The 57,671-nt window shown below is 49.7% G+C and carries 49 protein-coding genes and 1 tRNA gene (1 of these 50 only partly in view); 38 read left to right on the top strand and 12 right to left on the bottom strand.

Annotated features, from left to right (window positions below):
• The 7 genes from G358_RS0125535 to G358_RS0125505 form a co-directional block, all read left to right on the top strand.
• A protein-coding gene (locus G358_RS0125535; protein ID WP_019640103.1) for an acetate/propionate family kinase crosses the window boundary here: on the top strand, nucleotides 1-118 show its final stretch. Its footprint begins 1,088 nt before the window's first position; only the last 118 of its 1,206 coding nucleotides appear in the window; the start codon falls outside the window, past its left edge; it ends in the stop codon at nucleotides 116-118.
• Between the two features lie 36 nt (nucleotides 119-154).
• Complete coding sequence (gene asnS / locus G358_RS0125530) at nucleotides 155-1,450, top strand: asparagine--tRNA ligase (protein WP_019640102.1); 1,296 nt, start codon at nucleotides 155-157, stop codon at nucleotides 1,448-1,450.
• A gap of 84 nt (nucleotides 1,451-1,534) precedes the next feature.
• Nucleotides 1,535-2,230, top strand: a complete 696-nt coding sequence (locus tag G358_RS0125525) for a DnaD domain-containing protein (RefSeq protein WP_019640101.1) — start codon at nucleotides 1,535-1,537, stop codon at nucleotides 2,228-2,230.
• A 199-nt stretch (nucleotides 2,231-2,429) separates the two neighbouring features.
• Nucleotides 2,430-3,338 (top strand): ATP-grasp domain-containing protein, encoded by a 909-nt coding sequence (locus tag G358_RS0125520; protein ID WP_019640100.1) that lies wholly within the window; start codon nucleotides 2,430-2,432, stop codon nucleotides 3,336-3,338.
• Between the two features lie 216 nt (nucleotides 3,339-3,554).
• The gene (locus G358_RS0125515) at nucleotides 3,555-4,040 is read left to right on the top strand and encodes an RNA polymerase sigma factor (protein WP_026342466.1); all 486 of its coding nucleotides are present in this window, start codon (nucleotides 3,555-3,557) and stop codon (nucleotides 4,038-4,040) included.
• Entirely contained in the window at nucleotides 4,037-4,501 is a 465-nt protein-coding gene (locus G358_RS0125510) for a hypothetical protein (RefSeq protein ID WP_019640098.1), read from the top strand. Before G358_RS0125515 ends, G358_RS0125510 begins: the two co-directional genes overlap by 4 nt.
• A gap of 70 nt (nucleotides 4,502-4,571) precedes the next feature.
• Nucleotides 4,572-5,651 carry a membrane protein gene (locus G358_RS0125505; protein WP_026342465.1) on the top strand — a complete coding sequence of 360 codons (1,080 nt, stop codon included), beginning with the start codon at nucleotides 4,572-4,574 and terminating at the stop codon, nucleotides 5,649-5,651.
• Nucleotides 5,652-5,990: 339 nt separating this feature from the next.
• On the opposite strand, the gene G358_RS33260 is transcribed toward G358_RS0125505, so the two are convergent.
• On the bottom strand, nucleotides 5,991-6,149 hold the full coding sequence (locus G358_RS33260; RefSeq protein WP_019640096.1) for a hypothetical protein: 159 nt from the start codon (nucleotides 6,147-6,149) through the stop codon (nucleotides 5,991-5,993).
• A 128-nt stretch (nucleotides 6,150-6,277) separates the two neighbouring features.
• On the opposite strand from G358_RS33260, the gene G358_RS0125495 reads away from it, so the two are divergent.
• The 6 genes from G358_RS0125495 (at nucleotide 6,278) to G358_RS0125470 (ending at nucleotide 12,395) form a co-directional block, all read left to right on the top strand.
• On the top strand, nucleotides 6,278-6,979 hold the full coding sequence (locus G358_RS0125495; protein WP_019640095.1) for a response regulator transcription factor: 702 nt from the start codon (nucleotides 6,278-6,280) through the stop codon (nucleotides 6,977-6,979).
• Nucleotides 6,976-7,947, top strand: coding sequence for a HAMP domain-containing histidine kinase (locus tag G358_RS0125490; RefSeq protein ID WP_019640094.1), 972 nt, complete (start codon nucleotides 6,976-6,978; stop codon nucleotides 7,945-7,947). The genes G358_RS0125495 and G358_RS0125490 overlap by 4 nt, the downstream gene beginning before the upstream one ends.
• Nucleotides 7,948-8,107: 160 nt before the next feature.
• Complete coding sequence (locus tag G358_RS0125485; RefSeq protein ID WP_019640093.1) at nucleotides 8,108-8,878, top strand: ABC transporter ATP-binding protein; 771 nt, start codon at nucleotides 8,108-8,110, stop codon at nucleotides 8,876-8,878.
• Nucleotides 8,853-10,805 carry an FtsX-like permease family protein gene (locus G358_RS0125480; protein WP_019640092.1) on the top strand — a complete coding sequence of 651 codons (1,953 nt, stop codon included), beginning with the start codon at nucleotides 8,853-8,855 and terminating at the stop codon, nucleotides 10,803-10,805. Before G358_RS0125485 ends, G358_RS0125480 begins: the two co-directional genes overlap by 26 nt.
• 19 nt (nucleotides 10,806-10,824) lie before the next feature.
• Complete coding sequence (locus tag G358_RS0125475; protein ID WP_019640091.1) at nucleotides 10,825-11,436, top strand: DedA family protein; 612 nt, start codon at nucleotides 10,825-10,827, stop codon at nucleotides 11,434-11,436.
• Between the two features lie 122 nt (nucleotides 11,437-11,558).
• On the top strand, nucleotides 11,559-12,395 hold the full coding sequence (locus G358_RS0125470) for an undecaprenyl-diphosphate phosphatase (protein ID WP_019640090.1): 837 nt from the start codon (nucleotides 11,559-11,561) through the stop codon (nucleotides 12,393-12,395).
• A gap of 816 nt (nucleotides 12,396-13,211) precedes the next feature.
• Here G358_RS0125470 and mtnB read toward each other — a convergent pair.
• From mtnB to G358_RS0125435, 7 genes are all read right to left on the bottom strand, one after another.
• Nucleotides 13,212-13,853, bottom strand: a complete 642-nt coding sequence (gene mtnB, locus G358_RS0125465) for a methylthioribulose 1-phosphate dehydratase (protein WP_019640089.1) — start codon at nucleotides 13,851-13,853, stop codon at nucleotides 13,212-13,214.
• A gap of 4 nt (nucleotides 13,854-13,857) precedes the next feature.
• The gene (locus tag G358_RS0125460; RefSeq protein ID WP_019640088.1) at nucleotides 13,858-14,529 is read right to left on the bottom strand and encodes a 2-hydroxy-3-keto-5-methylthiopentenyl-1-phosphate phosphatase; all 672 of its coding nucleotides are present in this window, start codon (nucleotides 14,527-14,529) and stop codon (nucleotides 13,858-13,860) included.
• On the bottom strand, nucleotides 14,526-15,758 hold the full coding sequence (locus G358_RS0125455) for a 2,3-diketo-5-methylthiopentyl-1-phosphate enolase (protein ID WP_019640087.1): 1,233 nt from the start codon (nucleotides 15,756-15,758) through the stop codon (nucleotides 14,526-14,528). The genes G358_RS0125460 and G358_RS0125455 overlap by 4 nt, the downstream gene beginning before the upstream one ends.
• The gene (proC, locus tag G358_RS0125450) at nucleotides 15,755-16,615 is read right to left on the bottom strand and encodes a pyrroline-5-carboxylate reductase (RefSeq protein ID WP_019640086.1); all 861 of its coding nucleotides are present in this window, start codon (nucleotides 16,613-16,615) and stop codon (nucleotides 15,755-15,757) included. The genes G358_RS0125455 and proC overlap by 4 nt, the downstream gene beginning before the upstream one ends.
• A gap of 12 nt (nucleotides 16,616-16,627) precedes the next feature.
• Nucleotides 16,628-17,875, bottom strand: a complete 1,248-nt coding sequence (locus G358_RS0125445) for a glutamate-5-semialdehyde dehydrogenase (protein ID WP_019640085.1) — start codon at nucleotides 17,873-17,875, stop codon at nucleotides 16,628-16,630.
• Between the two features lie 64 nt (nucleotides 17,876-17,939).
• Nucleotides 17,940-19,046: a glutamate 5-kinase gene (gene proB, locus G358_RS0125440; protein ID WP_019640084.1), complete on the bottom strand. Its 1,107-nt coding sequence runs from the start codon at nucleotides 19,044-19,046 to the stop codon at nucleotides 17,940-17,942.
• A gap of 353 nt (nucleotides 19,047-19,399) precedes the next feature.
• Nucleotides 19,400-20,605 carry a pyridoxal phosphate-dependent aminotransferase gene (locus tag G358_RS0125435; RefSeq protein ID WP_019640083.1) on the bottom strand — a complete coding sequence of 402 codons (1,206 nt, stop codon included), beginning with the start codon at nucleotides 20,603-20,605 and terminating at the stop codon, nucleotides 19,400-19,402.
• Between the two features lie 267 nt (nucleotides 20,606-20,872).
• Between G358_RS0125435 and G358_RS0125430 the strand changes: the two genes are divergently transcribed.
• Nucleotides 20,873-21,682, top strand: coding sequence for a carbon-nitrogen family hydrolase (locus tag G358_RS0125430; RefSeq protein ID WP_019640082.1), 810 nt, complete (start codon nucleotides 20,873-20,875; stop codon nucleotides 21,680-21,682).
• A gap of 125 nt (nucleotides 21,683-21,807) precedes the next feature.
• Here the strand turns inward: G358_RS0125430 and G358_RS0125425 are convergent, their stop codons facing one another.
• Nucleotides 21,808-22,728 carry a LysR family transcriptional regulator gene (locus G358_RS0125425; RefSeq protein ID WP_019640081.1) on the bottom strand — a complete coding sequence of 307 codons (921 nt, stop codon included), beginning with the start codon at nucleotides 22,726-22,728 and terminating at the stop codon, nucleotides 21,808-21,810.
• 164 nt (nucleotides 22,729-22,892) lie between these two features.
• On the opposite strand from G358_RS0125425, the gene lepB reads away from it, so the two are divergent.
• From lepB to G358_RS0125350, 15 genes are all read left to right on the top strand, one after another.
• On the top strand, nucleotides 22,893-23,450 hold the full coding sequence (gene lepB / locus G358_RS0125420) for a signal peptidase I (protein ID WP_019640080.1): 558 nt from the start codon (nucleotides 22,893-22,895) through the stop codon (nucleotides 23,448-23,450).
• Nucleotides 23,451-23,781: 331 nt separating this feature from the next.
• Nucleotides 23,782-25,209: a 3-isopropylmalate dehydratase large subunit gene (gene leuC / locus G358_RS0125415; RefSeq protein WP_019640079.1), complete on the top strand. Its 1,428-nt coding sequence runs from the start codon at nucleotides 23,782-23,784 to the stop codon at nucleotides 25,207-25,209.
• Between the two features lie 28 nt (nucleotides 25,210-25,237).
• The gene (gene leuD, locus G358_RS0125410; protein ID WP_019640078.1) at nucleotides 25,238-25,840 is read left to right on the top strand and encodes a 3-isopropylmalate dehydratase small subunit; all 603 of its coding nucleotides are present in this window, start codon (nucleotides 25,238-25,240) and stop codon (nucleotides 25,838-25,840) included.
• Nucleotides 25,841-26,140: 300 nt separating this feature from the next.
• Nucleotides 26,141-27,637, top strand: coding sequence for an N-acetylmuramoyl-L-alanine amidase family protein (locus G358_RS0125405; protein WP_026342464.1), 1,497 nt, complete (start codon nucleotides 26,141-26,143; stop codon nucleotides 27,635-27,637).
• Nucleotides 27,638-27,681: 44 nt separating this feature from the next.
• Nucleotides 27,682-28,239, top strand: a complete 558-nt coding sequence (locus G358_RS0125400; RefSeq protein ID WP_019640076.1) for a GerMN domain-containing protein — start codon at nucleotides 27,682-27,684, stop codon at nucleotides 28,237-28,239.
• Between the two features lie 242 nt (nucleotides 28,240-28,481).
• Nucleotides 28,482-29,921, top strand: coding sequence for an N-acetylmuramoyl-L-alanine amidase family protein (locus G358_RS0125395; RefSeq protein WP_019640075.1), 1,440 nt, complete (start codon nucleotides 28,482-28,484; stop codon nucleotides 29,919-29,921).
• Between the two features lie 67 nt (nucleotides 29,922-29,988).
• Nucleotides 29,989-30,585: a GerMN domain-containing protein gene (locus G358_RS0125390; RefSeq protein ID WP_019640074.1), complete on the top strand. Its 597-nt coding sequence runs from the start codon at nucleotides 29,989-29,991 to the stop codon at nucleotides 30,583-30,585.
• A 74-nt stretch (nucleotides 30,586-30,659) separates the two neighbouring features.
• Nucleotides 30,660-33,404: an S-layer homology domain-containing protein gene (locus G358_RS0125385; RefSeq protein WP_019640073.1), complete on the top strand. Its 2,745-nt coding sequence runs from the start codon at nucleotides 30,660-30,662 to the stop codon at nucleotides 33,402-33,404.
• Nucleotides 33,405-33,498: 94 nt separating this feature from the next.
• Nucleotides 33,499-34,167 carry an endonuclease III gene (gene nth, locus G358_RS0125380; protein ID WP_019640072.1) on the top strand — a complete coding sequence of 223 codons (669 nt, stop codon included), beginning with the start codon at nucleotides 33,499-33,501 and terminating at the stop codon, nucleotides 34,165-34,167.
• Between the two features lie 33 nt (nucleotides 34,168-34,200).
• Nucleotides 34,201-34,485, top strand: a complete 285-nt coding sequence (locus G358_RS0125375; RefSeq protein ID WP_019640071.1) for a hypothetical protein — start codon at nucleotides 34,201-34,203, stop codon at nucleotides 34,483-34,485.
• Nucleotides 34,486-35,157: 672 nt separating this feature from the next.
• Entirely contained in the window at nucleotides 35,158-38,961 is a 3,804-nt protein-coding gene (locus G358_RS30885) for a dynamin family protein (protein ID WP_019640070.1), read from the top strand.
• Nucleotides 38,962-39,091: 130 nt separating this feature from the next.
• Nucleotides 39,092-40,858 (top strand): ABC transporter ATP-binding protein, encoded by a 1,767-nt coding sequence (locus G358_RS0125365; protein ID WP_019640069.1) that lies wholly within the window; start codon nucleotides 39,092-39,094, stop codon nucleotides 40,856-40,858.
• 39 nt (nucleotides 40,859-40,897) lie between these two features.
• Nucleotides 40,898-42,709: an ABC transporter ATP-binding protein gene (locus G358_RS0125360; RefSeq protein ID WP_026342463.1), complete on the top strand. Its 1,812-nt coding sequence runs from the start codon at nucleotides 40,898-40,900 to the stop codon at nucleotides 42,707-42,709.
• Nucleotides 42,710-42,822: 113 nt separating this feature from the next.
• Nucleotides 42,823-44,007 carry a formate-dependent phosphoribosylglycinamide formyltransferase gene (gene purT / locus G358_RS0125355; RefSeq protein ID WP_019640067.1) on the top strand — a complete coding sequence of 395 codons (1,185 nt, stop codon included), beginning with the start codon at nucleotides 42,823-42,825 and terminating at the stop codon, nucleotides 44,005-44,007.
• The gene (locus tag G358_RS0125350; RefSeq protein WP_019640066.1) at nucleotides 44,000-44,458 is read left to right on the top strand and encodes a GNAT family N-acetyltransferase; all 459 of its coding nucleotides are present in this window, start codon (nucleotides 44,000-44,002) and stop codon (nucleotides 44,456-44,458) included. The genes purT and G358_RS0125350 overlap by 8 nt, the downstream gene beginning before the upstream one ends.
• A gap of 125 nt (nucleotides 44,459-44,583) precedes the next feature.
• Here G358_RS0125350 and G358_RS30880 read toward each other — a convergent pair whose 3' ends face one another.
• The gene (locus G358_RS30880) at nucleotides 44,584-45,165 is read right to left on the bottom strand and encodes a C40 family peptidase (protein ID WP_019640065.1); all 582 of its coding nucleotides are present in this window, start codon (nucleotides 45,163-45,165) and stop codon (nucleotides 44,584-44,586) included.
• Nucleotides 45,166-45,476: 311 nt separating this feature from the next.
• Between G358_RS30880 and G358_RS30875 the strand changes: the two genes are divergently transcribed.
• Nucleotides 45,477-46,094: a CAP domain-containing protein gene (locus G358_RS30875; RefSeq protein ID WP_019640064.1), complete on the top strand. Its 618-nt coding sequence runs from the start codon at nucleotides 45,477-45,479 to the stop codon at nucleotides 46,092-46,094.
• A 129-nt stretch (nucleotides 46,095-46,223) separates the two neighbouring features.
• Here G358_RS30875 and G358_RS0125335 read toward each other — a convergent pair.
• Nucleotides 46,224-46,296 (bottom strand) — tRNA-Lys (locus tag G358_RS0125335).
• Nucleotides 46,297-46,539: 243 nt separating this feature from the next.
• On the opposite strand from G358_RS0125335, the gene G358_RS0125330 reads away from it, so the two are divergent.
• The 5 genes from G358_RS0125330 to gyrA all read left to right on the top strand — a co-directional run bounded on the left by G358_RS0125330 (nucleotide 46,540) and on the right by gyrA (nucleotide 53,986).
• Nucleotides 46,540-47,373, top strand: a complete 834-nt coding sequence (locus G358_RS0125330; RefSeq protein WP_019640063.1) for a GDSL-type esterase/lipase family protein — start codon at nucleotides 46,540-46,542, stop codon at nucleotides 47,371-47,373.
• Between the two features lie 47 nt (nucleotides 47,374-47,420).
• The gene (locus G358_RS0125325) at nucleotides 47,421-48,443 is read left to right on the top strand and encodes an ABC transporter ATP-binding protein (RefSeq protein WP_019640062.1); all 1,023 of its coding nucleotides are present in this window, start codon (nucleotides 47,421-47,423) and stop codon (nucleotides 48,441-48,443) included.
• Entirely contained in the window at nucleotides 48,436-49,425 is a 990-nt protein-coding gene (locus G358_RS0125320; RefSeq protein WP_026342461.1) for an ABC transporter permease subunit, read from the top strand. Before G358_RS0125325 ends, G358_RS0125320 begins: the two co-directional genes overlap by 8 nt.
• An 81-nt stretch (nucleotides 49,426-49,506) precedes the next feature.
• A complete protein-coding gene (gene parE, locus G358_RS0125315; RefSeq protein WP_019640060.1) occupies nucleotides 49,507-51,507 on the top strand; it encodes a DNA topoisomerase IV subunit B in 2,001 nt (666 codons plus the stop codon).
• Between the two features lie 13 nt (nucleotides 51,508-51,520).
• Nucleotides 51,521-53,986 carry a DNA gyrase subunit A gene (gene gyrA, locus G358_RS0125310; protein ID WP_019640059.1) on the top strand — a complete coding sequence of 822 codons (2,466 nt, stop codon included), beginning with the start codon at nucleotides 51,521-51,523 and terminating at the stop codon, nucleotides 53,984-53,986.
• Nucleotides 53,987-54,080: 94 nt separating this feature from the next.
• Here gyrA and G358_RS0125305 read toward each other — a convergent pair whose 3' ends face one another.
• A complete protein-coding gene (locus G358_RS0125305) occupies nucleotides 54,081-54,959 on the bottom strand; it encodes a LysR family transcriptional regulator (protein WP_019640058.1) in 879 nt (292 codons plus the stop codon).
• 115 nt (nucleotides 54,960-55,074) lie between these two features.
• Between G358_RS0125305 and G358_RS0125300 the strand changes: the two genes are divergently transcribed.
• The 3 genes from G358_RS0125300 to G358_RS0125290 all read left to right on the top strand — a co-directional run bounded on the left by G358_RS0125300 (nucleotide 55,075) and on the right by G358_RS0125290 (nucleotide 57,078).
• Entirely contained in the window at nucleotides 55,075-56,142 is a 1,068-nt protein-coding gene (locus G358_RS0125300; RefSeq protein ID WP_019640057.1) for a branched-chain amino acid aminotransferase, read from the top strand.
• Nucleotides 56,143-56,465: 323 nt separating this feature from the next.
• Entirely contained in the window at nucleotides 56,466-56,588 is a 123-nt protein-coding gene (locus G358_RS34315) for a hypothetical protein (protein ID WP_019640056.1), read from the top strand.
• 79 nt (nucleotides 56,589-56,667) lie between these two features.
• Nucleotides 56,668-57,078 carry a MarR family winged helix-turn-helix transcriptional regulator gene (locus tag G358_RS0125290; protein WP_019640055.1) on the top strand — a complete coding sequence of 137 codons (411 nt, stop codon included), beginning with the start codon at nucleotides 56,668-56,670 and terminating at the stop codon, nucleotides 57,076-57,078.
• Nucleotides 57,079-57,671: the final 593 nt, after the last annotated feature.

Here is a 57,671-nt window from a genome sequence, read left to right as displayed (position 1 = left end):
TGGCGATCCGCGCCGCATTTCGACACCGAATTCCAAAGTTGAAGTACTCGTAGTTCCTACGAATGAAGAATTGGTCATTGCTCGCGATACACATCAAATCGTACAACAAGCTAAATAACTTTATCATTAGTCCATATAGAGGAGATGTTCATACATGGCGAACAAAACAGTGATTCGTCAGGTTAACGAGCACGTCGGTGAGACGGTCGTCATCGGCAGTTGGTTAAACAACAAACGCTCCAGTGGGAAAATACAGTTTCTGCAGCTGCGTGATGGAACAGGATATATTCAAGCGGTAGTCGTAAAAAGTGAAGTCTCTGAAAAAGCATGGAATGCGGCCAAGAGCCTGACCCAGGAATCATCGCTTTATGTGACGGGGGTTATTCGCGAGGAGCAGCGGAGCCAGTCGGGCTACGAAATGACGGTCACCGATTTGGAAATCATTCATTTAACAGATAATTATCCGATCACACCGAAGGAGCACGGCGTTGATTTCCTGATGGATCACCGCCATCTGTGGCTGCGTTCTTCGAAGCAGCGGGCGATTATGGTTATCCGGGCGGAAATTATCAGAGCGATTCAGCAGTTTTTCGATCAGAATCACTTTACACTCGTGGACCCGCCGATTTTAACGCCGACGTCTGCAGAGGGTACGACGAATTTGTTCCATACGAAGTATTTTGATGAGGATGCTTATCTGACGCAGAGCGGTCAGCTCTATATGGAAGCTGCTGCGATGGCGCTGGGCAAGGTGTATTCCTTCGGCCCGACTTTCCGGGCGGAGAAATCCAAAACCCGCCGTCACCTGATTGAGTTCTGGATGATCGAACCTGAAATGGCTTTTACGGATCATGAAGAAAGTCTCGTCGTGCAGGAGCAGTTCATAACCTATGTGGTGCAGTCCGTATTGAACAACTGCCGCGCCGAGCTCGAAGCGGTCGGGCGTGACATTTCCAAGCTGGAAAGTATTCAGGCCCCATTCCCGCGGATTACTTATGATGAAGCGATTGAGTTTCTGCATACGAAGGGCTTCGATATTCCATGGGGCGAAGACTTCGGTGCGCCCCATGAGACGGCGATTGCCGAGCAATATGATAAACCGGTCTTCATTACTCATTATCCCGCCGGAATAAAGGCTTTCTATATGAAGCCTGATCCTAACCGACCAGAGGTCGTGCTTTGTGCGGATATGATCGCTCCGGAGGGCTACGGCGAAATTATCGGCGGATCACAGCGAATCGATGATCCTGAGCTGATGGAGGCGCGCTTTAAAGAGCACGACCTGTCGCCGGAAACGTATCAATGGTATCTCGATTTGCGTAAATACGGCTCCGTGCCCCATTCCGGGTTTGGGCTTGGTCTGGAACGGACGGTAGCCTGGATTTGCGGCTTGGATCATGTACGGGAGACGATTCCGTTTCCGCGGATGCTGTACCGTCTTTATCCGTAAAATCATTAGCGGGGAAAGGCATTTGTGTTATACACGTTATACAATACAGGCACGGGGTTGTTTGGATAAGGAAGGTGTATATATATGGCATTGACCGAAGGCTGGAAGGTGTGGGCCAAGGGGGTGGCTCACGGAATGGAAAGCGGTACGGTCCAGGTGCCGTTCCACCTGCTTACCCATTACCGGAAGCTCGGTTTAAATGATACAGATGTCATGCTTCTCCTGCAATTAATCGCCTTTAAGCAGGTGGAGCGCAATGACTTTCCTTCGATCGGGCAATTGGAGCAAGTTATGGGCCGTGCTCCTGGTGAAATTTCATCCGTCATCCAGCGTCTTATGAAAGAGCAGTGGATTAGCATCGACGAACAAATCGATGAGCTGACGGGTGTCCAGTCGGAAAGTTATAATTTAACTGGGATGTACGAGCGCCTTGCGCTTAGTCTGGCTGAAGAGCGTGCGGCTGCCCGGCTGCGCGCGGAGCATCAAGGCGGTGCTGCAGCGCCCGAGCAGGATGTGACGGAAAGAAATCTGTTCGTTATTTTTGAGAAAGAGTTCGCGCGCCCGCTGTCCCCGATGGAATTTGAGACGATTTCTGGCTGGGTCGATGAGGACGGCTACCCGGAGGAACTTATATTACTCGCTTTGAAAGAAGCTGTTTTCGCCGGGAAAGTACATTTTCGATATATCGACCGCATATTGCTGGAGTGGGGCCGCAACCGCATCAATACGGTAGAGGCCGCCAAGGCTTATTCTCAGAAATTCCGGAGCCTGGGCCGTTAATCATTTTAGCATATGTGACGAACCTCTTCTGGAGAAGAAGTGGCTGCTGGTTAAGAAAACCAATGCTGCCAACTTTTCCGGGGGAGGTTTTTTGATGTTTTTCTTACTGTAGTTCCTGATATATGTTATGTTTTAGATGGGACCCTTAACGTAAATTATACACCATTGCATCCATTTATATGTCGGAAGGAGAAATGTAATGAAAGGCTGGATCATTTACAAAAACGCTTCAAACGAAGTAAAACCTGAGACATATGAACTGAGGCGTTTGCTTGAAGACGCGGCGCAGCACAATATGGATATCCGTGTTTTTTCTCCGGAACAGTTTGAGTTGATCGTTACCCGAGATGACCGAAAAAGCGTGATGGTCGATGGTGAAGTGCTGCAGCTACCGGATTTTGTACTGCCGCGCATGGGCGCTGGAACGAATTATTTCGGCCTCGCTTTGATCCGGCATTTAGAGCGGCTTGGGGTGAAGACATTTAATTCTTCGCAGAGCATCGAAACGGTAAAAGATAAAATGTACACGCTGCAAATTTTGGCGGAGCATAATTTACCCGTTCCCAAAACGATGCTGATTCGATCTAAAGTGGATGTGCAATTAGTGGACAAGCATTTAGGATTTCCCGTCGTCGTGAAGACGATTTCCGGGTCTCAAGGCTGTGGGGTGTTTCTGGCAGAGACAAGTCATAATTTCATTGATTTGCTGGAGATGATTTATGCCTACAAAGAAGATGCGACGATGATTTTACAGGAGTTCGTCGAGCCGAGCCGCGGAAAGGACTTGCGTGTCATTACGATCGGGGGCAGGGCTGTAGCGGCGATGAAGCGGCATTCCGGCAGCGGCAGCTTCAAGGCGAATTATTCGCGCGGGGGATTGGTGGAGCCTTACGAAATTACACCGGAAATTGAGTGGCTCGCCTTGGAAACGTCACGGATTTTGAACCTGGATATCGCTGGAATCGACCTGTTGTTTGATGGTGATCATTATAAAATTTGCGAGGCGAATTCCTCCCCTGGGTTTGAAGGGCTGGAATCCTGCTGTAATGTGAATATACCTGAGGAAATTTACAATTTTTTAAGAGTACGGATACACCGATATGAATAGCAGTGGAGTTGTTGTATAGCTTGAAATAGGGATAGGACGCTGGCGAAAGGTAGTCGTCGGCGTCTTTGCTTATGGAGCAAATTCTTTTTTTTATTTTATGCAGGGGCAGGGAAGGGCTGCTTCGTCTATATAAATGGGAAGGAGGGGAGAGTCATTGAGGAAAAGGCACTAATCCAAAAAATTCAACAGGGTGACCGCGTTGCTTTTCGTGAATTGGTGAAGCAGTACAGCGCGTACATATACCGGATTGCTTATTCCGTACTACGGGAAGCAAAGGAAGCGGAGGACGCCTCGCAAGAAATATTTCTGCAAGTCTATAAATCTCTCCCCGGCTACCGCTATGAAGGCTTTAAAACTTGGTTAACCCGCATTGCTGTTCATAAGGCGATTGATTTAAAGCGAAAGCGGGATCGCCGCAAAGAGGAACAATGGGATCCCGCCAAAGTATTACATATTGCGCCAGTTCATGAGGACGATACTTTGCAGCAATTAATGGATCAGGAGCGTAAGGCCCGGCTTCGTACCCGGATCCGGGAGCTGCCGCCAGGGCATCGTGACATTATTACGGCATTTTATTTAGAAGGAAAAAGCTATGACGATATTGCCGCGGAGCAGTCTATTGCTGTGAAATCGGTAGAATCGAGACTGTACCGGGCCAGATCATGGATTCGCGAGCATTGGAAGGAGGAGGAATGGAGATGAATGCAAAACAACCGGGGCAAAGCATACGTTGGGACAAATATATTCAAGGCGAACTGGATGAGCAGGAAAGACGGCATATTGAAAATTTATTGTTTTGCGATGCTGGCGCTTTAGAGTCTTATATGGAAGCTATCGAAGCATTTGAGCATGAGCTGCCTCAACTGCAGCAGGAGGAGGAAGAGGCACTGCTGGAAGCGCTGATGGACGCCCTTCCACGTTCTCCCAGAAAGGCTGCGCAGAGCGCTAGAAGGAAAACGAGAGTTTCCAAGAACCGCTGGATCGGGCATCCGCTGTTCAATTATGTCATCGCGGCCTCGGTCACTTTGTTTCTGTTATCGTTTGGCGTGTTTGATCGCTTAACGACTGGGGCCCGGCATGTGCTCCCACCCTCTTCAGAGCCTTCCTTAAGCGAGCAAATACTCGACAAAACTTCAGGCTGGCTCGATTATTTAAAGCCTTAACGTTTTGGTTGCGCCGGAAAGTTCAATCGATGCTGTACGACTTTTAAACGATGGAAAGGATGCGGTTTTATTGCCACAATACCGAAATAGAATGCTTGCGTTCATATTGAATTTTATTCCCGGTCTCGGCCATTTATATTGGGGGAGAAGGACGAAAGGCATCGTTTACCCGATATTTTTCTTTGGCGGCCTGCTGCTTGGTTTTCTGCTGGCGGTGTCAGTTAGTAAAGGGGAGATCATGCTGCTGGCGTGCATCTGTGCTTTTGTGCTCTGGTGCATCTGCATGCTTGATTTAGTCATTATTTTACTGCGTGCGCCCGCCGAGGAGTTGTCCACTTATCCGTATGAACGGACGCGTAAAGGTCAAGCGGATGCGGAGCGGTTCTATACGATTCTGCTATCGTTCGTTCCTGGGCTGGGCCATTTTCAGCTCGGGTTGATGCAGCGGGGACTGTCTTTTTTGATGAGCTTCTTCGGGTTGATCACGATGATGTTCGTACTTACGGGGATAACGAATCGAAGTGTATTTCTGCTATTCCTCGGCCTGCTGCCAATTATTTGGCTGTACTGCATGTTCGATGCGGTGCAGCTTGTCCATCGCAAGCAGGCTGGCGAGCTGCTGGCCGACCGCACGCTGTTCGACGAATGGGAGTCCGGCCGGGTGGAAGGCAAGCGGAGCAAGACGCTGGCGATGCTGTTATCCGCTTTTCCGGGTGCGGGTCAGATGTATCTAGGGATGCAGAAGCGGGGACTGCAAATGATGGTGCTGTTTATTGGCAGCTTTTATATTATTGATGTGCTGCGGCTGTCGTTGTTTCTATTTATCGTACCGGTCATTTGGTTTTACAGTTTCTTTGACGGGCTGCAGGCGACGAGCCGATATGACCTTGGTCTGCTAGAGGATCGCCCGCTGCTGGACTGGAAAGGCAGCAATCAGAATTGGCTGGGGCTCATCTTGCTGCTGCTAGGCGTTTATTATGTGACGATGAGCCTGATTGTTCCGGTATTTGACCGCTTTTTACCAGAGTTTCACATTCGACATTTCATCACGACGTACTTGCGGCCGCTTATCGTCTCACTTGTCCTCATCGGGGGCGGAATCAAGCTGCTGTCTCGAAACAAGAACGATGATATACGTTTTGACGATTGATTGGGCGATATGCTTTTGTGTCAATGGGGCTCCTGCGTGGATTTGAAAGAGGGAGTGTCCAGAAAATCAGTATAAACTGACCCAATTTACTAAGAGCAGCGGCACCCGCCTCGCTGTTTTTCTACAAAGCAGATATGTAAAAAGGTTGGACGGAAAACAGCGCGTTTTCCGTCCAACTCTTTTTAGGGACTTATTGTTCTAAGAACTTAATTGGACGGCTCCATCTTAACTTATTAAAAAAGTCATCGATATTTACCGCAGCAGACCGAACTAAGCGTGAACTTGTTTGTAGGTAATTATATAACAACGTATGTGTATAACTCGTCTATGATTCGTCCTTTACTCCAATAACCGGGCGTTCAGCCGTTCGGCCAGCACCAGCGGTTCCAGCGGCTCGTTGATCGTATAATCGGGCTGCTCCTCCGGGCCGGCTGGCGTATGCGGATAACGAGCCGTCCATTTCTCAAACGGCCGGAGGGAGGGACGTACGGCCCTCAATCGTCAATTGTTTAGGTTCTGTACTTTGGACACAGCTTCTTTTTCGCCTTTAGCGGCTTTTTTTTGCTAAGATAGAGGAGGGTTAACTAGCAACGGGGTGTTTCCGTTAATATTAAAGGAGAACGAGCATGTTTAAAATTTTGATCGTTGAAGATGATCAAGGATTGGTCAAATTGCTGGAGGCGTATTTACACAAGTTCGATTACGACACCTTGGCGGTGAAGGATTTCGATAGCATAAAAGCGCAGTTTCAGCAGTTCGAACCCCATTTAGTACTACTGGACGTAAATTTACCGAAATATGACGGATATTACTGGTGCCGCCAAATCCGCAATCTATCGACATGTCCGATCCTATTCCTGTCAGCACGCGACGGTAAAATGGATCAGGTGATGGCTCTGGAAAATGGGGCGGATGATTATATAACAAAACCTTTTGATTATGATATCGTCTTAGCAAAAATAAACAGCCAGCTTCGCCGCGCCTATGGAACGTATGCGGCAGTGCCTGTCGATTGCCCTCTGGATGTCCATGGTCTTAGCTTGGATCGGGAACGGCTCTGTTTATCATTGGATGGGCTCAAAATCGAGCTAAGCCATACGGAGATGAAGATCATGGATGAACTGATGATGAAGGTACAGCAGGTTGTGAGCCGAGACCGCCTGTTGGAAAAAATATGGGATGATCAGGTTTTCGTGGATGATAATACGTTAAACGTGTACGTTACCCGGGTGCGGAAGAAGCTGTCTGCATTAGGTATCGAATATGCGCTTCAGACTGTTCGCGGGCAGGGCTATCGGCTTGTTCCTAGTTGGGGAGAGCGGCAATGAAGCTTTTTTTGAGGGAGCAGAGGCCGTTAATCATCATCTATGTCGTGCAATTGACTGTTGTGACTTTTGTTTACTGGCTGGACGGTTATCGAAATACTGCAGTCAGCTTGTATGCCGTTCTGCTAAGCAGTTGCCTGCTGGCAGGTTACCTTTTATTTCGTTACATGACACATCGCAGCTTCTATCGGAGGCTGGAGCAGCCTGCTGCATCGATTGGCGATTTTACCGATGTGAAGCCCGTAACCCCATTGTCAGAAGGGTTGCATCGCCTGCTTAAATCGCAATACCGCCATTATTTGTCCGAGTTGAATGAGCAGACGGAGAAAATCGAGAGCCATATTCATTTCATCAACCAGTGGGTACACCAAATGAAGACGCCGATTTCCGTCATACATTTGATGATTCAGCAGGAGAGCAATCCACGCTCGGTGGCGATTGCCGATGAATTGGACAGGCTGAGAAAAGGGCTGGACATAGTGCTATATACCGCTCGCCTGGATAGGTTTGAACATGATATCCACGTCGAGACGCTTGAGCTTGAGGCGGTGGTGCGCAGGGTGACATCCGCACAGAAACGCCTGTTTATTCGGGGTAAAGTATTTCCCGTCATTGATTTGGAGCCGCAGTTGTCCGTCGTCTCTGATGAGAAATGGTTGGATTTTGTGTTGGCCCAGCTGATCACGAATGCTGTCCGCTATACGACAAAGGAGAACGGCAAGCTATATTTTCGAGCAGACCAAGTGGATGGGCGAACCATCCTTGAAATAGAGGATGAAGGCATAGGCATCCCGGACAGCGATTTGCCGCGCGTATTCGATGCTTATTTTACGGGGGAGAACGGCAGGAAATTTCAAGAATCCACGGGGATGGGCATGTACTTGGTCAAAGAAATATGTCATAAGCTTGGTCATGAAATAGAACTTGAATCCGTCGAAGGAAAAGGAACGGCCGTACGGATTCTCTTCTAGTTCTGTGCGCGATAACAACAAACTTACAGAGTTGTAAGGGAAATGTAAGGTAACGATGTGGCTTCCTTCAGATCAGGAATCGTATACTGTTAGCATCCCAAGTTACTAACATCTTACATCCCTACATCCCTACATACCACCAAACAGGAGACATGAACCTATGCCGGTGTTAGAGGTAAGTGCATTATCCAAAATTTATGAAGGCAAAATATCCACCAGGGCGCTCCAAGGTGTTTCCTTTCGGATAGAACGAGGGGAGTTCGTCGGTGTAATGGGACCATCCGGCAGCGGCAAGACGACGTTGCTAAATGTAATTGCGACCATTGATGAACCGACCTCGGGAAGAGTGATGATCGAGGGCCGGGAACCCCATAGGATGAGCGATGATGAAGCCGCAATGTTCCGCCGTCGGGAGCTGGGTTTTATTTTTCAACAGTTCAACTTATTGGATACGCTGACGATTGAGGAGAACATCGTACTACCGCTAACGTTGGACGGCACGCCTGTGCGCGAAATGGAGAGCAGGGCCACCGCAATCGCGGAGAGGTTAGGGATCAGCGAGTTGCTAGGCAAGTATAGCAATGAGGTATCGGGCGGGGAGATGCAGAAGACCGCTATTGCCCGCGCGATTATTCATCGGCCATCCTTAATACTGGCAGATGAGCCGACAGGGAATTTGGATTCCAAATCATCCCGGGAAGTGATGGAGGCTTTCTCCACTATAAACGAAGAGGAGCGGGCGACCATTTTTATGGTTACGCACGATGCGGTGGCAGCCAGCTTTTGCCATCGTGTCATTTTCATTAAAGATGGAAAGTTTTATAACGAAGTTTATCGGGGCAGCAACCGTCAGGTTTTTTTTCAGAAAATCATTGATATGCTGTCGCTGCTCGGAGGGGATACGCATGACCTTTCGACAATTCGCCTTTAACCATGTTCTGCGTAACAAGCGAATCTATGCCGCTTATTATTTAAGCAGTTCGTTTTCTGTAATGATATTTTTTCTGTGCGCCTTGTTCCTGTTCCATCCGGGCATTCAGGAAAACATGATTTACGATCAGGCGGTTGAGGCGCTCCAGGTCGCTGTCGGCACTGTTTATTTTTTTTCACTTTTTTTCGTGATCTACTCGGTAGGCTCTTTTATACAGTCGCGGAAGAGAGAGCTAGGAATTTTGCGGCTTCACGGTATGACCCGAGGGCAGCTCCATCGAATGTTCTTTCTGGAAAACATCACTATCGGCGGCGCGTCCATGTTGACTGGGATCGTAGCCGGATTAATTACGGCCAAATTGTTCCTGATGGCTGGCGCGAACATACTGGGTATAGAACAGCTGAAGTTCCATATCTCATGGTTTGCTGTACTGCTGACACTGGCTGCATTTGCCGTGCTGTTTTTGCTTATTTCGGTCTTTACTTCAGGTTTGATCGGAAAATATAAACTCATCGAGCTGTTTCAGTCCCGTCAATGGCAAGCTGAAGCGCCGAGGAAGTCACTGGTGTTGTCGAGCCTGGCAATCGCTCTCCTGCTGCTTAGCTATTGTTTGGCAGCAACGTCGACCGCGGTAACTGTTGTAATACGTATGGTGCCCGTCACTTTAATGACGGTGATTGGGACATACCTTTTGTATGCCTACTTTAGTGTTTATCTTGTGGAGGCCGTAAAGAGCCGCCGCAAGCTGTTTTGGCGGAGAACGAATATCGTGACGATTTCCGCGTTGGCTCATCGGATGAAAGAGAATACCCAAATGCTGTTCCTCGTTACGATCATTTCAACCGTTACGTTTTGTGCGATTGGCGTGTTTGCCTCCATACATCGACTATCTTACGAGTTCAGGCAGGATTATCTTGCGGCGGTTGGTTATGTATCGAAGGGAAACAATCCGGTGGAGAGGGCTCACTTGCAAGAGATTACAGCAGAACTGACAGCTCGCGGATTATATTATGAACAGGTTAGCCTGCCGATAAAAATCGTGGATGTACTAGAGGAATCAAATGGGAAGGGCAAGCTCCAGCGCATGCCGCTGATCGCTTTCTCCGATTATGAGCGCTTGATCGCCGCAGCGGGGATTCCATTCAAGGATGAGCCATTGTCAGGCCCCTCTGCGCTCATCATGCTGGGGTCACAGCGTGAAAGACCTTTGCTGCGGGAACGGCAGCTTGTCTCGTACAAAATACCAGGCACAGAGCTTGAGCTCGTGGAAACGGAGATTACGAGTCATGTGCCGATTCCGGAATATTTAACCCTCGAGCTTGGAGGAAGTATGGAAGGGAAATTCAGCGGTCTCGTCGTCAGCGATGAGTGGATGAACGAGCTGCCGAAGGCTGGGCAAGAGGATTGGTATTTTGCTTATTATTTGGACGGCCTCGAGAAGAGCGAGGGCATCGGCATCGCATTGACAGAGAACGGCAAGGTGACTTACACTGCGGAAGAGCTTTACGCGATGACGGTAAGTGGAACGCTGTTTGCTGTGCAGACCAGCATTTACAGTACGATGCTGTTTATCGCGCTGCTCGTCGGCACCGTGTTTTTTATCGCGGCCGGAAGCTTCTTATATTTCAGGCTGTACGCGGATTTGGAGTACGACCGCAGGCAGTATGCGACGATGTCCAAAATCGGCGTAACGCAGAGGGAGATCGATACGATGGTTACCCGGCAGATCAGTCTGCTCTTCTTCGTCCCCATCGGCATGGCGATGATTCACAGCCTGTTTGCCTTTGTCGCTTTGCAAAGCTATTTTAACTTCTCTATTGCGGTAGAGGCTGGTTTTATCCTTGCAAGTTTCTTTATTGTACAGGTCATGTACTTTTATTTCATTCGCAGAAGGTATTTGCGGAACGTAAGAAAAGCTATTATATGAAAACAATGTGGAGGTATATATGGAAAACTGGATAACGGAGTTTATGGAGCAGTTCGGGTACATTGGCATTTTTCTGCTCATTGCGCTGGAAAATGTGTTCCCGCCTATTCCTTCCGAGGTAATTTTAACGTTTGGCGGCTTTATGACGACCTACTCCGGCTTGACGATAACCGGGGTGATCATTGCTGCGACACTGGGCTCAGTTGTAGGAGCGGTTATTTTGTACGGTGCTGGCTACATTCTTAATGTGGATCGGCTTGAGGCGATTATAGACAGGTGGGGGAAGTATTTAAGGCTGAAGAGGGAGGACGTGCGAAAAGCGGATGCATGGTTTGATAGATTCGGCTACTGGACAGTTTTATTTTGTCGTATGATCCCGCTCATTCGCAGCCTGATTTCGATTCCGGCCGGCATGGCCAAAATGAAATTCAGCCTGTTTCTGCTCTTTACGACGATCGGGACGCTGATTTGGAATATTGTTCTGGTCTATGTCGGAGCAGCCGTCGGCGGCTCATGGGAGAGGATTGTTGAATTTATGGATGTGTATTCGAACATTGCTTATGTTGTAATCGGCGCAGGCATCGTGCTGGCCTTAATCTGGTTCATTCGTAGATGGAAGAAGGCTTCTTGAAAACAGGCGTAAAACGATCTATTCTATTAAAAGAGTTTTATGCTGGCTTGCTAATAGAAGATGCGCCGGAGGTGCGCTTCTAGCAATGTTCCAGTACATTGGTGAAGAGGGGAAGTAGACGCATGTTATTTTGGGATATTGTTAAAGCGATTATTTTAGGTTTAGTAGAAGGGGTTACGGAATTTGCACCTGTCTCCTCAACGGGACATATGATTATCGTGGACGATATGTGGCTCAAGACCGAGCAGATATTGTCCTCCAAATATGCGGCGAATACGTTCAAGGTCGTGATCCAGCTCGGATCTATCCTGGCCGTTTTGGTTGTATTCAAGGATCGGATTCTTAATTTGCTTGGGCTGTCGCGGTTCAGCAAGCACGCTGTCAGCGCAGGCGAGCCGAGGCTGAAACTTGGCCAGGTCATTGTAGGCTTGATTCCGGCCGGAATTTTGGGCGTGCTTTTCGAGGATTTTATCGATGAATATTTATTCTCGACGTACACGGTGCTAATTGGCCTTGTTCTGGGGGCGATACTCATGATCGCTGCCGATAAATTCGGCCCGAAGCAGCCAAAGATTCAATCGGTGGATCAAATGACTTATGGACATGCCTTAGTCGTTGGCTTGATCCAATGTTTGTCGATTTGGCCGGGATTCTCCCGCTCAGGCTCCACGATTTCCGGAGGGGTGCTGGCGGGAATGAGCCACCGCGCGGCAGCGGATTTCACGTTCATTATGGCCGTGCCGATCATGTGCGGAGCAAGCGCGATTTCACTGTACAAAAATTGGGAATACATGACGCTGGATGCACTGCCGTTCTTCATCGCCGGGTTCATCAGCGCTTTCATATTCGCTCTGCTGTCGATCCGTTTCTTCCTAAAGCTGATCAACCGTATCAAGCTGATGCCGTTTGCGATTTACCGGATTTTGCTGGCAGTTGTCATTTGGGTCATATTTTTCTAATATAGACGGAAAGGGCGGCAGTGGGCAGCAATGAGGCTGCCCTTTTTGTGGTGCTTTTGTGGTGCTCTTTTGATGCTCTTGAGGTGCCACTTATGATGCTCTTGAGGTACTCTTTTGGTGCGCTTGAGGTGCCATTTATGATACCTCTTGAGGTGCTTTATTAGGAACGAAACTCTTTTCAAGGTAATCTTGCGCAACGGACTGGCTATTGCAATTGCGTTAAAAAGTGTATTGCACTCTGCGTTATTATGCAGTATATAACCACTGATGTGTGAAGTTATTGGCAAATATGTTGCTTTTCCACTCTAACTGTATTTGTTGTATTTAAAAAATGCACTTTATCGCTGGTAGTAAAACTAACTGGATCTCATGTGGTTAGATTGGGAAATGAGGGGTTATATCCGAGAAAACTTGGTATTAAGTACACAAAATCCGTTTGTTTTGCAAAATCTGCTTATAAACTCAAAAGTAGATGCTATAACTCCATCTAAATGGCCTGGAATAGTAACTCTGCTAAGGTAACTGCCAGGAGTATCATCGTGTTCTAGGGGCTCAGCTCCTCTAGAATCAACACTTGCTGTTGCTAGGCCTTGCCAGTTGAGAGCGAAAAAAAGCTGCCTCGTGCAGCAACGAATGCTAAGCATGAGACAGCTCACTTTTATGGTCATTTTATTTATATTAAGATCGACTACGAACGAGGTGAAAGCAAAGGAGAATATGATCTCCGAATATAATCTCCGAATATAATCTCCGAATATGATCTCAGAATATGATACAAAGATATCTCCGAAAGAATGTCAGCTGCAAAAATCAATATTACTTTAAAGCGAGCCTGCGGTATTCCACCTCAAAAATAAACTCGAACGCTTCTAAATGCCGCTTGGCTTCGAACGCATTTTTGCCCCACACGTAAATGCCGTGGTTGCGCAGCAATATGCCGGGGATGTCCGGTTTCAGCGCGCCGGGGACGAGTTTGGCAATGGCAGAGATATCGGCATAGTTCGGCAGCACCGGAATTTCGATCGCCGCGTTTTCCTGCCAGATGCCCAGCCCCTTGATCAGCTCGATTCCCTGCACGGGAACATAGCCCTGCTCACCGTACAGCTCGCTCAGCACGTTGTTGAATACCGTATGCACATGAAAAATCGCCCCGCAGCCTGTCATACGGTAAATTTTGGCATGGATTAGCGTTTCGGCGCTCGGCTTCAGCTTTGTCGCTTCGCAAGGTTCGCCGGCTGCGTCCACGAACAGGAAATCCTCAGGCGTATGGACGGATTTGTCCTTACCGCTGGATGTTACCGCGAAATGAAATGAGTCGGGAGCGAACTCCCCGACGCGGATGGACAGGTTGCCGCTCGTACCGGGGAACCAGCCCCGTGCGGCGAATTGCTCTTTGACGTTCCGCAGCTCGTCCAGCACGGACTGCTTCTCTTCTAAAGGAATGGCAGTGAAACTCATCTTCTTATTTATCTCCTTCACGTTGGATAAGGTCTTCCCGAATGTCATGAAACGTCTCGAATGGCGTATGATTTATGCCGAGCTCCTGGCACTTTTCAGTGAGCCGGGCCCGGGAATAGACGCGATCCGCCAGCTTGGCGCCTTCAAAGTCAGTCAGACTGTCGCCGATCAGGATGCGCTCGTAACGGCTGGCCGGGAACTGCCTCATGACCGTCGTCTTGCACATGCCGCAGTCTTTGCCGCATTGTCCATCACAGGGATTCGGCCACGTAATCGTGATTCCCTCGCTGCTGAAATCGGCGCCGTTGCAGTAGATATGCTCTTTCGGTATATCGAACGGCGCGAGCAGCGGCAGGACGAAGAAGTCGATGCCGCCGCTCGTCACGTAAAACGGGATGCGGCGCTCGCGCAAATAGCTGAGAAAGTTTGCGAAACCTTCGCGAATGCCGGCTTGCCCCAGCACGAAATCAGTAACTTCACGCTTCATGGAAGAAGGGAGCAGAGCAAACATCTTACCTACACCTTCGCGGATGGATATGTCGTGGGACAAAATTTGCTCCATGATCGGTTCGGAACCCGCAGGCTTGAAATGCTGCATAATAGCTACAATATTGTCGCTAAGTGTGATCGTCCCGTCAAAATCGCAGAAAATGACGGGCTGCTTGTGGCTGCTCATTTGCGTCCTCCCCAAGTATCAAGCGCTGCCATCAATTCGGGAAGGCTCTGGGCCGCTTGTTCAAGCGGAACGCCGTTTAACGCAGCATCGATCGCTTGCAGGAAGGCGCGGCCGCCGCTGCTTGCTCCATTTGGATGCCCGTGAATCCCGCCGCCGGCATTTACGACTACATCTGTCCCGAAATCGCTCAAAATTTGCGGTACCAGTCCGGGATGAATGCCCGCGGAAGGCACCGGGAAGCTGCTGCGAATCGCCAGTTCGGAGGAAACCAGCTCTCGCTGAATGGCCAGATTTTCTTCCCGCGGCATGACTACGGAGCCATACGGGGAAGGGAAAAGCACAAGATCGGCCCCAGCGATACGCATCAGCTTGCCCAGCAGCAGGGAAGCGCTGATTCCGTAATGCGGGGAGGGATAGATGGCCCCGGCCAGCGAAGGGTGCGCCGCGATTGGCACGGTGATTTCCGGGTCGCTGCTCAGCTCATGCAGGACGTCGAAGCCGTACGGCAGCACGTTGAACAGCAGGGCGGAAGCTCCCGCCTCAATCGCCCGCAGCGCCTGTTCCCTCAGTGTGGATGTTCGCCCGGTCAGATTGACGGCGTAGAGCAGTCTCTTGCCGGTAATCTGCTCCGCTTCCTGAGCGGCTTCATAGCATGCCCGCACGCGCTGTTCAAGCGGGGTGAGCAGATTTTCGAATAAAATTTCATCATCTTTAATCAGATCTACGCCGCCCAGCGCCTGTGCCATAAACTGCTCGCGCAGCCCGCCAAGGTCATAGCCGATGACGGATTTGAAAATGCTCATCAGCAGCGGGCGATGAGGTACGTCAAGCAGCTCACGGACGCCCTGAATGCCAAATTTCGGCCCGGGATAGGCGCTGAGAAAAGCATCGGACAGCTTCAGGTCGAGCAGCTTGATTTTTCCGTCCATGGAAATTTTGCCAAAGACGGTAATGAGCAGAGCCGGAATATCGGAAGTGAAGTTCACATCCGGATAGGATATGGACACATCCGCATATCGTTCGCCTGCAGCGCCATTGTCCGTTCCGTCGGCCGGTTCGTGGATAGTGACGCTCTCGACCCGGCCTAAATGCCGGCGCATTTCATCCTGTTTAATCAAAGGCAGCTCGGTCCATGTGCCGACGGTCATGCCGATCGCAATAGATTCCGCTTTCCGGTGAAAATCCGCCTTATCATCATAAATACGGTATGTGGCCGTACAATAGCTCATAGCAAAGCCTCCTTTACTGCTTCTCCCATCTCCCTGGACCGTTCGGCGGCGCGGTGAACGGCGGCCTTTACATTTGCGCTAAAGCCGCCAGAGGCCAGCGTCTCCAGTGCCGCTTGGGTGGAACCGTTCGGCGACGTAATATCCGCTCTAAGCTTGGCGGGCTCCTCGCCCGTCTCCTTCATCATCATGGCCGCCCCCAGAACAGTCTGCACGGTAAGCTCCCGGGCCTGTTCCGGGCTGAGCCCGCCTTCGATGCCAGCTTCAATCATCGCTTCCATCATATAGTAAATGTACGCTGGACCGCTCCCGGATACGCCAGTCAATATTTCCATCTGCTCCTCGGGAATGACTTGTACGGCGCCTACCGCTTCAAACATCGCCAGAACTTGGGAGGCCTGTTCGTCAGTCACTTCAGCTGAGAAAGCAATGCCCGTGGCGCCAACGCCTATAGAGCTTGAAGTGTTCGGCATTGTTCTGGCAATCGGCGCCTCATAGCCAAGCAGCGCTTGAATGGTGGCGATGGAAAGTCCCGCGATAACGGATACGATAAGCTGATCTTTCCGCAGCAGCGATCCCAAGGCTTTTAATGCATCACCCGCATCCTTCGGCTTCATCGCTAGAACGATAACGGAAGCGGAGGTGAGGCAGGCCTGCTTATCTGCATCACTATTGCCTGTGACAAGGCCGTAGGCGGCGGATAAATAGTTAAGCCGTTCCTGATTGCTGCGGTTCAGCATGGAAATGGCCTGCGGCGGGGCCACATCACGGTGAATCAGACCGCGTACGATAGCTTCAGCCATCGAGCCGGCGCCGTAGAAGCAGATCGAGGCGGGGTTAGCCGTGTTGTTAGCTGTCATCGTTTGGCCTCCTTATTTCCGGATTTGTCCATTGCCATGAATAATGTATTTGCTTGAGGTGAGCGCAGGCAGCCCCATAGGCCCTCTGGCATGCAGCTTTTGCGTGCTGATGCCGATCTCTGCCCCGAAGCCGAATTCAAAACCGTCCGTGAAGCGGGTAGAGACGTTATGATAAACGGCCGAGGCATCAACGTCCTGTTGGAATCGTTCGGCATTTGCAGTATCCTCGGTAACGATGCATTCGGAATGCTTTGTACCGAAGCGGCCGATATGCTGGAGCGCTTCTTCCAAGCTCGATACGACTTTAATATTCAAAATATAATCGTTGTATTCTGTAGCGTAATCCTGTTCCGTCGCCGGCAATGCCCAGTCAACGATTTGGCGTGTCTGCTCGCAGCCGCGCAGCTCAACGTTGGAATTCCGCAGCTCGCTGGCGATATCCAGAAGATGAGACTGGGCAAAGCCGTGGTGTACGAGCAGCGTTTCCATCGCATTACATACCGAAGGGCGCTGGACTTTGGCATTCAGCGTAATTTCCGCAGCCATGGACGGATTTGCGGAAGCGTCTAAATACGTATGGCAGACGCCTGCTCCGGTCTCGATGACGGGTACGGTGGCGTTTTGCACAACATTTTGAATCAGGGAGCTGCCGCCGCGCGGTATGACAACATCCACCAATCCGTTAAGCTTGATCATTTCGTCTACAGAAGAGCGGTTTGGATCTTCTATAAGCTGAACTGCCTCTTTCGGCACATCTGTTTTAGACAGCGTTTCATGGATGACTTCAACAATTTTCCGGTTGGAAGACAGGGCAGCTGAGCCGCCGCGCAGCAGAACCGCGTTCCCCGTCTTCAGGCACAATCCAAGTGCATCGACCGTTACATTTGGCCGCGCTTCATAGATAATGCCGATAACACCGATCGGCACGCGTTTTTTGACGATATGCAGCCCGTTCGGGCGATCGATGGTCTCCAGCGTTTCCCCAATTGGATCTGGCAACTGGACGATTTGCCGCAGGCCTTCCGCAATGCCGGAAATTCGTTCTTCGGTTAAGGCGAGCCGATCCAATAAAGATTCGGATGTGCCGTTTTCGCGGCCGCGCTGCAAATCATCCTTGTTGGCTTCGATAATAGATTCACTGTTTGCGATTAAAGCTTGTGCGCAATCGAGCAGTGCCTTATTTTTCTGTTCTGTCGATAAACTGTTCAATATGTGGACTGATTGGCCAGCCAGTTCTGCCTTTTGTCTTACTTCGCTCATCTCAATACCTCCTCAAATGGTTGAATTGCGAGGGTTCAAAATTAATTTTTTAAATCCTCAACAATTATAATTTTAATGAAATCCATTCGTCCCGGTGAATGACCTCGAGCCGATGGACTGTTTCCACCTTTTTAATGACCTCTGTACTTGGTAATCCTAATATATATTGTAACTGCTCAGAATCATAGTTAATGATACCACGGCCTAGCGTTTCCCTGTTCTGATTGACTACCTCAACCACATCCCCGGCGTGGAAATGTCCCTGGGCGTGCTTGACACCAACTGGCAGTAGACTGCGCCCGCCGTGAAGGAGCGCTTCTTCGGCGCCGTTATCCACGGTGAGCGTGCCGAGCGGGGTGGATAAAAATCCAAGCCACTGCTTTTTTCTCGGCAGGGTGGCAGAGCGGGTTTCGAAGTAGGTTCCTGGCCCCCGGCCCTCTAATACCGCAGGCAATTCACCAGGTTGGGTGACCTTACCGACGAACACGGTAACGCCGCCGCGGGTGCCAATTTTGGCGGCATCGATTTTAGAGCGCATGCCCCCTGTGCCGACAGATGAACCGGCCCCCCCGGCGATGCTGTAAATTTCATCCGTAATTTCATCGACGAGCGCAATCCGCTCGGCGGCGGGATTAATCCGGGGATCTTGGGTGTACAGTCCGTCGGTGTCGGTCAAAATAATCAGATGATCCGCTTTTAACAGGTTGGCTACGAGAGCGGACAGCGTGTCATTGTCTCCGAATTTCAGTTCGTCTACCGATACGGTGTCATTTTCGTTAATGATCGGCAATACGCTGCGGTGAAGCAGCTCTTCTATGGCCATACTGGCATTGCCTGTCCGCTTCCTGTTCTGGAAGTCAGAGCGGGTCAGGAGGATTTGGGCTGAGGCCACCTTATGCACAGCGAGCGCTTCACGATAGCTTTGCATGAGCAGCGCTTGTCCGACAGCCGCCGCCGCCTGCTTTTCATGCAGCAGTTTTGGACGTTCCGGATAGCCGATTTCCCGGAATCCGGCCGCAACCGCTCCGGAGGTGACGAGCAGCACCTGATAACCGAGAGACCGCAGACCGGCTAATTCAGCGGCGAAATAAGCGATCGCTGCCCGGTTTAATCCCCCTTCCTCCGAAGTTAGCGAGCTGCTCCCGATTTTTACAACGATGCGGCGAAGCATGGAGATCACTCCTATTCATATAGTAAGGAAAATAAAAAAACTCTCGCCTTTGCACGCAAAGGACGAAAGTTAAACTTCCGCGGTACCACCTTTATTGATGAATAACTCATCCGACTCAAGGCCCGATAACAGGGGCGCTGTCCGGCCTCGCGGCCGGCCGTTCAGGGATAGGGTTCCGCAAGTGCGATCCGACAAATTCTCACAGCCTAAGGAATTTGCTCTCTGAGCGTCGCTTGCTTACGTACTGGTCCCGTCATTACGTTTAGTCAAAATGTACAATTGTACTGCTATAATTGCGAAATGAATTACTGATAGAATACCATGCGCATCAAGGCAATGCAAAGTAAAAAGAGTTAAAACAACCCGAGCCGGCCGATCCGCTGCACCGCCTCGCGCAGACGATCCTCATCGCTGAGCAGCCCGACCCTTACGTAGCCTTCCCCATGCCTGCCGAATCCGATGCCCGGTGCGACGGCTACTTTAGCTTCACGCAGCAGCTTCTCGGCAAAGGATGCGGAATTCCAGCCGGCTGGAACGGGCAGCCAGGCAAAGAAGGAGCCGCTTGATTTGTTCGCTTCCCAGCCGATTTTAGCCAGTTCGCTGAACAGGGCGTTGCGGCGGGACTCGTATACGGCAACCAGTTCGTTCACATTGTCTTGCGGCGCTGTCAACGCTACCCTGGCCGCTTCCTGTATTCCGCCGAACAGACTTACGTAGATATGATCCTGCAGTAAATTGATCAATGAAATAATGCGTTCATTGCCGAGCGCAAAGGCGACGCGCCAGCCTGCCATATTATAAGTTTTGGACAGGGTATAATACTCTACGCCTACTTCCTTAGCGCCTTCAGCCTGCAAAAAGCTGACAGGCTTCACACCGTCGAAGCCGATGGCCCCGTAAGCAAAATCACTCGCGACGACAATTCCGTTCTCCCTAGCAAACTTGACCGTATCTTCATAAAAAGAGAGCGGTGCTGTCGCTGATGTCGGATTGTTCGGATAATTCAGAAACATCAGCTTGGCCCGCTGACGGTCCACGGCCGTTATTTCCTCATAATCTGGTAAAAATCCGTTATTTTCCCTCAGCGGCATGAACGACATTTCGGCTCCCGCAAGTGCAGCGCCGGACCAGTAGTCCGGATATCCCGGATCAGGCACGAGGCATAAATCGCCCGGATTCAGCAAAATTTGGCTAATTTGTACGAGCCCGGTTTTTCCGCCGAACAAAATAGCGACTTCCTTCTCCGGATCAAGCGTAACTCCATAATCTTCACGGTAACGCTCGCAGACTGCTTCTTTAAGAAAGCTGTAACCTTGAAAGGGAGAATATTTATGATACTGCGGATTGGCCACAGCCTGCTGCGCGGACTTCACAATATGTTCAGGGGTCGGCCGGTCGGGGTTGCCCTGGCCCAAATTAATCACATCATGGCCTTGTGCAATTTCCCGGTTCACACTTTGGACGAGCGCAGCAAAAAACTGCTTGGGCAGCTTGCTCATCACTTCAGCGGCTTCAATTTTAAAAGGGGAATTCCCTAGTGAATGATCTTCTTGGTTCATGTTCAACACTCCGTTTTTGAAATAACAGTATTCATAATTTATCATGATTTATCCAATATGTATACAATGGATTAAAAGGCTCCAGCTTAGCCCAAATGAAAATGGAGCATGGGAAAATTGGAAATTGAGCACGCAAAAATAGAAAGTCCGGAACGGCAAAATGGAAAGTTTGATACGTAAAAATGGTGAAACGGCACTTGCACGGACCGGGCCTGCCGCTTATGATGATACAAAAGATAGGCGTTACGGAAGAAAGGGAGGATCAACATGGCTCACAGCCAAACGTCATGGAATATCGCTTTGATTCAGTCGGATATTCATCTGGGGAATCCTGCCGCAAACCGGCAGAGGATTGAGCGCTGGATGGAAGAGGCATTAAAAGCGGCAAATAAGCCGGATATGATTGTATTGCCGGAAATGTGGAACACCGGTTATGCTTTGGAGCGCATTCAGGAGCTGGCGGATGTGGACGGACAGGAGAGCAGGGAGTGGATCGCTGATTTTGCCCGGCGCAACGACGTTCACGTTATTGCAGGCTCTATTGCCGAAAAACGGGGAGAGCAAGTTTACAATACGATGCGAATTTATGCCCGGACAGGGGAGGAAATCGCCGCTTATTCCAAAATGCATTTGTTCCGTCTGATGGAAGAGGAGAAGCATTTGTCAGCCGGCCAATCCGTCGTTACTTTCGAGCTCGACGGCCAGACATCAGGCGCCTCCATTTGCTATGATATTCGCTTCCCGGAACTGACTCGCACTATGGCACTGATGGGGGCTAAAGTATTATTTGTTCCTGCAGCATGGCCTCATCCCCGCCTGCATCATTGGCGGACACTGCTTATCGCCAGAGCGATCGAAAATCAAATGTATGTCGTAGCCTGCAATCGTACCGGTGAGAGCGGCAAGGATCATTTCTTCGGCCATTCCATGATTATTGATCCATGGGGGGAAATTGTCGCGGAGGGCGGAGAAGAGGAAGAAATCATTGCGGGCAGTATTGATTTGTCCGTAGTGGATGATGTACGTGCGAGAATTCCCGTGTTCGAGGATCGCCGCGCAGCTCTTTACAAGCTTTAGTTCGTTCTCGTATGCCCAACAAAATGAAAAAGCGTTATAGCCTATAAGCTAAGTGTTATAACATATAACGGTATGAATTAAGAAGCTGACCCGAAGGCGCATCGCCTTAGGTCAGCCTCTTGCAATTACAGCTCTTCTCTCATGCGCTGTGCTATCGTTGCCCGGAACGTCTCGATAAAAGCTTCCGCCGCTTTGGACAAATAGCGTCCCTTGCGGTAGGCGATAACGAGCGTGCGGCTTGGAACTGGATCAGCGAGGGGGGCATATACGGGTATTAATTCACTGCGCTTGGCGCGGGCGATAAAACGCGGGACGAGCGTAACGCCCATTCCGGCTGCGACCAGCGACTGGACCGTCTCGATATTGTTGCTCTCAAACACAATATCCGGCTCAAAACCGGCGTCCCGGCATAAATCGATCATGATTTTACGGAAGCCTTGCCCCTTTTTCAAAACGATGAACTGCTCGTCCTTCAGCTGACTCAGCTCTATGCCGCCGGACGGACGACGGTTCGGATCGGCGAGAGGATGATGGGGCGGAACTGCCAGATCGATGATTTCCTCGCCGATCGGCTCGTACGTTAATGACGGCTCCTGCAGCGGCAGGGAGAGAAGGCTTAAATCTGTACCGCCGCCAGCAGTAAGCTTCTCGAGATTTAATGAAGTATCCTCTAACAGGTTGACCTGTATGTCCGGATAAGCTTCTTTAAATGCTGGCAGCACATAAGGAAGCAAATGAGACCCGGTAATCGGCATGCTGCCGATGACGACCCGGCCGGCCCGCAGCTGGGAAATATCATCCATCTCCTGACGGAGCTGCTCCACGGCATCCATAATTTTGCGTGCGTGTTTAATGAAGCTGGCGCCAGCGTACGTCAGCTCGACCGTGCTCGTATTCCGCTGAAACAGCTTAACTCCAAGTTCCTTCTCCAGCTTGGACAACTGTTGGCTCAGCGAAGGCTGGGCGATGTGCAGCTTGTCCGCCGCTCTGGAAAAATTACGCTCTTCCGCGATTTGTAAAGTATACTGGAGCTGTCTAAGTTCCATGAAATCACCTTTTTCCCGGTTTGATTGCTCTTATAATTATATCCTATAATGCAATATTACAATATAGGTCTTGACGATGCAGTGCTACAGTATGGGCCTGATATTTTATTTCAGGGGAAGTTAGTAGTATAATAGGCAAAAAAAGAGAAAAGGGGCGCTGTTCCGTGAAAATATGGAGAGAGATTCGGGGCTTGGGATTTACAATCATTTTAGGTTTTGTTATCAGCATATTTATCGGCATTTTTATTGTTCAGCCATATACGGTGAACGGTCACTCCATGGAACCGACTTTGGAGAATAAACAGCGGGTATATGCCTGGAAGCTGACACAAACGCTCGAGAAGCTGCCGAATTACAAAGACATCGTTATTATCGATAGCCGGGTTGACCGCGGCCGTTCCTTCTGGGATAGCGTCAACGAGCATCCGCTAATTCGTATTATATCAGGAAATAAAGAGGAAGATTTCTTCTATATTAAACGGGTCATCGGTTTGCCTGGGGATACGATTGAAATTAAAGGCGGCTATGTTTATCGAAACGGCGAGAAGCTGGATGAGCCGTATATTAAGGAACAGATGTACGCTGAACAGAGTCAAGTATGGGAAATTTCCGAGAATTATATTTTTGTGATGGGAGACAATCGCAACAATAGTAAGGACAGCCGGATGATAGGACCTATTCCGCTTGATCATGTCATGGGAGTCGAGGGTTTTAAAAAATAATTTTGCTTCGTCATTGGCAGTGGATGAGCGGACATGGGGACTTGGGACTGACCGGGGTACAGGACTCAAGGCACCCATATGTAAATATAAAGCGACTTTATAATTTAAATAAGCTGCTTTCTAATCAAAGCGGCTTAAGACAGCTTATAGTCAAAACCTATAACTATTATAGAAATAATATCTTGGAACAATGAAGTGAGAGATGGTATAGTAAGGTCAACATACGAAGCGTGTAATATAGCGCACGAGGGCACGAATTTACAGTTTTATATTCGTACGCAGTGCCAAGCGTCTTCGTCACATGTTCGAATCCTTCAGTGGGGTGAATACGATGAGTAATACTAAAAAGACAATGTATGAGAAAATTTGGGACAATCATGTCATTTATGCGGAAGAAGGGAAACCGAGCATCATTTACATCGATTTGCACTTGGTGCATGAGGTTACCTCTCCTCAGGCTTTCGAAGGCCTGCGCCTTAGCGGGCGCAAAGTACGCCGTCCGGAGCTGACGTTTGCAACGATGGACCATAACGTTCCTACGAAAGACCGCTTCAATATTACTGACCCGATTTCCAAGCAGCAAATTGACACACTGTCCAAAAACTGCCGCGATTTTGGAGTAACGCTGTACGACCTCAATACGATCGATCAAGGCGTCGTACACGTCATGGGGCCTGAACTGGGCTTGACCCATCCGGGTAAAACGATCGTATGCGGAGACAGCCATACGTCTACGCATGGCGCTTTTGGCGCATTGGCTTTCGGTATTGGCACGAGTGAAGTAGAGCATGTTCTTGCTACACAATGTTTGCAGCAGGCCAAGGCTAAGACACTGGAAGTTCGTTTTACCGGCAAGCGTAAGCCGGGCGTTACGGCCAAGGATATGATCCTGGGCGTAATTGCTCAATATGGCACCGATTTTGCGACAGGTTACGTTATCGAGTACACCGGGGAAGCTATCCGTGAGCTGACGATGGAGGAAAGAATGACCGTTTGCAACATGTCCATCGAAGCCGGGGCGAGAGCAGGCTTGATTGCACCGGATGAGACGACATTCGAATACTTGCGCGGCCGTGAGCATGTTCCGCAAGGCGAAGCGTTTAACAGTGCTATAGCAGAGTGGAAAAACCTGACGACTGATGAAGGCGCAGCATACGATCGTGTCGTGGAATTTGACGTTGATACGCTCATTCCGCAAGTAACCTGGGGAACGAGCCCTGGCATGGGAACGAACATCAATGCCAGCGTACCGAATCCTGCTGACTTTAAAACCGACAATGAGCGCAAAGCTGCTGAGAAAGCACTTGAATATATGGGACTTACTCCAGGTACGCCGATGACGGACATTGAAATCGACTACGTATTTATCGGTTCCTGTACGAATGGACGTATTGAGGATCTTCGCGCTGCGGCGCAAATCGCCAGAGGCTATAAAGTATCCGACCAAGTAACGGCGATCGTCGTTCCTGGCTCGGGCCGCGTTAAGCTGCAGGCGGAGAAGGAAGGTCTTGACAAAGTGTTTATCGAGGCTGGATTTGAATGGCGTGAAGCGGGCTGCAGTATGTGCCTCGCCATGAACCCTGACGTTCTGGAGCCGGGCCAACGCTGTGCTTCTACTTCCAACCGGAACTTCGAAGGCCGTCAAGGCCGCGGCGGCAGAACACACCTCGTTTCGCCGGCAATGGCTGCAGCGGCGGCGATTAAAGGCCGTTTCGTTGATGTCCGCGAATGGAATGTGAAGAGCGAAGTCGTTAGCTAACGAAGGCGAAAGAGGGGAGAACTTAATCATGGAAGCTTTTAAAAAACTTACAGGTATCGTCGGTCCTGTGGACCGCGTAAACGTGGATACGGACGCTATCATTCCTAAGCAATTTTTGAAACGCATTGAGCGTACAGGATTCGGACAATTTCTGTTCTATGAATGGCGCTTCGATACAGAAGGCAATGTAAACCCGGAATTTGAACTTAACAAACCGCGTTATAAAGGGGCTTCAGTTTTAATTTCCCGTGTTAACTTTGGATGCGGATCCTCCCGTGAGCATGCGCCTTGGGCGATTTTGGACTATGGATTTCGCTGTGTCATTGCACCGTCCTTCGCTGATATTTTCTACAACAACTGCTTTAAGAACGGTATTTTGCCGATTGTACTGTCTGAAGAGCAGGTGGAGGATTTGTTCCAGCGTACGGCTGCACGCGAAGGCTATCAGTTGACCGTCGATCTGGAGAGCAAAACGATTATGGACGAAACTGGTCTGCATATTTCATTCGATCTGGATGAGCACCGCCGTCAATTCCTGCTGCAAGGGCTGGATGACATCGGACTTACATTGCAGCATGAAGACCTTATCTCGGATTATGAAGCGAAAAGAGCTAGCCGTTCATTCGCCTAGCGGATCATGATAAGGTATGCATCGTGTAATCCAAACTCCATGGACAGCTCCAAAGTCTATCAATTAGACTATGGAGCTGTCTATTTTTGTCTAAGAATTTCTTTATGAATTTGTCTAATCCATACATAAAACAATCTTAAAATTCAGATTAAGTCTATGATCGGCTCATATTTTCTGTTAATATGGGATTAATTAGAAAGCTGATGCGAGGTCGTGTATAAGCATGTCTAGTCCTGCTGTCGATGTACGGAAGACTATCATAGCCAATTGGCGGAGAACAAGAGATTGGTAGGGGATACGATGAAGAAGTTAGGTTATCTGTTTATGCTGGTAGTTTTTTTGTGGGCTTTGCCTGGCATAGGACAGGCGTCCGCAGCCAGTAATTCGATCTATCTGGATGGCCAGGAATTGGAGCAGCCCAGTCATGCTAAGGCAGGCTTAATTAAAGGAAGCGTCATGGTGCCCATTCGCGTCATCGTGGAAGGGCTCGGTTATGAAGTCGGCTGGGACAAAGAGACTGGCACGGTTGCAATTGCCCAAGGGGATAGATCGTTACAGCTCTTTATTGACAACACGAAAGCCGTTGTGGATGGAAAGAGCGTAACGCTTGCGTCACCGCCGCTGCTGCAGGCTGATACGACGCTTGTTCCTCTGCGCTTCGTCGGAGAGCAAATGGGCCTGCAGGTCAGTTGGGACAATGAGAGCAAATCTGCTCACTTGTACAGTGCAAGGGAAGGCTTGTTGGACGGTGTTGTAAATGGATCAGGAAGCACACCTGCTGCCAGCGGCGGTGCTGCTGCTCCTGAACAGCCGGTGAAGCAGCCGGGAACAACTGATCAGAACCAATCCGGTACATCTGTAACGGGGAACGAGTCCGCAGATCTCGCGGTCATTACCAGCCTCAGCTTTAGCGATAATCGGCTGATGATATCGGCTGACCGTAATGTTATTCCGAATGTGTTCAAAATGACAGGACCTGAACGAATCGTCGTCGACGTTCCGAATGCCAGGTTTGCCGACGGATTCATCGATGCTTTGCCGCTTGATTCAAGCAATCAGGGGAAACTTGAGGTTGAGGGTTATCCCGAAGTGTCACAGGTGAGATATTCCTTGTTTAATAATAACCCCTCTACAATCCGGATCGTCATCGATCTGAATGTGAGCAGAGGTTTCGCCGTTACGAATGAGAACGGACTTACATTTATCGAGCTCACTACGGATTCAATGGCACCGTCTACTCCGGTAAGACCGGACGGCAAGCGTTTGGTCATTGTTGATCCGGGGCACGGTGGAAGCGATCCGGGCACGACCAGCATAACGAATGTTAAAGAGAAGGACTTTAACCTGGCTGTAGGTTTGCGCGTAGATGCGCTATTGAAAGATGATCCTGATATTTTGATCGTATTAACGCGCAGCGACGATACGTATCCGACAAGAGACCAGCGGGTAAAGCTTGCAAACGATTTACAGGCGGATATTTTTATTTCGATTCACGCGAACAGCGTAGACAACTCTCCAACTGCAAATGGAACGGAGACCCTTTATACGAGGGACAGCAGCATTCCCCTTGCGGATGTAATACACAAGCACTTGCTGGAAGCTGTAGGGCTGAAGGATCGGAATGTCCGGCAAAGGAACCTGCAAGTAACCCGGGAGACGACGATGCCGGCAGTATTGCTGGAGGCGGGCTTTCTCAGCAATGCGCATGACGACGCGGTATTGAAAGATCCTGTTGTTCAGGATAAGATTGCGGCCGGAATCGTAGCTGCGATCAGGGAGTATTTCGGCTTAAAATAGAAGCGGAGAAATTGGGTACATAATGTAAAAGAGGGGGTATCGATATGAAAAAGCTAGGGTTAGCCGCGGCAGCGTTCGTCCTTGCCGCTGCATTGGCCGGATGCGGGCAGAAGTATCAAACAGCTCCTGAGGGTACACAAGATCCGCCTCCTGTTACGGAGCCGAATGTTTCCCCAGGCGCAGGACAAAACCAGGAAGAGACAAACGAGCCAAACTGGATCACATTGCAAGTGGAGGTCTATTTCACCGATGATGATCTGATGGAACTGAAGAAATTCGAGCGGGAAATCAAGGTGATTGATGAGAAAGACAAGTACGCAGAAGCATTTAAACAGCTGCAAACCCCAGAAGACGGGATGATCTCTCTATGGGGAAAAGTCATCGTGAACACCATTTCCTTCTCGGAAGGGACGCTCGACATCGATATTCAACTGCCGGATGAGGCGAGGCTTGGTTCTGGCGGTGAATCATTAGCCATCGAATCGCTCAAAGCTACGATGTTTCAGTTCGATGAAGTACAGCAGATTGAACTTACCGTGGACGGGAAGCAGTTGGACAGCCTGATGGGCCATGTGGATTTGGAGCATCCGATGACGCGATAATTCAATGATTCGAATTTCATTCTGCTAGACCGGATTAAAATGGCCATTCCTAGAGCATTTTTGCTTAGGAATGGCCATATTTTTTTTGATGTAAAATCAGGGACTATTGTCGGATTAATGCAGGAATTTCGCAACTTTTAAAGGTGCTGGGCGTCTAATATGTCGTCTGGTGATGTCGAAGAAACACGAGAGTCAATCATCGGTCATCACAAGGCAAAATTTTAGGATGGTAGGGGTGACGGATGAAAAAAATTGGTTTTTTAATGTTTTTGTTTGTATTTATTTTTGCTTTTCCGGCGACAGGACAAGCTGCAGGAGGCGGCACAAGCATTTACCTCAATGGAGAAGCGCTGAAATTGCCGAGTAACGGACAGGTTCAAAACGTGAAAGGCAATGTGATGATTCCGATTCGTGTCGTCATGGAGGAGCTGGGGTTTGACGTCGACTGGGAAAAAAGGACGCGCACGGTAACTATAAAGCAATCTGATACAACGATAAAACTGATAGTTAATCAAACAAGCGCAACAGTAAATGGTAAAAAGGCAACACTTAGCATCGCACCGATGCTTAAGCAAGACACGACACTCGTGCCGCTAAGGTTTGTAAGTGAACAAATGGGACTTACCGTAGGTTGGGATAATGCGACGAAAACCGTATATTTAATTACCCCCAATAACGGAAATGGAAACGGCAATGGTGCAAGCGCTGGCCCGGGCAACGCCGATTCAGGCAGTGGCGTAACACAGCCTGTACCTGCCCCTGGGGCTAATCCAGATTTAGCTTCCGTAAAAGGGATCAGCTTTGATGCTAATCGTCTGATTATTGCTGTAGACAAAAATGTAACGGCGAATGCATTTCTTTTGAGTGATCCAGACCGGATCGTCATCGATCTCCCTGAGTCCAAATTTGATGAATCCTTCGGGAACAATCAAATGCTGGACGCTTATTTTAACGGCTTTATGGATATTAATGATTATCCCGATGTAACCAAAGTACGTTATTCGCAGTATAGTGACAGTCCAGCTACGATTCGGGTCGTTATCGATTTGCAGCAGGCGAAAAACTATTCATTGATCAATTCGAATGATGGTTTTATTATTGTGGATCTTAATGTGGATCAGACTATCCCGCCGCGTGGAAATGGCAAGCCGTTAGTCGTCATTGACGCCGGCCATGGAGGAACTGATCCGGGGGCGATCAGCGTTACGAAGAAGCGCGAAAAGGATTTTAACCTGGCCGTGGCCAAAAAGGTTGAGAATCTGTTGAAAAAGGAAAATGAGATTGATTACGTACTTACGCGCAGCACCGATGTGTTTGTAACGCTGCAAGACCGCGCAAAGCTGGCCAATGAGATGAAGGCGGATCTGTTCGTTTCCCTGCATGCCAATAGCAGCACTTCATCGGCGGCCAGCGGTGTCGAGACGTATTATACCCGCAAAGATAGCCTGCCCTTCGCCCAGGTTATGCATAAGCATTTAGTCCAAAGCTCTGGACTGCCTGATCGTAAGGTGAGAACGCAAAGCTTGCATGTCACCCGCGAAACAACAATGCCGGCCGTACTGCTTGAGTTTGGTTATTTGAGCAATAAAAAAGATGAGGCTCTGCTGTATACCGAAAAATTTCAGAACGGTGTCGCCCAAGGTGTTGTAAGCGGAATAAAAGAGTATCTTGGCTTAAAATAACGATGGAGACAAAAGAGGGTGTTCAATAAACATATTGAACACCCTCATTCAGGAGGAGGAAGCGACCATGAACAAAAAATTATGGCTATCAGGAGTGTTGGTTCTTCTGCTCGCGGTAAGCGCGGGATGCGGTCAAAAGCCGGAGGCGGTTCAGAGCCCGCCCCAGGAATCCAGCGTACATGGAGCGGGCAATATTGATCAAAATCAAGAAGGAAATAAAGAAGAAAATACGGAAGGCGATGCAGAAGGCGTTCCTGCTGACCGGGAGCAAGTGGAGAAATTGGAAATCCAGACTTATTTCACAGATGACCAAGTAGATCAATTAATCGCAGTGAAGACGGAAATCGCTTATAGCGGCGAGGAGCAGAAATACGAGCAAGCTTTGAGTTCGCTGCAAAAAAGTAATGACGCTGGCCTGCTATCCTTGTGGGAGAAGGCAACGTTTAATGACATTAAAATGAACGACGGGAACCTGACTGTCGATATAACACTGCCCGATGAGGCCCGTCTCGGATCTGGAGGCGAAGCGCTGGCTGTAGAAGCGTTAACGAAGCAGCTGTTTCAATTTGAGGAGATCCAGACAATTGATATTCTCGTTGACGGCGAACAAGCGGACACTCTCATGGGCCATGTCGAATTAGAACATCCCATTCAGAGAAAATAGCAACTTTTTGGAGGAAATCGCACCATAGCCGTCGAAATGGTTTAGGAGATCATTTTTTTGAAGGGGAGAATTTAATGTCATCATTTAAACGCAGTTATAGACGCAATACTAAAAAAGCGGTTTCGGCCATGCTCGCTGCGGCGATTAGTTTGAGCGGCGGTGCCGCTGTATTTGCGGAGGAACCGGCTAGCTCCACAACGAATTCAGCAGCAAATGTAAATAATGCGGCGGTTTCCTTATTTAGTGACGTGCAAAGCGGCTTCTGGGCGGAGAAGTATATTTATAAGCTGGCCGCTCAGGGAATTATCGTCGGTGACGCAGGAAAATTCCGTCCGAGCGACAACGTAACGCATCAGGAAGCGATCACGATGGCTATCCGCTTTATGAATTTGAGCGGAGAGCTTGGCAGTGGGGATACCGCTCCTGCAGAGCTGCAAGTTAGCGGCTACTCCAAAGCATATATTGAATTGGCTCTGAAAAAGAATTTAATCGACAAGGAAGAAGAACTGGCGGCCTTAAACGCCAAGGAATCATGGGGACAGAAGAAAGCGTCCCGCGAATGGGTTGCCAAAATACTCATTCGTGCCCTAGGCAAGGAGGCTGAAGCTAAAGCCCTTGGCAATACAGCGACCGGCTTTGCCGACCATAACAAAATTTCTGCAGCGGTACGCGGCTACGTCAATTTGGCAGCCCAACTGGACATTACGAAGGGAATTGAAGGCAATAAATTCGATCCGCAAGGAAGCGTGACCCGAGCCCAAATTGCGACCTTTTTCGGTAAAGGCGGAGAGCATCTGCAAGCGGGTTATTCGAACGTCTATGAAGGTATCGTAACCGAATTAACCGACAGCAAGCTGACCCTTTATGTCGATAATCAACTTAAGAGTTTCACTCTCGACAATCGCAGCGTCTATTTCACGAAAGATTCCCAGCTGAAGATTTCAAAAAGTGAGCTGAAGCCTTATACGAAGGTAATGGCGATCGATAAAATCGGATCAGCCGCCTACGTTGAAGTTACAGATGCAAAACAGCAATTAGAGACCACGGAAGGTACGCTGCTGCGCATTCTGGGCGGTACTCGGATATTGATGCTCGTAAACAATGATTCCGTAGAATATACATTCGACAGCAGCACGACATTTCTTGATCAAAACGGCAATAAGGTAGAACCAGCAAGCCTTACTCCTGAAAGCATGATCATCGTACAGCGGGAAACTTATACGGCAGCTAAGAAGCCGGTCATCGTTCAAGTAAAATCGGCTTTAGTGAACAAGTCCGGAACAGGCACGATCGAGTCAATTGATGTGACCGGCAAGAAAGTGACTATTCGTGATAAGGATGGCAGTGTCGAGACCTTTGCAGTGAACGATAAGACAATATTGTTATATCAAAGTCAGAAGCTCAATAATTTGGGAGAATTGAGAGAAAATTCTTCTATTAAATATTCGGTGAGCAATAGTGTGCTGGAATCGCTGGAAGTTACACAGAGTGTGGAGCGTTCAGTCACCGGCACGCTGCTGAGCCTGGACCCGAACGGATTGCTGCTTACGTATAGCAATGCGAGCGGCTATCCTGAAGTTAAGCTGTTGGCCGAGAAGCCGGAGATCATCATCGGCGGAATTAGCGAGGCTACCTACGATGATCTGATTGCAGATTTGCACGGCGGAGACAAGGTGGAGTTAACGCTGGATGCGGACGACCGGGTGACGAAGATCGTAGTGCAAGGCCGTCAATCCGAGCAATTGAATGCGGCGACGATTGTAAATTATGATAGCAAGACGAAGACGTTGACCGTATTGGATGGAAATATGAAGCCGCATGTGTTTGTATTAGATGAGAAAACGAAGGTGGAATACAACTCCACGCAGCCGACGTTAGCCGGTCTGGAGACATTGCTCAGCAAAGACCGGAAAATTCAGTTGACTTATATCGGTAACAGAGCTTTAAGCGTACAAATGATTTATAAGTATGAAGGAACTTTCGTATCTGCTAATACATCGGAAAAGAAGATTACGTTATTGACCGCTGGCGGCAAAACGGTGACGCTTCCGTATCAGGGAACTGCGCCAGCTATCGAGCTGTACGGCCGGAGCGGAATGAACTTTAATGATATTAAAGTCGGTGATCCGGTTATCGCACTGCTCAGCACGAATCAGGACGTCGTACAGACACTTGCCGTGAAGTCCTCGGCCCAATTTGTAGTTAGCTCCGTAGATACTTCCATGAGCCGTGTTCGGGTGCTTAATAGCAAAGGAATTACAGAAAGCATCTATATCGATCAAACGGTGCTTACGAACGATAGCGGAAACCCGATCAGAATAGCGGATATCCAAAACGGTCAAACGATTAACGTGTCATTTAATGGCCATAAAGCGGTAGCCCTTCAAGTGGTGAAGTTGACGCTGGGCAGCATTCAAAATATCGACGCCTCGACATTGACGGTGAAAACATTTACGGGGACATTAGAGTCCTTCCCGCTGGCAAACGGTGTTAAGGTGCACCGCGGCACTTCCGTAGCGACAGGGGCGAATACCTTGACTACGTCTGATCATGTAGAGGTGCATAAAGAAATTGATGGTACACTTGTCGTGAAGGTATTGCCTGCATTAGAACGGAAATTTTCCCGTTATGACGCGAATGCCAGAGAACTTGTTGTGAAAAGAGCGAGCATCGCTGATGACAAATATAAGTTTTTTGTAAATGCGGATACGTATGTTCACCAAGGTGATACGACTATTTCCGTGCAATCTCTGAAAGATGATGATAAAATTGTTTTATATTTCAATGGCGACAGACTCGTTGAAATCGAAAAACAATAATCATTTTCGTGAGAATAACCGTCTTGTTGCGGGATCATTCCCGGGCAGGACGGTTTTCTTCGTGAAGATTCGTAAAGAAAGGTTAGGTGGAGACATGAATGCCGCGGGTGTCCGTCATATTCTGGACTGCATCGGCGCTATGTTTCCGGATGCGCACTGTGAGCTCCGCCACAGCAATGCGTTCGAATTGACGATTGCCGTGCTGCTGTCGGCGCAGTGCACCGATGCAACCGTAAACAAGGTGACGGATGATTTATTTCAGAAATATAAGACACCGGAAGACTATCTTTCTGTTCCGTTGGAAGAGCTGGAGCAGGATATCCGGAGGATTGGATTATTTCGGAGTAAAGCGAAGCATATTCAGAATTTATGCCGGATTCTCATTGAGCAGTATGATGGTGAAGTGCCCAGAGAGCATGCCGAGCTGGTTAAGCTTCCAGGTGTAGGGCGCAAAACGGCTAACGTTGTCGTGTCCAATGCATTTGATGTACCGGCAATTGCCGTCGATACGCATGTGGAGCGTGTCAGCAAGCGGCTGGGACTAGCTGGCTGGAACGATTCCGTACTTGAAGTCGAGAAGAAGCTGATGAAGCGGGTTCCTAGAGAAGAGTGGACGATTACACATCACCGGCTCATCTTTTTCGGAAGATATCACTGTAAAGCCCAAAATCCGCAATGCGAGGTTTGTCCGTTGCTGGATGTTTGCCGGGAAGGCAAAAAACGTATGAAAAAGTCACTGGTCAGAAAAGATAGAGAGAAGTGACTTACAAACCTAGATAGAAGAGGATGAGACTCCATGAAATGTATTTCTGTGTACACGGACAATTTTGAAAAATTCTCGGATATGTTCGAACAAGTAATCGAAATTGATTTACAGGAGAACGATGAGCGGGAACTCGAAGGCATCACGGTGAGCGATTCCGGCGAAGTGCCAAGCCACTACTTGGAACGCATGGCGGTGAAGCCGGAAGTTGTAGTTATGAAGGATAAGGAGAAAGGCATTACGATTCTCCAGCATGGCAAAGTGTTCGAAATATTAATTCCATCAGAAGGCGAGCTGCTTGAAGCGCCAACGATGTGATTGAAGCTTCGTCATAAATAACCGTCTTCGGGGTTGCCCCGCAGGCCGGTTATTTTTTTATTATCGCAATTGGAGTATGCTGTTTATAAATCTTAAGAACAATAATGAAGTATAAAGTCGGTTTGGTCTAAAAAGGAAGCTAAACGCCATTTGACAGAGAACAATGTACTCTGAACGGTGTTTTTCCTTAAATACCCGGGTAGTTCTTTAAATTTTACAGGAAAATCACGGATTATGAGACTTCCATGTAGGATGCCACTCATGTAAAATGAATGTATTTCCTAAGACATGGAATTCGTAGGAGATGAAACACTAAGATACAGCGGAGCTGTAAGTAATTGTCAATCTATATAAGCTAAACTAAAAAATAGGATGCAGGCAGGGTAGAACATAATTCCGAAGAATTTGAAAGCTTTCTGAAAGAAAGCGGCTTCGAAAGCATACTGAAAGCTTTCTGAAGGAAAGCTGCTTCGAGGCGCATAAGCTTGTGGTCGCCTTTATGAGCGGATTCCTACCTCTTACGAATCGATATCATCCAAGAATTCAGGGAGCAACAACGACCGTAGGAACAATTTACGTACTTGGCCCACATCCCTTTCAATGGTTCAACTTATATAAAAGCAAACAGCACCCGGCCTAATGATGCGAACATGCAGAAGGAGATACATAATCATGGAAACGTTGACAATTGGTCAGGATCAGCGGCTTCGTGACCGCCTTGACCAATTATGGGAAATATATCGGGAAGAGCAAGATCCACAGGCGCTTCGGGAAATTGAAGATTTAAGGAGGAAGCTAGCGGCTCATGAATTAACTTTTTCGTTTTGCGGGCATTTCTCGGCGGGAAAGTCGAGCTTGATCAACAGGCTATGCGGCAAACCGGTGCTTCCGTCCGGTCCCATTCCAACTACAGCAAACATCGCAGCGATTCGCAACGGCCAGCCCCGTGCGGTGCTGAATCGTGCAGAAGCAGCAGCGGGAACCGCGGCAGAGGTTGAGGTGGAGCTTGACCGGCTGGATGAGTATTACCGGGACGGAAATACATATTCGATGATTTCGTTATGGGACGATGTTCCTATACTGGGCGAGCATGGTGTGCTGCTGGACACCCCTGGCGTTGATTCCAATGATGCCGGTCATGCGCTGGCTACCAATTCGGCGCTGCATCTCGCAGATGTGGTGTTCTATGTGATGGATTATAACCATGTTTTGTCCGAGAGCAACCTGACATTTGCCAAACGGTTGGCGGACTGGGGTAAGCCTTTGTACCTCGTGGTGAATCAAATCGATAAACACCGGGCGCATGAGTTGTCATTTGCAGCTTACCGGAAATCGGTGGAGGATGCTTTTGAACTATGGGGAATCGTGCCGTCTGGGGTGTTCTATATTTCCTTGAAGGAAGTATCCCATCCTCTAAACATGTTGTCCCAGCTGGAAGAGACCATCGACTCGCTGTTCGATGTGCGTCAGAGCTTGCTTGAGTTCAGTATTGACTGTTCGCTATTTCATGGAGGAGAGCAGTACTTGAAACGGCTGGATGCCGATGATGAAGAGGAGAGCCAAAGGCTGCTGGACCAGATCGGCGGGGAGCAGGCTTTTGCGAGCCTGGAGGCAGAGCTGTTAGCTCTGGAGCAGGAAGCTGCCGAAAAGGACCATTTGCTTCCGAAATTGCGAGATGAGTTTATAGCGGAACTGGACGGCTTTCTTGTCAATGCCCATATTATGACGCCGCCACTTCGCGATGCGGCAGAGCTTTATTTGGAGAGCCGCAAGCCTGGCTTCAAAACGGGACTATTGTTCCATACGGCTAAAACGGAGCGCGAGAAACAGCGGAGGGCAGAGCAGTTTCTGCTTAAGCTGCGCGAACAGACGCTGGCCCAGGTCGATTGGCATGTGCGCGACATGCTGCGCCGTCTTGGAAAAGCGGAGGAGCTGTGGAGCGCGGAATGGGAAAGCAGGCTGGACGCTGTGCTTCCACAGGCGGAGGAGGAGTGGATCGCCGGCCCTGCCCGCGAAGGTGCGGTGCTAACCGGCGAATATACGCTTCGCTACGCCGCTGACGTAGCGGCCGGCATTACAGGCCGCTACCGCCGCGCCGCGCTTCTCCTGGCGGAGGAGCTGCTGGCGGAGCTGGCGCCGCGCCTGACGGCCGCCCGGCAGGGGCTGGCCGCATCGCGCGAGGCGCTGCTGGCGCGCTCCACGGCCGCGGCGCAGCTGCAAGCGCTGCGCTCAGCCAGCGGCGCGCGCGCACGGCGCATGCACGCGCTGCTCGGCGCGCGCCCGTCCCTCCCTCCCGGCACATTGCCGGAGGTGAGGGACATGGCGACGGCTGCGCAGCCGGAGGCTGTGGGCCGGGCGCCACAGCTTGAAGGCGTGGGCCAGCAGCAGGTAGGGGCGATGGACCACCCGCAACGGCCAGAAGCGGCAGGCGAGAAGCGGCAGCCGAAAGCTGCAGGCTTGCAGCCGCCACAGCCAGGCGCTGAACCGGCGGCGCAGCCCGCGCCCGCAGGCCCGCCGCCGCATTCGGCCGCGAGCCAACTGCCGCAGCAGCAGAGCGCCGCTGGCTCAGCCGCGGCCATCCGCGGGCGGCAGCGGCTGGGCGCGGCGGCGGCCGCGCTTGGCGCCGCGGCCGAGGCGCTGGCTCCGTTCCCCGCCTTCGGGTCGGGGGTACGTGAGCTGCGCGACCGCGCAGCCGCCCTTGGCGGCGGCCGCTTTACAGTCGCGCTGTTCGGGGCTTTCAGCGCGGGTAAATCATCCTTCGCCAACGCCCTATTGGGGGCTCGCGTACTGCCCGTATCGCCGCATCCTACCACTGCGGCGATCAACCGCATCATGGCGCCTGAAGGGGACATGATGCACGGCCAGGCAGCCATCGCTTTTAAGACGATGGAAGCGATGCAGGAGGACCTGGCTTATTCTTTCGAGGCGCTTCAGTTGGGAGCATGGAAGGAAGGAAGCTGGCTGGCCGCAGTGAACAAGCTGAAGGCCCCGGACGTGCCGCCTTCCGGACGCGCTCACTTCAGCTTCCTGAAAGCGGCTGCATCAGGCTGGGAGGACAATGCCCCGCGCCTAGGCGGCCGGGAGGTTACCGGGCTGGAGCAATTTTCCGCTTATGTATCGGAAGAGAGCCGGGCTTGCTTTGTGGCCGGTATTGATCTGTATTATTCTTGTCCGCTCACCGAGCAGGGGATCGTTATCGTGGATACGCCGGGAGCGGATTCCATTCATGCCCGCCATACCGGCGTTACTTTTGAATATATGAAGAATAGCGATGCATTGCTGTACGTAACTTATTACAATCATGCGTTTTCCCGCGCGGATCGCCAGTTCCTGAGCCATTTGGGCCGGGTAAAGGGAAGCTTTGCGCTGGATAAAATGTTCTTTATCGTAAACGCGGCCGATCTGGCTGCCACGCCGGAGGAGTTGGCGAGCGTAGTCGAGCATGTGGAAGACGGGCTGCGCTCAGCCGGAATCGAGTCGCCGCAGATTTATCCTGTATCGAGCATGAATGCCCTAGAATCCAAAATGTCAGGGGATTGTGCCGTCCTCGAGGCTTCCGGCTTGATAAGCTTTGAGAGACCGTTCTTCAAATTTATCGGCGAAGACTTGGCTGGTTTGGCCGTTCATGCCGCCCGCCATGAGCTGCAGCAAATTATTTCGCGGGTGGAGCAGTGGAATGAGACGCTCACCAAAAGCAAGGAGGAGCGGGAAGCAATCCGGGCGCAATTGTCTCTGGATCGCCAGCTCTTCCATGCAGAGCTCCAGGCGCTGAGCCATCGGAGCAGACAAGTGGAAATTGCCCAGGAGACAGAGGAACTGCTGTTTCATGTGCGGAGAAGGCTGCAATTTCTGGCCGCAGATTTATTCCATGACTACTTCCATCCATCTTTGCTTCAAGATGACGGCGGGGACATGAAGCGCAAATTTGCCGCCTCGCTGAAGGGCTGGATGGATCAGTTGAGCATTGAGCTTCAGCGTGAGGTTCAGGCAACCACCTTGCGGTTGGAGAAGAAGTGCGATGACTTGCTGCAGAGCGAATCGGCCGCCTGGCTTGCCAAAATGGAGCAGGACATTCCAGCAATGCCTGCGTTATCTATACACACTGCTTCTGCCTGGCTGACTCCAAACGTTCAGGAAAGTACTTTGGAGTACAGCTTTAAGGCTTTACAATATTGGAGCTTTTTCAAAAATCCAAAGTCATTTTTCGAAGGAGGGGGTAAACAAAAATTGCGCGATGCTCTGGAGGAACCGCTGAGTGAAAGCGTAAAGGAGGCCGTACAGCGCTACGGGAATCAGTTGATTCAATATTATACGGAGGAAACCTCGGCCAGATTCGCAGCGATGGCTGCGGCGTTTGAGGCGCAGTGGAGCGAATGGGAGACAGGCATGACCGGCATGGCGGAATCATCTGACGATACGGCAGCCTGGCAGGCTGTACCGAAGCAGCTTCAATCTCTGTATGAAGCATTTTCTTAATGTGAGCAGCAATTTCTTTAACGGAATCACAACAAAAACATAACTGAAAAGTAATGCGAAGTCGCGAAAAGGGGTAATCATGTCCATGGTTGCAGGCCGTCGATGACAGGCGTTACTGGGAGGGAACGACATGGAAGTACTTAGGCAATTACGCGGCTATTATCGAGAACGAAGGACATATTTAATCCTATCCATTCTATGTTTGGCTGCAGCGACGGGGTTTGGACTCGTATATCCTTTACTTCTGAGAAATTTAATTGACGATGTAATCCGGCCCGGAAAATATGGGGATGTGATATGGATTGCATTAACGGCATTGTCCGTCGTTATCATCAAGGCCTTTTTACAGTTTTTGCACGGCTTTTTTGGGGGAAGATTAGGCAATTACCTCGCCTACAGGCTTCGAAATGCTTGTTACGAGAAACTGCAGTTTCTATCTTTCCGCTATTATGACCGTGCCAAGACAGGAGATTTAATGTCACGGTTAACCGGGGATCTCGAGGCGATTCGAAATTTCGTCGGCTTCGGCTTTGCCCAACTGCTGAATTTGGTGCTGATGGTCGTCTTCGGCTCGGCCATGATGATGTCGATCCATTGGCAGCTCACACTGATTACGATGATCACGATTCCCTTTTTGGGGGGAGTCGCTTTGAAATTTGAATCGAAAATTCATCCGGCTTTTCAGGAAATGCGCCTTGCTTTAAGCTCGCTTACAACCGCCGTTCAAGAAAACGTAACCGGGGTGCGTACCGTCAAATCTTTTGCGCGCGAACCGCATGAGATGGAAAAGTTTTCGCATCGGAATGAGCGTTATAAAGAGAATCAAATCTTTGCGGCGACGCTATGGAGCAAGTTTTTTCCGGTAATGGAGCTGCTCGCTTCGATTAGCGTAGCTGTACTGCTGGCCGTCGGGGGAACTCTGGTCATTAAAGAACAGCTGACGCTCGGGGATTTGGTCGCTTTTTTCAGCCTGATCTGGTTCATTATCGGCCCGATGTGGGGCCTTGGCTTCCATATTAACAACTACACCCAGTCGAAAGCTTCGGGCGAGCGGGTGCTGGAAATATTGAATCAGAACGTGGACGTGAAGGATGAGGAGAACGCCTTAGATTTGGATTTAGAGAAAATTCAAGGCCATGTTGAGTTTGATCATGTCACGTTCGCTTACGGAAACAAGATGGCAGCGGTAACGGACATTCATTTCACGGCTAAGCCCGGCTCGGTTATTGGCTTCCTCGGAGGCACGGGCTCCGGCAAATCAACGATTATTCAGCTGATGATGCGGGCGTACAATGTGAATGAGGGCAGCATTCGCCTCGATGGAATCAACATTAAGGATATAAGCATTCAAAGCTTGCGCAGTGGAATTGCAACGGTATTTCAGGAGACGTTCCTGTTTTCCTCCAGTATCCGCAACAACATCGCTTACGGCATGAATCAGGTATCGATGGAGGAAATTATCAATGCAGCAAAGCTTGCCAAAGCGCATGACTTTATTATGGAGTTGCCGGACGGCTACGATACGGTCGTAGGCGAACGGGGAATGGGGTTGTCTGGCGGGCAGAAACAGCGGATCGCCATCGCCAGGGCGCTGCTCAAAAATCCGAGAATACTCATTCTCGACGACGCGACCAGCGCCGTAGATATGGAGACGGAACACGAAATCCAATCAGGCTTCCAGGAAGTGATGCAGGGGCGGACGACGTTTATTATTGCCCACCGGATTTCATCCCTGCGGCATGCCGATGAAATTCTCGTGCTGGACGAAGGAAAAATCGTGCAGCGGGGCAACCATGAACAGCTGATTCAGCAGCCTGGGCCGTACCAGGAAGTATACCGGATTCAATATGCCGATCATCTGGCCCGAGCTAACCGCAGCGAAGGGAAGGTGTTGTAGATGAATACGGAACTCCACAGCAACCAGGCATCCAAAGGAATGAAGAAGAAGACACGGATTGAAGACCGGTTTATTTATCAGGATGATGAGCTGATTGACAAGGCATTTGACTGGACACAGTTTCGTAGGCTGTTCTCCTACATGAAGCCTTATGCGAAGCAGATGCTGCCGTTAGTACTTATTATGACGATACTCGGAACGATTACAAAACTTACGGTTCCTTATTTGACGAGTATCGCCATTGATAAAGCGATTGCTCCCCCAATAGGCAGCCCGAGCCTCAAATTGCTGTATACGCTGACGGTAATTATCGTCGTTTTATACATTGTGCAATGGGGGGCCAGTAAGCTGCGTATTAAATATACGAATATTATCGGCCAGAAAGTTATTTATGATTTAAGGTCGGATTTGTTCCGGCATATCCAGAAGCTCTCGTTTAATTTTTTTGATAAACGGCCGGCAGGTTCTGTGCTCGTCCGGGTTACGAATGATGTGAACTCTCTGCAGGATTTGTTCACGAACGGCGTTGTCAACCTGATGATCGACTGTGTGCAGCTGGCTGGTATTGTGGTCATCCTGCTGCTCATTAACTGGAAGCTCGGGCTTGCTGTCATGATTACGGTGCCGATCATGTTCTTAGTTTCCACGAAGCTGCGGCAGAAAATCCGGATTGCATGGCAGGAAGTACGGATGCGAAATTCTCGGATTAACTCTCACCTGAATGAATCAATTCAAGGGATTCGGGTAACGCAAGCCTATACGCAGGAGCAGGAGAACATGCGTTATTTCGATAAGATGAACATGGACAGCAGGAAGTCATGGGATAAAGCGTCGGCCATGAACCAGATGTTCGGGCCGATCATCGAAATCACCGGCGGAATGGGCACCTTTATTTTGTTTATGCTTGGTGTATATTTGATTCAGTCGGGAGAATTGACAATCGGTCTGCTCGTCGCGTTCAGCAACTATGTCGGCAACTTCTGGGAACCGATTAACCGTCTCGGAATGATGTACAACCAACTGCTTGTGGCGATGGCCTCTTCGGAACGGATCTTCGAATTTATCGACGAGGAGCCGAGCATCGCTGATAAGCCGGGGGCAAAGCCGATGCCTCCGATCAAGGGTAATATTCAGTTTAACAACGTCATTTTTGAATACGAGAAGGGCCGTCCGGCCTTGAAGGGAATTTCCTTGGATGTGAGTCCGGGCCAATCGATCGCACTCGTTGGCCATACCGGCTCAGGGAAAAGTACGATCATTAATCTGCTTAGCCGTTTCTATGATACGACCCATGGCGGAATATTGATCGACGGCCATGATATTCGTGATGTAACGGTGCAAAGTTTGCGCAGTCAAATTGGCATCGTTCTGCAGGATACTTTTATTTTTTCGGGCAGCATTCGGGATAACATCCGTTTCGGGCGCCTAGATGCGACGGACGCAGAGGTTGAAGAAGCAGCCAAAGCAGTAGATGCGCACGACTTCATTATGAAGCTGCCGGGGGGATACGACACCGAGGTGGAGGAGCGCGGCAGCGCTCTGTCTATGGGGCAGCGTCAGCTGCTGTCCTTTGCCCGGGCACTGCTCGCCAACCCGCGGATTTTGATTCTGGATGAGGCAACTGCAAGCATCGACACGGAGACGGAGCTGAAAATTCAGGAGGCGCTGAAGGTGCTGCTGCAAGGGCGAACTTCGTTCATTGTCGCCCACCGCTTGTCGACGATCCGGAATGCCGATAATATCGTCGTGCTTGACCATGGTGAGATCAAGGAGCAAGGTTCTCATGAGCAATTAATGGAACAAAAGGGAATTTACAACGGGCTTGTTGAGGCACAATTTCGATTTTTGTAACTTTCTGTAGATTTTAATTATTTTTTAATGTCGAACCCTTGCATTATTTCTGATAAAACCCGAAAATAGATGAAGATGAACAACTCATAAATTCAAGGGGGATATCTGAAGTGATGTGGGGTTCTCCTGTTTCAAAGCGTGCCAGGAGCATCATGCTGCTTGGCAGTGGGGAATTAGGCAAGGAAGTAGTGATTGAAGCGCAGAGGCTGGGCGTCCGAACGATTGCTGTGGACCGTTATGAGCATGCGCCCGCCATGGGAGTCGCCCATGAATCCCATGTCATCGATATGCTGGATGGGGATGCGCTGCGATCTTTGATAGTTAGCGTCTCGCCAGATATCATCGTCCCGGAAGTCGAAGCGATTGCTACCGATGTTCTCGTTGAGCTGGAACGTGAAGGCTTTAAGGTGATTCCTACAGCTGGAGCAGCCAAATTAACGATGGATCGGGAAGGGATTCGCCGGCTCGCCGCGGAAGAGCTCGGTTTGCCGACGGCGGCCTATCGTTTTGCAAGCAGTCTTGAACAGCTGGAAACAGCTGCCGGTGAGCTTGGATATCCATGTGTGATCAAACCGCTGATGAGCTCGTCAGGCAAAGGCCAGAGTGTTTGCCGGGAGCCCGGCGATGTGCCAGCCTGCTGGCAGACGGCGCTGGATGGCGCCAGAGCCAGGCAGACGAAGGTGATCGTTGAGTCATTTGTCCCTTTTGTCAGTGAGATTACGTTGTTGACCGTCCGCTCTTCGTCAGGGACTGTCTTTTGCCCGCCGATTGGACATATTCAGCAGGATGGGGATTATGTCGAATCGTGGCAGCCTCATGAAATGAACGCGGACCAGCTTCTGGAGGCGGAACGGATCGCTCGTAAAGTAACGGATGCGCTCGGTGGTTACGGCTTATTCGGCGTAGAATTGTTTCTTACGAAAGACGGGGTCGTCTTTAGCGAAGTTTCCCCGCGTCCTCATGATACAGGGATGGTGACGATGGTCACTCAGGATATGTCCGAATTTGCGCTGCATGTCCGGGCGATTCTCGGATTTCCGGTTCCTTCGGTGGAGCTGCTGACGGCTGGCGCGTCCGCCACGCTGAAGAGCGATTTCGAAGGGGAAGCCTTCGTCATCAGCGGCGTGGAGGAAGCTTTGAACGTGCCGAGAACGCAGGTGCGCGTATTCGGCAAGCCGCTTAGCAAGCCAGGGAGACGGATGGCCGTTGCCCTAAGCGGGGCAAAGGATGTTGAAACAGCTCGCAGCCGCGTCAGACAAGCGGCTAGCTCATTAAAGGTGGTAAAGATCAATGAGTAGTATGGTGTTGGCACCTGCTTTTGTTATTCGTAAAAGCAGCCGTAACGATGTCGATCAGCTGCTGCCCTTAATGCGCCAGCTCAAATACCCGACAACGCCGAGCGTGCTTTATGAACGGCTATGTATGCTTGAGGATCATCCGCTTCTTTGCAGTCTTGTGGCTGAGCTTAATGGCGTCATCGTCGGCACAACCTTCTTGAAGCAGTACCAAACGCACGATATGAACAATCCGGTTACGCAAATTACCGCCATGGTCGTCGATGAGAAGCGCCGGGGAACCGGCATCGGCAGGGGCCTGGTGGAGGCGGCTGAATTATGGGGCAAGCAGCAAGGAAGCCTGCAGCTAGTCTTGTCGGCGGGAGGAGAGCGCAATATGCTGGCCAAGTCTTTTTACGAGCATATGGGCTTTATTTGCCGCGGATACCGTTTGAGCAAGCCGATAGAAGGATGACGGTCTGACAATGGAATTTTGAATAGAGTTGAAATGAAGGGTCTGTCCGATGTAGTAATTGACTACTTGGGACAGACCCTTTTTCAGTCTGGTGCGAATATAGGGGGAAATCATTGACGGAGCGGTTATACGACGTAGGATGGATGCTGCTGAACGCTGTTGTTTCTGCGGTAACAGCACAATTGACGATAGGTTTCCAGGCTGCCCCGGAATATGAGCTCAAGGTGGGTGCAGGATTGCAGATCCGCAGGAGTGGTTAATGCGGCAGACTTATTTACGAGGTCAACTCCGCCTTGCTTAAATACGGAACTGACGAATTGAGAACAGAAGTAGGAGTTTTCTTTGCCGAGCTCCATGTTGAGGATAATTCCGAGAATACCTAGAAAATTGTAACTGTAAAGCTCATCGTTCTCTTCAAATTGCCGGACGTATGTACGCATTCGTTCGTAGGTTTCCTTACTGACTGAACAGCTGTAAATTGCGCAGGTTGCCTTTTCAAATACGCCGGAGTGAATGTTCTCCTTGACAAATCCGCCAAAGACGGGAATAAGAGGATGCTTCCTGCCAAAGCTGTATACTTCTCGAAGCTCAGAATCAAATGCGATCGACGCGTGATTATAAGGAGCTCTTGTGTACAAACCGATCATTTTCGTGACGATGGTCCGCGGATTGCTCAGCAGAATATAAATTTGTGTATCTTTGTTCATATTTTTCAACCGCCATTTAATTATTGGGTTATGTACTACCATTTATTGATATTACCATGGTATGTCAATTGGGGGAATACCAAAACCGCCTAAAGCCGGAATTATTACTAGACTATAGTCTTGGAAAGGAAAATAATTTTCGGAAGGAGGCTTAAAAAGACTTCAAAGGAAGTTACGAATGGCCAGAAGAAGGGTATTAAGCAATTGAGGATAATTCCAATAATTACTCATGCGCTGAATTACAACTCATGTTAGAATATGACAAGATACACCAAAGAATGTAAGAGTTAGAGTTAGAGGGAGAGGATGCAATGATGAATAGGCCGGAAGTGAAAGGAATCCTGTCCAGTGTACTGTTGCTTGGCCTGACTGCTTCGTTAACAGCGGTGCCAGCGCTGCCTTTTGCCGGAATCGGAACGATCCATGCAGCAGATGCGAGTAAATCTTCCAACAAAACTGCCAACAAAACTGCCAACAAAACTGCCAACAAAGCTGTCAGCAAAGCCCCAAGCGCAGCTGCATCTGCGAAGGAGATGGCTGCCCTGTATGCTCAAATTCAGGCGGAGAATGCCGCTCAGGTGGTGGCCCTAGTCAATAAGGAACGGAAGCAAGCTGGGCTCAAGCCGCTTGTCGTGCATACGAATTTATCTAAAATGGCCAAGGATAAAGCAATCGATATGTATAAAAATAATTATTTCAGCCATACGTCCCCCAAATACGGGTCACCCTTTGATATGATGGATGCCTATAATATTACGTACCGGTATGCAGGCGAGAACATTGCCAAAGGACAAAAGACAGCCGCCGACGTCGTTAAAGCCTGGATGGAAAGTCCGGGACATAAAGCTAACATATTGAACTCCAAATACACTTTAATCGGTGTGGGCTATTATAACGGACATTGGGTTCAGGAGTTTATCGGAAAATAAGGCGAATTGAGCAGACTGCTCTACCCGGTGACGATTCGTTGCCAGGCAAAAAACGTGCGAGTACGAAAAAAGAGCTGTTCCAACATCCTTGCGTAGATGCTGGAACAGCTCTTCTTTTTGGTTAAACAATGGGTTATGCAGGGGTCGAACCTGCGACCTGCCGATTAAGAGTCGGCTGCTCTACCAGCTAAGCTAATAACCCGTATATTGCCCGTACAAAGTATTATACTCCTCTCTTTTTTGAAAATCCAGTTTTTTTATTTAGCTATTTATGGACAAGATGTTAAATAAAATAATTAATTTACTAAAGGCTGAGGTTGCATTTGCTTATTGGCATGAGAAGTTTTATGTTAGTTATTAGTGTTATTAAAGTTATTAAGTTATTAGCAGTAATGCTATTAGGCACGGCATCATTAGGAAATAATGGCACAGGAGGACAGACAGAATGAGCAAGAACAATTCAACTTCGCGAATATGGCGGATGACGGGAGTGTTATCACTGTTGTCCACCTTATTGCTAATTGCCGGATTTTCATTTGCGGTTAAAGATGTTATTTTTCCTCAAGCTGCACAGATAAACGGCATTCCAGATCAGAACAAGACAGGCTTGCCAGAAGAAGCGCCGGGCTCGCTGCCGTCGGACAGCAAAGAGCTAAGCGTGACAGCGATAGGCGATTCGCTTGCCAAAGGCACGGGGGATGACAGCGGCAAAGGAATTGCAAGGCGAACGGTAGAATTGCTGAAAGAGCAAGGAGCGGAATCCAAATTAGTAAACAATTTGGGCATTAACGGTTTGACTACGGAAGGTCTCAAGCATTTGTTGGATGAGAAAGGCGTGCAGTATTCGCTGCGGCAGGCTGATCTTATCGTACTGTCCATCGGCGGAAACGATTTGTTCGATGGTGCGCAGAACCTGCAAAGCGGGAGACAGCTTCCGAGCGAACAGGAACTGGAGCAGTCTGTAACGCAAGCATCGGAGCAATTTGCGGCTGCCATTGCTAAGCTGATCGAAATTAATCCGCAAGCACAGTTAGTGTACGTTGGTTTATACAATCCGTTTTCTGATTTGCCAATGATGAGGGAAATCGGCGACGGGGCTGTGGCGCGCTGGAACAATATCGTAACGGATATATTAAGCGATTATGAAAAGGTGGTCATGGTCCCTACGTTTGACCTGTTTGCGCAAAACTCAGCAAAGTACTTGGCTAGTGACCATTTTCATCCGAACGGGACAGGATATCAAATTATCGCGGAACGAATTTTACAGAGTGCTTATTAGTACGAATAATCAATACACGAACAGACAAGGCTTAAGGAGTGGAATCAATGTCGCCAGTGGACAAGGCTGTAGAAGAACGGGAGCGCGAGCGGCCGCAGCAAACAACGAGTGATGGGTCCGAAGGGATTGTGCTTCGCGTAGAACGGCTAAGGAAAAAGATCGGGCGCAAATGGATCGTACAGGATGTCACTTTTCAAGTCCGGGCAGGCGAGGTGTTCGGTTTTCTTGGTCCCAATGGCGCGGGAAAGACGACGACGATCCGGATGCTCGTAGATTTGATCCGTCCGACCGGCGGCTCGGTGACGATTTGCGGATATGATGTGAGAAGACAGCCGGAGCAAGCGTTGGCTTATGTCGGATCAATCGTAGAAAATCCAGAGGTATATCCGTATTTGACGGGATGGGAAAATTTACAGCATTTTGCCCGGATGATGCCGGGGATAAAGGAGCAGCGAATCGCTGAGGTGGTGGATGTCGTTGGCCTTGATCAGCGGATTCATGATAAGGTAAAAACATATTCACTAGGGATGCGCCAGCGTCTTGGCATTGCCCAGGCTCTGCTGGGCCGGCCGAAGCTGCTTATACTTGATGAGCCGACGAACGGGCTCGACCCGAAGGGGATTAAGGAGCTGCGTCTGTTTATCCGCAGGCTGGCCGAGGAGGGCTTGGCCGTCTTTGTGTCCAGTCATTTGCTTAGTGAAATTCAATTGCTGTGTGACCGTGTAGCTATTATTAGCCGCGGGCGCGTACTGGCTGTCGGAGCTGTAGAAGAACTGATCTCCGAAAATTCGAATTATGTAGTTTGGGAGCTGTCACCCCGCGATCAGGGAATGAAGCTGCTGGAGTTAGAAGGAATAACGATCATTCCTCAAGCAGATACCGTACTGGACGATACGATTATCGCCGGAATGGGGGAAGAAGCGGTCGTGACGCAAATGCTGCCGGAGAATGTACGACACATCATTCCACACCTTGTGGCAAAAGGCATCCATATCCATGGCGTGCAGAAAATCAACCCGACATTGGAGCAGCTCTTCCTGGAGTTGACGGAAGGTGAGGGAATTGAATAGTATGATTCCATTGGTGAAGAATGAAACGATCAAAATGATAAAGAAGAAGCGTTTTTATGTCATTTTGCTTGTGCTCCTCGTGCTTGTCCCCATTTTTGCCTATGCGCAGCTGCGGGCGGCCGAGGAGAAGAGAAGCAAGTTCGGTGCGGACTGGCGCAGGGAAGTGCAGCAGGCTATTACTGACAATCAGAACTCGCTCGGCAGCGACCGGGTACCGGAGGAATGGAAAAAATACCGCCAAATCTATATTCAACAGATGAAATATTATTTGGAGCATGACGTGAACCCCCGTCAGCCAGGGGCCGTTGCTTTTACGAAAGAATTTTTGGACAATGCGGCGACCTTATTTATTCCGTTGCTGATTATGGGGATCGGATCGGATATCGTCTCTTCCGAACGAACGAGCGGCACGATCAAAATGCTGCTGACCCGGCCGATGAGGCGCTGGAAGGTGCTGCTGAGCAAGCTGATCACCTTGCTTATGTTCGTCTCGCTGATCGTCGTCTCAACATTTATTGTCTGTTATCTGGTTTCCGGTTTATTTTTTGGCTACAAAGGATTTAACCTGCCTGTATTTACCGGATTTAAGCTTCAAGGCGCAGATGTCGATATAACAGGAGTACACGCTGTGCCGCAATGGAAATATATTTTGATGCAAATGGGACTGATTTGGTTTGTTAGTTCCGTCGTTGCCATGCTGGCATTTATGGTGTCGGTGCTTGTACGGAGCACGGCGGCCAGCATTGTGATTATGATGGCTGCATTAATCGCAGGCAATATACTAACGAATTTGGCTTCGTCCTGGACGAGTGCAAAATATTTGTTTATGGTCAACTTGGGCCTGACGCAATATTTGGCGGGAACGCCCGCTCCGATCGAAGGGATGACGCTTGGCTTTTCACTGGCTGTATTGGCGGTTTGGGGACTTGCTTCATTGTTTGTTTCGTTCCTTGTCTTTACGAAACAGGACATATTGAATTAAAATGTACAAGGTAACCAAAACATTTGTTTGCATTTGATATAATAATGTCTACATAAAGAAACATATAAAGGGGGAGCATGAATGGCCGATCAAATCGATTTGTTCGAAGGCGTTGCCGGGCCAGCAGCGAGTCAGGCTGGCGCAGATGCGGCGGCTTCAGGATACGACGCGGACGACATTCAAGTGCTCGAAGGGCTTGTAGCGGTACGCAAACGACCTGGTATGTATATCGGCAGTACGAGCTCGTCGGGACTTCATCATCTGGTGTGGGAGATCGTAGACAATGCTGTTGACGAGCATTTGGCAAAATACTGCTCGAAAATTGATATATCGCTGAATAAGGACGGGTCAGTTACAGTATTCGATAACGGGCGGGGTATTCCCACGAGCATTCATAAGACCGGGATTCCAACGCCGCAGGTCGTGTTTACTATTTTGCATGCCGGAGGGAAGTTTGGCGGCTCGGGATACAAGAAGTCGGGCGGGCTGCACGGTGTTGGGGCTTCCGTAACGAACGCGCTGTCCGAGTGGCTCGAGGTCGATATTTACCGGGACGGTAAGATCCACCGCCAGCGCTTCGAGTATTGGGTAGATAAACGGGGGATCGAGCATGTCGGTGAGCCGGTCACTGGTCTTGAAATAATCGGCAATACAAACCGGACGGGAACGAAGGTTACCTTCAAGCCGGATATCCGCGTATTTCCTCAAGGAATCGGGCTGAATTATGATACGCTTGCCGAACGCCTGCAGGAGATCGCATTTTTGAATTCCGGTCTTAAGGTCACTTTGAAGGACGACCGTTTGGATCGCGCGGACGAGTTTTTCTACGAGGGCGGGGCCAGTCAGTTCGTGCAATTTCTCAATGAGGGCAAAGATGTCCTGCACGATGTCATTCATTTTTATGCAGAGCGGGACGATGTCGAGGTAGAGGTGGCGCTGCAGTATAACGGAGGATATACCGAAACACTGGCTTCGTTTGTCAACTCGATTCCTACCCGCGGAGGCGGTACGCATGAGACGGGATTCAAGACGGCTTACACGCGAGTGATGAACGACTATGCCCGGAAAAACGGGATACTGAAGGAGAAGGACAAAAATCTCGAAGGTACGGATTTGCGCGAGGGCATGATGGCTGTCATCAATGTAAAGATGGCCGAGGTGGAGTTTGTCGGGCAGACGAAGGATCAGCTGGGCAGCGCTTCGGCCCGAAGTACGGTGGATGCGGTCGTGTCAGAAAATATGGCGCTGTTTTTGGAGGAAAATCCGCAGGTCGCTCAACTGTTGATCAAGAAGGCTGTGCAGGCGTCCAGGGCACGCGAGGCGGCTCGTAAAGCGCGGGATGAAATGCGGACGGGCAAGAAGCGGAGCGAGAGCTCCAATCTGGGCGGCAAATTGACGCCGGCGCAGTCGAAGGATTTTACGCGGAATGAATTGTTTATTGTAGAAGGGGATTCTGCCGGCGGCTCGGCCAAACAGGGCCGGGATTCGAAAATCCAGGCGATTCTGCCGCTGAAAGGGAAACCGATGAATCCGGAGAAGGCCAAGCTGGCGGACATTTTGAAAAATGATGAGTACCGGTACATTATCTCAGCGATCGGCACCGGCATCGGGACGGAATTTGCGCTGGAAGACAGCAATTATTCCAAAATCATCATAATGACGGATGCAGATACGGACGGCGCGCACATTCAGGTGCTGCTGCTCACTTTCTTTTATCGTTATATGAAGCCGCTTATCGATGCGGGGCGCGTCTACATTGCGCAGCCGCCCCTGTACAAAATTACGCGCAAATCAGGCAAGCTGGAAACGGTGAGATATGCATGGAGCGACGAGCAACTGCAAAATTATCTGAAGGAATTTGGCAAAAACTTTGAACTGCAGCGATATAAAGGGCTCGGGGAGATGAATCCCGATCAGCTGTGGGAAACGACGATGAACCCGGAGACACGCACGCTGCTCCAAGTACAGATTGAGGATGCTACGAAGGCCGAGCGGCGCGTATCCACGCTAATGGGGGATAAGGTTGATCCGCGTAAGCGCTGGATTGTAGAAAACGTAGATTTCACGGAGTATGAGGAATAGAAGGTGACTTGATTTGAGTATATTGGAGAATTTTTTGCCGGCCTATTTAGAGGAAGTTGTAGGTGACCGGTTCGGCCGGTATTCTAAATATATTATTCAGGACCGCGCCATTCCCGATGTACGCGACGGCCTGAAGCCCGTGCAAAGACGGATATTGTACGCGATGTACGATTCGGGAAATACGCCCGACAAGCCTTATCGCAAATCGGCCAAAACCGTCGGCGATGTAATGGGAAACTATCACCCGCACGGTGATTCTTCCATTTACGAAGGGATGGTCCGCATGGCGCAGCCTTGGAAGATGGGGCATGTACTTATCGACGGCCATGGCAACTGGGGCTCTCAGGATGATGATCCGGCAGCGGCTATGCGTTATACGGAGGCGAGATTGTCACCCATCGCCATGGAGCTGCTGCGCGATATTGAGAAGCGGACGGTTCCTTTTAAAGATAATTTCGACAATACGGCGATGGAGCCGGTTGTCCTGCCTTCCCGCTATCCGAACCTGCTCGTTAATGGGGTCAGCGGTATTTCCGCCGGATTTGCCACGGAAATTCCTCCTCATAATTTGCGCGAGGTGATCGATGCCTGTATCGCCGTAATGGAGAAGCCAAGCATGAGCCTGGAGGAGATCCGCACTTATGTGAAGGGCCCTGATTTTCCGACAAGCGGTATCATTATGGGAGAAGAAGGCATTAATGACGCTTACGAAACCGGGAGAGGCCGCATATATGTTCGAGCCAAAACGGAAATCGAAGCACTGCGCGGCGGCAAGCAGCAGATCGTAATTACGGAAATTCCTTATCAAGTCGTCAAGTCCCGACTCGTCACGGCGATGGAAAACATTCGTCTCGAGAAAAAAGTGGACGGCATTGCCGAAGTGCGCGACGAGAGCGGGCGCGAAGGGATGCGGATCGTTGTTGAGCTGCGGAAGGATGCCGATGCAGAGGGAATTTTAGCCTATTTGCTCAAGAGGACCGATTTACAAGTGACCTATAACTTCAACATGGTAGCGATTGTGAACAAGGCGCCGCGTCAGTTGGGCCTAAAGGCGATCTTGGAAGCATATATCGCTCACCAGCGCGAAGTCGTAACTTTCCGCACCCAGTATGAGCTGGAGAAGGCGGAGGATCGGGCCCACGTTCTGGAAGGCCTCGTTAAAGCGCTGAACATATTGGATGAGGTCATTGCGGCGATCAAGGCTTCGAAAAATCGTCAGGACGCGCAAAACAATTTGCAATGGATGTTCGGCTTTACCGAGCGGCAGGCTGATTCCATTTTGACTTTGCAATTGTACAGATTGACGAATTTGGAAATTACGTCGCTGCAAAAAGAGCTGAACGAATTGCAGAAGAAAATTGCCACGCTGCGGGGCATTTTGGAGAGCGACAAGAAGCTGATCGCGGTTATTAAGAAAGAGCTGCTTGAAATCCGCGATAAATACGGCGTGGAGCGCCGGTCGGCCATCCAGGGAGAGGTCGAGGAAATCAAAGTGAACCTGGAAGTGATGGTTGCGCAGGAGGACGTGCTCGTTACGCTGTCGCACGAAGGTTATATCAAGCGCACGAGCATGCTGTCTTTTACCCGTTCGGGGGGAGAATTAGACGGCTCAGGCGTGAAAGACGGCGACTATATGAAGCACGTTCTCGAAGTGGACACGCTGCAAAATGTGCTCATCTTCACGCAGCGGGGGCAATACTTCGTCCTGCCCGTACATCAAATTCCAGAGTTTAAATGGAAAGATAACGGCACGGCGATTGTCAACGTAATCGGTTTAGCCAAAGAGGACCGGATCGTGAGCGTCATTCCATTGAGGAGTTTTGACGAGCCGGAGGCCAGTTTTGTCTTCGTAACGAAGCGGGGTCAGGTGAAGCGGACGATGGTCAAGGATTACGAGACGAAGCGTTCCGGAGCCGTTGCTGCCGCGAAGGTCGCGGATGGAGACGAGATCATTCATGTGACGCTGAGCCGCAATGACGCTGAAATTATGCTGTTAACGAAGGATGGCATGGCGATCCGCTTTGCGGAAAATGAAGTCAATCCGATGGGGCGCGTCGCTTCCGGCGTAAGGGGCATCGGGCTGAAGGACGGCGATGAAGTGGTGAGTGCGCTGTGGGTAGAAGGCGAGGAGGGCGAAATACTCGTCGTCTCCGAACTGGGCTATGGCAAGCGCAGCCTGCTGCTGGATTATCCGATACAAAGCCGCGGGGGCCGTGGCGTGCAGACGTTTGAGTTCAAAGAAGGCAAACGGGTTAAGCCGAACGGAAGCTGCATTGCAGGAGGATTCCATTGCAAAGAGGCGCTGGAAATCGTGTTGATGACGAAGCAGGGCGAATCCTACTCTTTCAATTCCGAAGCTGCTCCGCTTGCTGATCGTAAATCGATCGGCAAGGCATTAGCTGCCATAGGCAAAGGGGATGAAATTGCAGATCTGCTCCTCGTGCCGCAGCGCAGCGATGATGAAGAAAATGCGAAATAAACCGAAGCTGTATTAGAAAAAAGCTCTCCCCCCGGAATAAATCCGTGGCGGGAGGGCTTTTTTCGTGGCGAGAGTTTTTTTGCTTTCGGCGCCTTCAGGCGGTTTGTAAATTGGTGGATAAGTGCTGAATAAAGGCTTGAATGACCGTATCCATATATGTATCCTTCCGGTATACAATGCCAACGCTCTTGCTTGGGGAGGGTTCAGCGATCGGTCTGCTCACAAGCCGGCTGTCACGGAGTGTTGCGGTGTATGATTTGGGAACGACGGTAACGCCTACGTGATTGGCAACCATCTGACACTGCGATTCCATCGTAGACAATTCGATCACCGGAGTTAAACGAATGCCGATTTCAGCACAGGCAGCCTCCATCATCTGGCGGGCCAGAAATTTTGGCGGGAACAGGACAAGCGGGGACTGTGCCAGCTGAGCCAGTTCAATGCGGTCACAGGAGGCGAAGGGATGCTCTCTCGGAGCGATAACGACCAGTTCCTCCCGATACAGCGGAACGCTTACGAGCTGCTCATCTTTGAGCGGTAAGAACACGACGCCCAGGTCCAGCTGGTTGCCAAGCAGCTTGTCTCGTGTTTCTTCCGTGGCAAGTTCAACGACGGACAGCTCGATCCCCGGAAACTGACGATGAAAAGTAATGATCGAGTTAATCAGCAAATGGTTGCCCGAGCAGCCGATTCTTAGCTTTCCCCGCTTCATTCCGGACAGCTCGCCGATTCCAACCTTCGCTTGCTCCAGCTCATGAAATATACGGCGGGTATGCTCAAGCAAAATAACGCCCGCCTGGGTTAAATGAATTTTTTTGCCGGAGCGGTGAAAGAGGGGAGTTCCGAGCTGCTGCTCCAGCAGGCGAATCTGGTGGCTGAGCGTTGGCTGGGAGATGCCAAGGTTGTCGGCTGCTTTCGTAAAGTGCAGCTCTTCGCTTACAGCCATAAAATATTCCAGTAAACGGTGCTCCATATTTCCCTCCAAATTATAGATATGATCTATGATTATAATTGATATCATATTATTGATCAATAATAGAAACAACGCTATAGTAACAGTAGAGCTTTTAATCGAGAGGACGTGTACTATGGATACCTTGCATATTGAACTTAGTCAGAATTTGAAGGAAAAGCCTGACGTCAACAACTTGGGGTTTGGCAAATTTTTTAGCGATCATATGTTGACGATGGATTATTCACTGGACGCAGGGTGGCACGATCTAAAAATTATTCCTTATGGGCCGATTTCACTGGACCCATCAGCGATGGTGCTGCATTATGGCCAAGAAGTGTTCGAAGGGATGAAGGCTTATAGAACGTCAAGCGGGGAGATCGTTCTGTTCCGGCCGGATATGAATTTGAAGCGTCTGAATAAGTCTTGTGAGCGGTTAAGCATACCTCAGGTGGATGAGTCCATTCTGCTGCAAGGTTTATCAAAGCTGATCCGGATTGATGAGTCGTGGATTCCGTCCGGGGAAGAGAATGCGCTGTATATTCGTCCGTTTATTATTGCCACGGAGCCATGTCTCGGGGTCCGGGCTTCGCATACTTACAAATTGATTGTCATTTTGTCGCCGGTCGGTTCCTACTATCCGGAAGGCATTCACCCGGTCAGCATTTACGTTGAGCAGCGCTATGTCCGGGCGTTTCGCGGAGGGACGGGCGCGGCCAAGACGTCCAGCAACTATGCGGCAAGCATTAAAGCCCAGGAAGAGGCGAAGACATCAGGATATTCGCAAGTGCTATGGCTTGACGGCGTAGAGAGCAAGTACGTAGAGGAAGTCGGCAGCATGAACGTTTTCTTTAAAGTGAATGGCGAAGTGATTACGCCTGCTCTTTCGGGCAGCATTCTAGCTGGAGTTACGCGTGATTCTGTCATTGCTTTATTGCAGTCATGGGGAGTACATGTAACAGAGCGTAAAATCTCTATGGAAGAATTGGCAGAAGCACACCGTCAGGGATTGCTTGAAGAAGCGTTTGGCACCGGCACGGCGGCTGTAATCTCACCGATTGGCAGCATGAGGTGGGGGGAAGCGGAAATGACAATTGCTGGTGGCCATACCGGGGAGTTGGCGAGGAAGCTGTTCGATACGATTACCGGTATTCAGCGCGGACAGCAGGAGGACCCCTTCGGCTGGATTTATTCGATCCGTTAATTCTATTAGTTCTATTCAATCGATAGTTTCGTATTATCCGTTAGTTTCAGTTTTTCGTAAAAGGGAATAAGATAGACAAATAGATGAATTGTTTAACAGGACCAGCCGGGCTACCCGGCTGGTTTGTTGTGGTCGACCGACCGCCGTCATGCAGCGAAGCACCGCGCGCTGGGAGCTGCGCGCGGTGCACGATAATGGCTAGTTGCCGGAATACTACGGTTAAGAAATATGTGATAGATTTCCGGGTTATGAAATATGTGAATAGATTTCCTGCGATGCTGAACCATATATTGGATTTTATACAAGTATAGGAGGATTTTTCGTTGGCGGCGGCGAATTTAATTACATCTGTTTTCTTTGAGAGGGTGCTGATCAGCGCTTTTTCCGCTTACATAATGAACAATAACTTTGCCAGCAGCTGTAAAGGGCCACTTGATTGGAATTAAAGTTGATTAGCCAAATATATTCAGGTGTGAACAGCTAGATACTGATTAAGGATTGAAATGACGAGATAGGGGGGATATGATGCATACGGAGGAATTCGGGAAGGTTCTTAGCAAGATCGTAAAGGATTATCAGACCCATTTGGAGGAGGAGCTAGCACCCACGTTGACGACCTCTCAGCTGTCGGTGCTGGAAGTGCTGGAACAGAACGGGCAGTTGAAGCCGTCCGATCTGATTCCTTTTTTAGCGACGACGCCAGCGGCAGTAACCATGCTCCTAGATCGTATGGAGAAAGCGGAGCTTATCCGCCGTGACCGGGATGAAGACGATCGGCGGATCGTATGGATTTCGATTACGGAGAAGGGCAAGACGGAAACCGTGCGCGGCATTACAATTCGCCACAATTATTTGGACGGCGTATTAAGCCGCCTATCTACGCATAATCAGCAGCTGCTCGTATATTTGTTGAGTAAAGTATCCGGAGTCAAGTAATATAGCCGGCGAGCGATGTGAGCAGGGCGGAAGTATATTAGTGAAGCTATTAGTGAAACAGCCGGTCGTCAAACGCAGCAAGCATCAGTGAGTAAATGTAGTGAGTATAAGTGAGTAAATGTAGTGAGTATGTGTAGCAAATATATGTAGTGAGTATGTGTAGCTAGTATATGTAGTGAGTGAGTAAATGTAGTGAATATATGCAGTGAGCATATATAGATATGAGCAAGGAAGGCGTATGATCCTTTTTCTAGGATTGTACGCCTTTTTATGCTTTTTAAGATTGTTGAATAATAACTCAATTTTCACAGAGAAAAAATAGTTGAACCTAGGTATCTTTAGTTGGTTTGAAGATGGGAAATGAACAGCTTGACGAAATTTTGGTGGGCTATGAAGTCAGTGCTGCTATGCAGCAACTGCCCGGTCGAAGTCTGTATGAAATTTCATATACACTCCCAGCGTCAAGCCGCTGCGTGAGTGTTCTGTATGAAATTTCAAATACCCTCCCAGCGTCAAGCCTGCTACGCGAGTGTTCTGTATGAAATTTCAAATACACTCCCAGCCTCAGGCCTGCTACGCGAGTGTTCTGTATG

Origin of the sequence: Paenibacillus fonticola DSM 21315, from assembly GCF_000381905.1 — a bacterium.
GTDB lineage: Bacteria > Bacillota > Bacilli > Paenibacillales > Paenibacillaceae > Fontibacillus > Fontibacillus fonticola.
Note: the sequence above shows the minus strand (reverse complement) of the source record. Positions and strands in the feature narration are given on the sequence as shown.

Bases quoted from the DNA above. Each gene is read 5' to 3' on its own strand.
- asnS (WP_019640102.1), top strand. From the start codon at position 155: ATGGCGAACAAAACAGTGATTCGTCAGGTTAACGAGCACGTCGGTGAG.
- G358_RS0125525 (WP_019640101.1), top strand. From the start codon at position 1,535: ATGGCATTGACCGAAGGCTGGAAGGTGTGGGCCAAGGGGGTGGCTCAC.
- G358_RS0125520 (WP_019640100.1), top strand. From the start codon at position 2,430: ATGAAAGGCTGGATCATTTACAAAAACGCTTCAAACGAAGTAAAACCT.
- G358_RS0125510 (WP_019640098.1), top strand. From the start codon at position 4,037: ATGAATGCAAAACAACCGGGGCAAAGCATACGTTGGGACAAATATATT.
- G358_RS0125495 (WP_019640095.1), top strand. From the start codon at position 6,278: ATGTTTAAAATTTTGATCGTTGAAGATGATCAAGGATTGGTCAAATTG.
- G358_RS0125490 (WP_019640094.1), top strand. From the start codon at position 6,976: ATGAAGCTTTTTTTGAGGGAGCAGAGGCCGTTAATCATCATCTATGTC.
- G358_RS0125485 (WP_019640093.1), top strand. From the start codon at position 8,108: ATGCCGGTGTTAGAGGTAAGTGCATTATCCAAAATTTATGAAGGCAAA.
- G358_RS0125480 (WP_019640092.1), top strand. From the start codon at position 8,853: ATGACCTTTCGACAATTCGCCTTTAACCATGTTCTGCGTAACAAGCGA.
- G358_RS0125475 (WP_019640091.1), top strand. From the start codon at position 10,825: ATGGAAAACTGGATAACGGAGTTTATGGAGCAGTTCGGGTACATTGGC.
- G358_RS0125470 (WP_019640090.1), top strand. From the start codon at position 11,559: ATGTTATTTTGGGATATTGTTAAAGCGATTATTTTAGGTTTAGTAGAA.
- mtnB (WP_019640089.1), bottom strand. From the start codon at position 13,853: ATGAGTTTCACTGCCATTCCTTTAGAAGAGAAGCAGTCCGTGCTGGAC.
- G358_RS0125460 (WP_019640088.1), bottom strand. From the start codon at position 14,529: ATGAGCAGCCACAAGCAGCCCGTCATTTTCTGCGATTTTGACGGGACG.
- G358_RS0125455 (WP_019640087.1), bottom strand. From the start codon at position 15,758: ATGAGCTATTGTACGGCCACATACCGTATTTATGATGATAAGGCGGAT.
- proC (WP_019640086.1), bottom strand. From the start codon at position 16,615: ATGACAGCTAACAACACGGCTAACCCCGCCTCGATCTGCTTCTACGGC.
- G358_RS0125445 (WP_019640085.1), bottom strand. From the start codon at position 17,875: ATGAGCGAAGTAAGACAAAAGGCAGAACTGGCTGGCCAATCAGTCCAC.
- proB (WP_019640084.1), bottom strand. From the start codon at position 19,046: ATGCTTCGCCGCATCGTTGTAAAAATCGGGAGCAGCTCGCTAACTTCG.
- G358_RS0125435 (WP_019640083.1), bottom strand. From the start codon at position 20,605: ATGAACCAAGAAGATCATTCACTAGGGAATTCCCCTTTTAAAATTGAA.
- G358_RS0125430 (WP_019640082.1), top strand. From the start codon at position 20,873: ATGGCTCACAGCCAAACGTCATGGAATATCGCTTTGATTCAGTCGGAT.
- G358_RS0125425 (WP_019640081.1), bottom strand. From the start codon at position 22,728: ATGGAACTTAGACAGCTCCAGTATACTTTACAAATCGCGGAAGAGCGT.
- leuC (WP_019640079.1), top strand. From the start codon at position 23,782: ATGAGTAATACTAAAAAGACAATGTATGAGAAAATTTGGGACAATCAT.
- leuD (WP_019640078.1), top strand. From the start codon at position 25,238: ATGGAAGCTTTTAAAAAACTTACAGGTATCGTCGGTCCTGTGGACCGC.
- G358_RS0125405 (WP_026342464.1), top strand. From the start codon at position 26,141: ATGAAGAAGTTAGGTTATCTGTTTATGCTGGTAGTTTTTTTGTGGGCT.
- G358_RS0125400 (WP_019640076.1), top strand. From the start codon at position 27,682: ATGAAAAAGCTAGGGTTAGCCGCGGCAGCGTTCGTCCTTGCCGCTGCA.
- G358_RS0125395 (WP_019640075.1), top strand. From the start codon at position 28,482: ATGAAAAAAATTGGTTTTTTAATGTTTTTGTTTGTATTTATTTTTGCT.
- G358_RS0125390 (WP_019640074.1), top strand. From the start codon at position 29,989: ATGAACAAAAAATTATGGCTATCAGGAGTGTTGGTTCTTCTGCTCGCG.
- G358_RS0125385 (WP_019640073.1), top strand. From the start codon at position 30,660: ATGTCATCATTTAAACGCAGTTATAGACGCAATACTAAAAAAGCGGTT.
- nth (WP_019640072.1), top strand. From the start codon at position 33,499: ATGAATGCCGCGGGTGTCCGTCATATTCTGGACTGCATCGGCGCTATG.
- G358_RS0125375 (WP_019640071.1), top strand. From the start codon at position 34,201: ATGAAATGTATTTCTGTGTACACGGACAATTTTGAAAAATTCTCGGAT.
- G358_RS30885 (WP_019640070.1), top strand. From the start codon at position 35,158: ATGGAAACGTTGACAATTGGTCAGGATCAGCGGCTTCGTGACCGCCTT.
- G358_RS0125365 (WP_019640069.1), top strand. From the start codon at position 39,092: ATGGAAGTACTTAGGCAATTACGCGGCTATTATCGAGAACGAAGGACA.
- G358_RS0125360 (WP_026342463.1), top strand. From the start codon at position 40,898: ATGAAGAAGAAGACACGGATTGAAGACCGGTTTATTTATCAGGATGAT.
- purT (WP_019640067.1), top strand. From the start codon at position 42,823: ATGTGGGGTTCTCCTGTTTCAAAGCGTGCCAGGAGCATCATGCTGCTT.
- G358_RS0125350 (WP_019640066.1), top strand. From the start codon at position 44,000: ATGAGTAGTATGGTGTTGGCACCTGCTTTTGTTATTCGTAAAAGCAGC.
- G358_RS30880 (WP_019640065.1), bottom strand. From the start codon at position 45,165: ATGAACAAAGATACACAAATTTATATTCTGCTGAGCAATCCGCGGACC.
- G358_RS30875 (WP_019640064.1), top strand. From the start codon at position 45,477: ATGATGAATAGGCCGGAAGTGAAAGGAATCCTGTCCAGTGTACTGTTG.
- G358_RS0125330 (WP_019640063.1), top strand. From the start codon at position 46,540: ATGAGCAAGAACAATTCAACTTCGCGAATATGGCGGATGACGGGAGTG.
- G358_RS0125325 (WP_019640062.1), top strand. From the start codon at position 47,421: ATGTCGCCAGTGGACAAGGCTGTAGAAGAACGGGAGCGCGAGCGGCCG.
- parE (WP_019640060.1), top strand. From the start codon at position 49,507: ATGGCCGATCAAATCGATTTGTTCGAAGGCGTTGCCGGGCCAGCAGCG.
- G358_RS0125305 (WP_019640058.1), bottom strand. From the start codon at position 54,959: ATGGAGCACCGTTTACTGGAATATTTTATGGCTGTAAGCGAAGAGCTG.
- G358_RS0125300 (WP_019640057.1), top strand. From the start codon at position 55,075: ATGGATACCTTGCATATTGAACTTAGTCAGAATTTGAAGGAAAAGCCT.
- G358_RS0125290 (WP_019640055.1), top strand. From the start codon at position 56,668: ATGCATACGGAGGAATTCGGGAAGGTTCTTAGCAAGATCGTAAAGGAT.